The organism is Croceicoccus sediminis (assembly GCF_007570835.1).
Taxonomy (GTDB): domain Bacteria; phylum Pseudomonadota; class Alphaproteobacteria; order Sphingomonadales; family Sphingomonadaceae; genus Croceicoccus; species Croceicoccus sediminis.
On the sequence record NZ_SUNC01000001.1, the window covers coordinates 115,344 to 173,014 of the forward strand.

48 protein-coding genes (2 of these 48 cut by a window edge) are annotated in these 57,671 nt (G+C 59.0%); 25 read left to right on the forward strand and 23 right to left on the reverse strand.

The window, feature by feature from the left end; genetic code table 11:
- The 16 genes in view from FAX90_RS00405 to FAX90_RS00480 are tightly spaced (at most 50 nt apart) and all read right to left on the reverse strand, a layout consistent with a single transcriptional unit that may run on beyond the window.
- Positions 1–163, reverse strand: partial view of a conjugal transfer protein TraF gene (locus tag FAX90_RS00405; RefSeq protein WP_144094510.1) — the 5' portion only. It extends 674 nt beyond the left edge of the window; 163 of the gene's 837 nt are visible here — the first part of the coding sequence; the start codon lies at positions 161–163; its stop codon lies off the left edge, out of view.
- Positions 144–1,865 carry a conjugal transfer protein TraN gene (locus tag FAX90_RS00410; RefSeq protein WP_144094512.1) on the reverse strand — a complete coding sequence of 574 codons (1,722 nt, stop codon included), beginning with the start codon at positions 1,863–1,865 and terminating at the stop codon, positions 144–146. Before FAX90_RS00410 ends, FAX90_RS00405 begins: the two co-directional genes overlap by 20 nt.
- Positions 1,862–2,572, reverse strand: a complete 711-nt coding sequence (gene trbC, locus FAX90_RS00415; protein WP_240704647.1) for a type-F conjugative transfer system pilin assembly protein TrbC — start codon at positions 2,570–2,572, stop codon at positions 1,862–1,864. Before trbC ends, FAX90_RS00410 begins: the two co-directional genes overlap by 4 nt.
- Before the next feature lie 50 nt (positions 2,573–2,622).
- A complete protein-coding gene (traU, locus tag FAX90_RS00420) occupies positions 2,623–3,651 on the reverse strand; it encodes a conjugal transfer pilus assembly protein TraU (RefSeq protein WP_062902908.1) in 1,029 nt (342 codons plus the stop codon).
- Complete coding sequence (gene traW / locus FAX90_RS00425) at positions 3,648–4,292, reverse strand: type-F conjugative transfer system protein TraW (RefSeq protein ID WP_144094515.1); 645 nt, start codon at positions 4,290–4,292, stop codon at positions 3,648–3,650. The genes traU and traW overlap by 4 nt, the downstream gene beginning before the upstream one ends.
- On the reverse strand, positions 4,289–4,813 hold the full coding sequence (locus FAX90_RS00430; RefSeq protein ID WP_144094517.1) for a S26 family signal peptidase: 525 nt from the start codon (positions 4,811–4,813) through the stop codon (positions 4,289–4,291). Before FAX90_RS00430 ends, traW begins: the two co-directional genes overlap by 4 nt.
- Positions 4,800–5,168 (reverse strand): TrbI F-type domain-containing protein, encoded by a 369-nt coding sequence (locus FAX90_RS00435; RefSeq protein ID WP_240704649.1) that lies wholly within the window; start codon positions 5,166–5,168, stop codon positions 4,800–4,802. Before FAX90_RS00435 ends, FAX90_RS00430 begins: the two co-directional genes overlap by 14 nt.
- 35 nt (positions 5,169–5,203) lie before the next feature.
- Positions 5,204–5,599 (reverse strand): hypothetical protein, encoded by a 396-nt coding sequence (locus FAX90_RS00440; RefSeq protein ID WP_144094521.1) that lies wholly within the window; start codon positions 5,597–5,599, stop codon positions 5,204–5,206.
- Between the two features lie 32 nt (positions 5,600–5,631).
- Complete coding sequence (gene traC / locus FAX90_RS00445; RefSeq protein ID WP_144094524.1) at positions 5,632–8,178, reverse strand: type IV secretion system protein TraC; 2,547 nt, start codon at positions 8,176–8,178, stop codon at positions 5,632–5,634.
- On the reverse strand, positions 8,178–8,924 hold the full coding sequence (locus FAX90_RS00450; protein ID WP_144094526.1) for a conjugal transfer protein TraV: 747 nt from the start codon (positions 8,922–8,924) through the stop codon (positions 8,178–8,180). Before FAX90_RS00450 ends, traC begins: the two co-directional genes overlap by 1 nt.
- A 5-nt stretch (positions 8,925–8,929) precedes the next feature.
- The gene (locus FAX90_RS00455) at positions 8,930–9,820 is read right to left on the reverse strand and encodes a DsbC family protein (protein ID WP_144094527.1); all 891 of its coding nucleotides are present in this window, start codon (positions 9,818–9,820) and stop codon (positions 8,930–8,932) included.
- Positions 9,817–11,151: a TraB/TrbI/VirB10 family type IV secretion system protein gene (locus tag FAX90_RS00460; protein WP_144094529.1), complete on the reverse strand. Its 1,335-nt coding sequence runs from the start codon at positions 11,149–11,151 to the stop codon at positions 9,817–9,819. Before FAX90_RS00460 ends, FAX90_RS00455 begins: the two co-directional genes overlap by 4 nt.
- Positions 11,144–11,902: a type-F conjugative transfer system secretin TraK gene (locus FAX90_RS00465; RefSeq protein ID WP_144094531.1), complete on the reverse strand. Its 759-nt coding sequence runs from the start codon at positions 11,900–11,902 to the stop codon at positions 11,144–11,146. The genes FAX90_RS00460 and FAX90_RS00465 overlap by 8 nt, the downstream gene beginning before the upstream one ends.
- Complete coding sequence (locus FAX90_RS00470; protein WP_144094533.1) at positions 11,902–12,474, reverse strand: type IV conjugative transfer system protein TraE; 573 nt, start codon at positions 12,472–12,474, stop codon at positions 11,902–11,904. The genes FAX90_RS00465 and FAX90_RS00470 overlap by 1 nt, the downstream gene beginning before the upstream one ends.
- A gap of 12 nt (positions 12,475–12,486) precedes the next feature.
- Positions 12,487–12,774, reverse strand: a complete 288-nt coding sequence (traL, locus tag FAX90_RS00475; protein ID WP_007013892.1) for a type IV conjugative transfer system protein TraL — start codon at positions 12,772–12,774, stop codon at positions 12,487–12,489.
- A 26-nt stretch (positions 12,775–12,800) separates the two neighbouring features.
- Entirely contained in the window at positions 12,801–13,145 is a 345-nt protein-coding gene (locus FAX90_RS00480) for a TrbC/VirB2 family protein (RefSeq protein ID WP_119595017.1), read from the reverse strand.
- 348 nt (positions 13,146–13,493) lie between these two features.
- Between FAX90_RS00480 and FAX90_RS00485 the strand changes: the two genes are divergently transcribed.
- The 7 genes from FAX90_RS00485 (at position 13,494) to FAX90_RS00515 (ending at position 25,824) form a co-directional block, all read left to right on the forward strand.
- On the forward strand, positions 13,494–13,955 hold the full coding sequence (locus FAX90_RS00485; protein ID WP_144094535.1) for a transcriptional regulator: 462 nt from the start codon (positions 13,494–13,496) through the stop codon (positions 13,953–13,955).
- A 49-nt stretch (positions 13,956–14,004) separates the two neighbouring features.
- Entirely contained in the window at positions 14,005–14,250 is a 246-nt protein-coding gene (locus FAX90_RS00490) for an AlpA family transcriptional regulator (protein ID WP_144094537.1), read from the forward strand.
- A gap of 110 nt (positions 14,251–14,360) precedes the next feature.
- On the forward strand, positions 14,361–15,299 hold the full coding sequence (locus tag FAX90_RS00495) for a hypothetical protein (RefSeq protein WP_144094539.1): 939 nt from the start codon (positions 14,361–14,363) through the stop codon (positions 15,297–15,299).
- A 211-nt stretch (positions 15,300–15,510) separates the two neighbouring features.
- The gene (locus tag FAX90_RS00500; protein ID WP_144094541.1) at positions 15,511–16,392 is read left to right on the forward strand and encodes a hypothetical protein; all 882 of its coding nucleotides are present in this window, start codon (positions 15,511–15,513) and stop codon (positions 16,390–16,392) included.
- A 74-nt stretch (positions 16,393–16,466) separates the two neighbouring features.
- A complete protein-coding gene (locus FAX90_RS00505) occupies positions 16,467–17,159 on the forward strand; it encodes a HEPN domain-containing protein (RefSeq protein WP_144096765.1) in 693 nt (230 codons plus the stop codon).
- Positions 17,126–18,022, forward strand: a complete 897-nt coding sequence (locus FAX90_RS00510) for a hypothetical protein (RefSeq protein ID WP_144094543.1) — start codon at positions 17,126–17,128, stop codon at positions 18,020–18,022. Before FAX90_RS00505 ends, FAX90_RS00510 begins: the two co-directional genes overlap by 34 nt.
- Before the next feature lie 104 nt (positions 18,023–18,126).
- Positions 18,127–25,824: a UvrD-helicase domain-containing protein gene (locus tag FAX90_RS00515; RefSeq protein WP_144094544.1), complete on the forward strand. Its 7,698-nt coding sequence runs from the start codon at positions 18,127–18,129 to the stop codon at positions 25,822–25,824.
- Between the two features lie 90 nt (positions 25,825–25,914).
- On the opposite strand, the gene FAX90_RS00520 is transcribed toward FAX90_RS00515, so the two are convergent.
- Positions 25,915–26,463, reverse strand: a complete 549-nt coding sequence (locus FAX90_RS00520; protein WP_205700596.1) for a hypothetical protein — start codon at positions 26,461–26,463, stop codon at positions 25,915–25,917.
- 95 nt (positions 26,464–26,558) lie between these two features.
- Here FAX90_RS00520 and FAX90_RS00525 point away from each other — a divergent pair, with 95 nt between their 5' ends.
- From FAX90_RS00525 to FAX90_RS00550, 6 genes are read left to right on the forward strand one after another with little or no spacing between them, the layout of a single operon-like run.
- Positions 26,559–27,551, forward strand: coding sequence for a helix-turn-helix transcriptional regulator (locus FAX90_RS00525; protein WP_144094548.1), 993 nt, complete (start codon positions 26,559–26,561; stop codon positions 27,549–27,551).
- Positions 27,552–27,609: 58 nt separating this feature from the next.
- Positions 27,610–30,324 carry a PD-(D/E)XK nuclease family protein gene (locus FAX90_RS00530; RefSeq protein ID WP_144094550.1) on the forward strand — a complete coding sequence of 905 codons (2,715 nt, stop codon included), beginning with the start codon at positions 27,610–27,612 and terminating at the stop codon, positions 30,322–30,324.
- Entirely contained in the window at positions 30,317–33,478 is a 3,162-nt protein-coding gene (locus FAX90_RS00535) for a UvrD-helicase domain-containing protein (RefSeq protein WP_170234803.1), read from the forward strand. The genes FAX90_RS00530 and FAX90_RS00535 overlap by 8 nt, the downstream gene beginning before the upstream one ends.
- A 25-nt stretch (positions 33,479–33,503) precedes the next feature.
- Positions 33,504–34,682 carry a DUF6361 family protein gene (locus FAX90_RS00540; protein ID WP_144094554.1) on the forward strand — a complete coding sequence of 393 codons (1,179 nt, stop codon included), beginning with the start codon at positions 33,504–33,506 and terminating at the stop codon, positions 34,680–34,682.
- Positions 34,679–36,526: a phospholipase D family protein gene (locus tag FAX90_RS00545; RefSeq protein WP_144094556.1), complete on the forward strand. Its 1,848-nt coding sequence runs from the start codon at positions 34,679–34,681 to the stop codon at positions 36,524–36,526. The genes FAX90_RS00540 and FAX90_RS00545 overlap by 4 nt, the downstream gene beginning before the upstream one ends.
- Positions 36,516–39,641, forward strand: a complete 3,126-nt coding sequence (locus FAX90_RS00550) for a helicase-related protein (protein WP_144094558.1) — start codon at positions 36,516–36,518, stop codon at positions 39,639–39,641. The genes FAX90_RS00545 and FAX90_RS00550 overlap by 11 nt, the downstream gene beginning before the upstream one ends.
- Before the next feature lie 29 nt (positions 39,642–39,670).
- Here the strand turns inward: FAX90_RS00550 and FAX90_RS00555 are convergent, their stop codons facing one another.
- Positions 39,671–40,303 carry a hypothetical protein gene (locus tag FAX90_RS00555; protein WP_170234804.1) on the reverse strand — a complete coding sequence of 211 codons (633 nt, stop codon included), beginning with the start codon at positions 40,301–40,303 and terminating at the stop codon, positions 39,671–39,673.
- A 162-nt stretch (positions 40,304–40,465) separates the two neighbouring features.
- On the opposite strand from FAX90_RS00555, the gene FAX90_RS00560 reads away from it, so the two are divergent.
- The 11 genes from FAX90_RS00560 (at position 40,466) to FAX90_RS00610 (ending at position 52,624) form a co-directional block, all read left to right on the forward strand.
- On the forward strand, positions 40,466–41,113 hold the full coding sequence (locus tag FAX90_RS00560) for a hypothetical protein (protein ID WP_144094560.1): 648 nt from the start codon (positions 40,466–40,468) through the stop codon (positions 41,111–41,113).
- 19 nt (positions 41,114–41,132) lie between these two features.
- A complete protein-coding gene (locus FAX90_RS16675; RefSeq protein WP_205700597.1) occupies positions 41,133–41,786 on the forward strand; it encodes a hypothetical protein in 654 nt (217 codons plus the stop codon).
- Positions 41,787–41,909: 123 nt separating this feature from the next.
- The gene (locus FAX90_RS00570; protein WP_144094562.1) at positions 41,910–42,272 is read left to right on the forward strand and encodes a hypothetical protein; all 363 of its coding nucleotides are present in this window, start codon (positions 41,910–41,912) and stop codon (positions 42,270–42,272) included.
- Positions 42,269–44,764 carry an Hsp70 family protein gene (locus FAX90_RS00575; RefSeq protein ID WP_144094564.1) on the forward strand — a complete coding sequence of 832 codons (2,496 nt, stop codon included), beginning with the start codon at positions 42,269–42,271 and terminating at the stop codon, positions 44,762–44,764. Before FAX90_RS00570 ends, FAX90_RS00575 begins: the two co-directional genes overlap by 4 nt.
- 2 nt (positions 44,765–44,766) lie before the next feature.
- The gene (locus tag FAX90_RS00580; protein WP_144094566.1) at positions 44,767–46,197 is read left to right on the forward strand and encodes an ATP-binding protein; all 1,431 of its coding nucleotides are present in this window, start codon (positions 44,767–44,769) and stop codon (positions 46,195–46,197) included.
- A gap of 6 nt (positions 46,198–46,203) precedes the next feature.
- A complete protein-coding gene (locus tag FAX90_RS00585) occupies positions 46,204–47,046 on the forward strand; it encodes a hypothetical protein (RefSeq protein WP_144094568.1) in 843 nt (280 codons plus the stop codon).
- A complete protein-coding gene (locus tag FAX90_RS00590) occupies positions 47,039–48,712 on the forward strand; it encodes a hypothetical protein (protein WP_144094570.1) in 1,674 nt (557 codons plus the stop codon). The genes FAX90_RS00585 and FAX90_RS00590 overlap by 8 nt, the downstream gene beginning before the upstream one ends.
- 18 nt (positions 48,713–48,730) lie before the next feature.
- Entirely contained in the window at positions 48,731–49,507 is a 777-nt protein-coding gene (locus FAX90_RS00595) for an NYN domain-containing protein (RefSeq protein ID WP_144094572.1), read from the forward strand.
- 72 nt (positions 49,508–49,579) lie between these two features.
- Positions 49,580–50,158 carry a GIY-YIG nuclease family protein gene (locus FAX90_RS00600; protein WP_144094574.1) on the forward strand — a complete coding sequence of 193 codons (579 nt, stop codon included), beginning with the start codon at positions 49,580–49,582 and terminating at the stop codon, positions 50,156–50,158.
- A 133-nt stretch (positions 50,159–50,291) separates the two neighbouring features.
- Complete coding sequence (locus FAX90_RS00605; protein WP_144094576.1) at positions 50,292–51,032, forward strand: PGN_0703 family putative restriction endonuclease; 741 nt, start codon at positions 50,292–50,294, stop codon at positions 51,030–51,032.
- Between the two features lie 128 nt (positions 51,033–51,160).
- Positions 51,161–52,624, forward strand: a complete 1,464-nt coding sequence (locus FAX90_RS00610) for an ADP-ribosylglycohydrolase family protein (protein ID WP_144094578.1) — start codon at positions 51,161–51,163, stop codon at positions 52,622–52,624.
- A gap of 213 nt (positions 52,625–52,837) precedes the next feature.
- On the opposite strand, the gene FAX90_RS00615 is transcribed toward FAX90_RS00610, so the two are convergent.
- Positions 52,838–53,959 carry an IS110 family RNA-guided transposase gene (locus FAX90_RS00615; protein ID WP_170234805.1) on the reverse strand — a complete coding sequence of 374 codons (1,122 nt, stop codon included), beginning with the start codon at positions 53,957–53,959 and terminating at the stop codon, positions 52,838–52,840.
- Positions 53,960–54,079: 120 nt separating this feature from the next.
- Between FAX90_RS00615 and FAX90_RS00620 the strand changes: the two genes are divergently transcribed.
- A complete protein-coding gene (locus tag FAX90_RS00620) occupies positions 54,080–54,694 on the forward strand; it encodes a S24 family peptidase (RefSeq protein WP_144094582.1) in 615 nt (204 codons plus the stop codon).
- Positions 54,695–54,919: 225 nt separating this feature from the next.
- Here the strand turns inward: FAX90_RS00620 and FAX90_RS00625 are convergent, their stop codons facing one another.
- The 4 genes from FAX90_RS00625 to ligK form a co-directional block, all read right to left on the reverse strand.
- Entirely contained in the window at positions 54,920–55,378 is a 459-nt protein-coding gene (locus FAX90_RS00625) for a membrane-bound O-acyltransferase family protein (RefSeq protein WP_144094583.1), read from the reverse strand.
- Between the two features lie 205 nt (positions 55,379–55,583).
- Positions 55,584–56,453: an amidohydrolase family protein gene (locus FAX90_RS00630; RefSeq protein ID WP_144094585.1), complete on the reverse strand. Its 870-nt coding sequence runs from the start codon at positions 56,451–56,453 to the stop codon at positions 55,584–55,586.
- Positions 56,446–57,504, reverse strand: coding sequence for a 4-oxalomesaconate tautomerase (locus tag FAX90_RS00635; RefSeq protein ID WP_240704651.1), 1,059 nt, complete (start codon positions 57,502–57,504; stop codon positions 56,446–56,448). Before FAX90_RS00635 ends, FAX90_RS00630 begins: the two co-directional genes overlap by 8 nt.
- Positions 57,501–57,671: the end of a 4-carboxy-4-hydroxy-2-oxoadipate aldolase/oxaloacetate decarboxylase gene (gene ligK, locus FAX90_RS00640; RefSeq protein WP_144094587.1), read on the reverse strand. Its footprint extends 501 nt past the window's final position; the window shows 171 of its 672 coding nt (coding positions 502–672); the start codon falls outside the window, past its right edge; it ends in the stop codon at positions 57,501–57,503. Before ligK ends, FAX90_RS00635 begins: the two co-directional genes overlap by 4 nt.

Sequence of the window (57,671 nt, forward strand, 5' to 3'; positions counted from 1 at the left end):
CAAGGCGCCGCTCCTCGCAGTAGAAGCTGTCCTGGCTGTCGCTGGTCGTGACCAGCGGCGGTTCCTGCCCGCGTGCCGGAGCACTGAGCGTGGGCGCAACAGCGGTGAGCGAGAGGAAGGCGGCAAGCAGCCGCCGGGGGGCCTTATTGGCTGGCGCGGGCATAATAGTCCTCGATTTTCTGCTGGATTTCGGTGGCGGCCTGCAGCTCGTCGGGCAGGCGAGCGGCTTCGGTGAATTCGGCGTAGACCTCGCTGAAATCCATCTTCGAAAGATCGAGCCGCGAGAACTCGTCGATGGTGAAGCCAAGGCACTGCTCGGTCTTGGGCTTGCCCCAGGGCTTGTTCAGTTGCTGGCGGCCCTGTTCCTGCAGGATCCGCGAAAGCTTGGATTCAAAGCAGCAATAGACCTTCTTCTTGGTGAGGCAGACGCCCAGGAAGCTGTCCGAGCAATAGGTCCCGACATAGGCGCATAGGCCCTGCACATCACGCTGGTGAAGCAGCATTTCCTCGCGGCTGCAGCCGAGCGCGACAAGCAGCTGGATACCCGGAATGAGCGGGAAGCCTTTGCCCTTGCAGCAATTGAGCACGCCGAAGACCTTGGACGAGCAGGTGTTGCGCGTACCCTTGAACAGGGTGAGCGTGTCGGGATCGAACTCGCGCCGTGCCTGGTCCATTGCGTTGAGCGCGACAACCGCGTCCTTGAACTCGTCATTGGCCTCGCGCTCGATCGTCTCGCACGAGCCATCGATGCAATAGACGTCGCCGTCGCAGATGAACTGGCTGGTATTCGCAGGCTGGTCCGGGACCGGGCAGTCGTAGACCCGCTCCCAGGTTCGACAGGGCTCCCCCGAAAGGCAGTCTTCGCGCACCAGCGAGCAGCCGGGCGTGCTTTCCAGCGTCTGGCAGTCCTGAGCTTGCGTAAATTGGGCGCAGGTATAGCTGCGCGACCACGCCCAGCAGGGCTGGGTGACCGCGATGCCGTCGACAATCCGGGTGACAGGATCGCTGTCGGTGCAGGTCTCGGTGTCCTGCTGGCATGAGCTGTCCGCAGCAAGGCCCGCGCACTGGCTTTCATCGCGGCTCGTCGTGACGACGTTCTCGCCGGTTACGGTGAAGGGCGTCGCGCCATCGACCGGTGCAGTGCAGCTTACGAGATCGACGCGCAGGTCGCCCGAGTTACAGCCCCAGTAGATGCCGAGATAGGGATCGCACAGATTGATCGGATAGGACTGCGTGACCGTGCACTGCGGCGCCGGGTAGCGATTGCAATTGTAGATCGACGCCGGATCGACGCCGCTCCCGCCGACGCAGTAGTAGCCATAGACCTGCCGCTGCTCGATCGTGGCATTCAGCGTCACCGGGCAGCTTCTGGTCTCCTGGTTCGCGGTATAGCCGACATTGCAGGTCGCCATGTAGCGCGCTGCGGTGCCGGTTCCCGGAGGCAGGAGGACGCAGCGGCCCTGGCTCCCGCTGATGCTCATGCCGCTCGTGTAGGAGAGCGGATCGTCGTTGATGACATTGCTGCGCGCGACAACCGCGTCGAGGTCCTGGGGCGCGAACTGCGCACGGCGATCCATAGAATCGCGCATGGTCCGGTAGCCAGTGTTCGCCGTTGCCTGGCTCGCGGCTTCACGCGCCATCCGGTCGGGATCATCGAAATAGCCCGATTGGTTCGGTACACCCCCGAAATTGGGAATGCGGTTTGCATCCGGGTCGGTTGTCGCCGCGCTCTGCGCTGCGGCCGCCCGGTCGCGCCCGAACGCCTTGCCATCCGCCTTGGCGGCATCGGTTGTGGTCTGGGCCGAGACGCTTGCCGGCAGACAGGCGCAGGCGAGATAGAGAAGGGGAAGGAGAAGCCGCTTCATGGGTCACTCCGTTGCAGGCGGGCAAGATGCTGGGATGCGAGAAGGGCGCCGGGACCACCGCCTTGCGCGAAGGTTTCGAGCGCATAGGACACGCTGACATTGCCGCTCATCCGGTCGTGGGGCGGAACCTGGGTCCGGCACTCGAAGCCATCGCAGAGATCGAAATCGCTGCTGCTCACCACATAGGTGGGGACCGCCTCGACCCCGAAGGCGCGAAACAGGCGCGGATCGATGCCGACCGCGTCGAGCTTGCCGCCGTCCGCTGCGACTTTCGCGAGCGCCGCAGTCAGGGTCTTGGCGCTGCCTCCTGGCAGCCCGCGAAGCACGACCACACCGCCTGCGCGGGCGACGTCGTCCGCCATGGCGCGCAAGGCTGCCGGCGGCATCGAGAGCGAAGCGAAGGCGATGAAGCGGGGTGCTTCACCCAAGCCCTCGCTGGCCATGGTGCCCGCGTCGGCCACCATCTTGTCGAAGTCGAAGACGTCCTCACTTTCTGGCCGCGCGGTTCTTGCCGCCTGCTCGGTGTAGCGCTTGCCGTGCGCCTGGGCTTCGGCGGCGCTGGCATTGGCTTGGCTAAGGACCGCTTCGGCGCGCGCGCGGGCACTGGCGGCAAGCGCATCGGCTTCGCTCGCCTCGACCTTGGCGCGGGCGCGTATCGCTTCGAGATCGAGCTCCGGCTCGCTCGTCCGCGCTGCGGCTCCCGCCATGGCGGCGGCGCCAGTGATCGACGCGATTACAAGGAGATGAGGGAGTATTTTCATAACGCGCAGCAGTTCCGTTTGCGCCAGACCAGATAGCCCATGTCCTCGCCGATGGCGGGATAGACCTGGCCTGCCGACATGAAGGTTGTGGATGCGCCAATGGGCGCGCAGGCGTAGCGGCCCTTGGTCTGCGGATTGGGATTGGTGGCCTGGAAGCGGTATTGCTGCTTCCTCATCACCGGCATCAGATACTTGCCGCAGAGCCCCTTGCTGCCCATCGTGCCCCAGGCGACGAGTTCGCGGTGGAGCTTATAGGAGAAGCGGGCGAGGGCGAGCCGAGATGCCTGGACGTGCCCAATCGTCGCCGAGACATTGCCATTCAAGGGATACATGCTGCCCTGGCATCCCGCACACCAGAAGAGCTCGTCGGTCGGGAGCTTGGCCGTCGCAGCAACGCAGTCAGCCGCACAGGCCGCAAGCGCGAGCGGATTGGCGAAGAGAACCGCTTCGGGATTGATGATCGCGGTGAGCTCGCTGTCCTGCCAGAGCGGATCGATCTCGGTGATGTAGAGAATGTCGACCGAGCCCTGTTCGAGGCACAGGAAATCGGCAACGATCTCCATCCAGTAGATCAGCGGATAGGCATACCAGTGGACATGCCACTGCGAATTGTATTGCGTCGCGCCGCCCACCGCCGAAGGACCCGCCATCGACTTGAACCCGATGTCGAAACCGGGATCGAGTTTCATCCCGCCGAGATTGACGAAACACCAGGGCTTCATGCTGACGTCGGCAAGCCGCACCGGTTCCCAGAAGCCCATGGCGATGCCCGGCCGCAAACCGCACAGGCAAACGGGGAGCGCCGGGTTGCTCGTGTCGGGACGGCTCGACGGCCAGATCTTCAGGCCGCCGACCGAGATCGGAAACAGGCACGACCAGCAGATGTCCGTGATCGGATTGACGAACTTGCCTGTGCAGCGGCCCGGACCGGCAGATGCCTGCGCTGGCGAAGCGGCAGCAAGGCTCAGACTACAGGCAAGGAGCGCGCAGCAAATCCATGTGAGAAGACGATTTTTTCTGCTCATGACGATGCGCGCTCCTTGGGTCGAACCGGCTGCTCGGTAATGATAAGGACGCGGCCCTGCTGCTCGACGGTTGCGGGCACGGCGCGGATGCCGAAATGCTTCACGAGGCTGCCGCCCTGGTCGAAATAGAAACGGCGCTGGCGGGCCTTCATCAGTTCAAGCGGCGCGCCGCGTACGAGGATGAGTTTGGCCTTGGTGCTGGCATAGCGCCGGGTTGCCCAGGCAAGCTGCTCGGGGTCATCCCCGTCGAGGAAGACCAGCGGCACACGCAGCGGTACGGTGTCGAGCGGATTAACCCGAGTTCCGGCGGCGACGATCACCCGGCCCTTGTCGTCGGCAATGTCGCGCTCCACGCTGATCGTCGGATCAAACCGCCAGCTACGCGCCGCCGCCGCGGCATTGATCCCCGCGACTGGCTCAGGGCGGTTGACGCGCGCGATCGTGCGCTGCTTCAGCTCCTCGTTGAGCTTGGCCGTCTCGCCGGTCTTCTCGAGATGGGTGAGACGCGCATGGATTTGCTCGAGCAGGTCAGGCTCGATCACGGACCAGACCGTGCCTTGCTGGCCGTAGTCGCGGGCGCTTGCCGGCGCGGCCATCAGAAGAGCAACTACGAGGAATGGGGCGGCGCGCAGCGGTGTCACAGGATCGGCCTCCCGACCCCGAGAATGCGCCTGGCGCAGATCCACCCGATCGCCGCATAGCGGCTGTCGAAGCCGTCCTTGTGCGCGGTGGTGACGAAATAGCAGCCTTGAGGCACCACACCTGTCGGACCGAGCGCCAGTGGCTCGCCGAAACGGCTTGCGCGCTTGGCTACCGCAACCTTGCGGCCATTGACGAAGAAGCTGCGCTCCTTTTCGGTCACGATGTCGCCGGGCATTCCGCTCACCTTCTTGCCGAACGGCTTGGGCTTCTTGCCGAAGTGCCTTTCGAGCAGCGGCGAGGCGGGCGGATCGAACAAAATGATCTCGCCGCGCTGTGGCAGCGCGCCGCGATCGAGCCAGATCGCCCAGTATGGCAGGCTCGGACTGGCGTTGATCATCAGCGCATGGTCCTTCGAGAAGGCGGCGAGCGAGGTGAGCGCGAGCGCTGCCGCGCCAAGCCCTGACCACAGCGCGAGGCGCCGCCCGGTTGGTGAGTGGAGGACAAGATCAGCGGCGCGCATCGGGAATGGCCCCCACGCGGCGCGCGACATCGGCGCGCACGGCTTCGGTGAGATCAGGCGTGCTGCCGGCCACCACCGCTTCGGCGACAAGCACCGTGCGGCCCTCGCGGCCCAGATGTTCGACCGAGGCTTCGACCGCCTGGAGATAGGCCTGGACGCGCATCTTGGTTTCTTCTGGCGGTCGGCCTGCGCGAGCCTCGGCTTCGATGAAGTCGCCCATGATGCGGCTCAGCTGCACGGTCACCACTTCGCGCTTGTCGAGCGCGAGAAGCTTGTCGGTCGCCCAGACGCCCCAGAGCGCCGAGCCGACCATGCTCAAACCGAGCGCGACGGCAGTCCAGTTCACCGCACTCATGCGGCCGCTCAGGGACGGTGTTGCCAATATGTTCTTCACAGCTTTTCTCCCGAAAGCTCGCGCTCGAGATCGTTGATGAAGCGCGGCAGGCGCCAGACCACGACGAGCGTTGCGACACCGATGAGGACGAACTTGAACTCGTCGAGGAAACCGATCTGGCGGCCTTGCTCGGCGCCGAGAAAACGGTCCGAAATATTGGCGAGATGGGCGAAGAAGACCCCGGCATCGCCGCCGGAAATCAGAAGGAAGAAGAGCAGCGGCAGCCCAAGCGCCATGAGGTAGCTCGAGGCGAGGAAGGTGCTGCCGCGAAGCACAATGTAGCAAAGGTCGGCGGCATGGGAGCGCCAGCTCTTGTCCGGCAATTCGAGGCTGTCGCTGTCGGCACGGGCGTCCTGGGCCCGGTCGATCGGCGTGACGAGATGGAGTGGCATCGGTTTTGGGTGTCCTTGGATGGAGGGCGAAGTCAGGTGCGATTGGCAAAGGCGATCCGTTCGATCGCGTCGGCAAGCTGGTGGCCGCGCGCAATTTCGGCATCGATCGCGGCAAAGGTCTGGGGCGAGCTTGAGAACAGCGTCGCCGAATAGTCGTCGAGCACGAGCCGGCCGATGGCTTCGGTCTCCGGGCCCTTGATGAAGACTTCCGAATAGTCGCTGCCCGAACGCTTCAGGCTGCGGATCAGGGTCTCGGTGCGGTCGTCCATGTCGAGGCGCTTCGACGCCTTGAAATCGGCGATCGTCTCGGGCTTCTGCTGGAGGATCAGCATCCAGTCGCTGTTTTCGAGCGCAGCGGTCGCTCCATCGGACTTGTAATAGTCGTTGAGTGACTGCGTCGCGGTTGCCAGCGCCCCGCCATACTTGCGGCAGGTGCGGGCATAGGTTTCGACGAACTCGCCCATCGAGCCACCCTTGAGCATCGACCACGCTTCGTCGATCAAGAGCAGCTTCCTCACCGAGCGCGGGCTGCGGGTCATGGCCTGGCTGGTCATGAACATGATCGCCGAGAGAACGACGCTGCGCAGTTCCTCGCGGGCGGCGAGGTCTGACATCTCGAAGACGGTGAAATCGGTGTCGAGATCGAGGCTCGCCTGGCCTTCGAAGAAGGCGCCATAGGTGCCGCCGGCCATGTATGGCGCAAGCGCCGTGGCGAGGTCGCTCGCGGCTTCGTTGCCGAGACCGGCCAGTGCTTCGCCGACGCCGGTGATCGAGGCATCGACGCCCCGTTCGCTCCAGACCATGTTGACCGCCCGGTCGATCAGGCCGCGCTCGGTGTCGTTGAGCTTTGCACTGTGCCGCGCCATCTGGCCGACAATGGCCTTGACCATGCCGAAGCAGTCGAGCCGGTAATCCTCGTCTTCGGCCGCGCGCTCGCCATCGATCATCGAGAACGGATTGAGGCAGAAGCCCGCCTTCATCGTGAACTCGACGAACCGGCCGCCTTGCAGCTTCACCGAATGCTCGAAGCTGCGCCCGTCGTCGATGACCACGACCTGAGCGCCAGCGCCGCGCAACGCCGCGCACATTTCCTGCAGCAGCACAGACTTCCCCGAGCCGGATTTGCCGCAGATCGCGACATTGTGGTTGCCAGCATCATTCTCGAACGGCGACCAGAAGAAGGGCTGGCCGCGCCGGCCCACGAACAGCAGGTGCGGATGGACACTGCCGAGATACTCGCCCTGCATGGGGGCGATATTGGCCGCTGTCGTCGAGAGCACGGTCTTGAAGCGCTTGAGGCGCTCCATGTCCGCGCCAAGCCCATCGGCCAGCGTCATCGGCATGGCCGCCAGCAGCCCCTGTATCTGCAGGTAACGCTCGTCGGCAAGATCCCAGCCCGCCGCTTTGTAGATCGACTTGATCGCGCGTTCGTCGCGGTCCCCGCGGCCGAGCGGGGAGTAGGTCGTCAGGCCATAGAAGACCCGCACCAAACGTCGGCCTTCCTGCAGCTCGGATTGCACATGCTGCCACTCTGCCGCCTGCTCGCCGATGCGGGGCAGAAAACGCGCGCTGCGCGTTCCGGCAAGGCTCGTCGTGCGCATGAATTTGAAGCCGGCCTTGGCCGAAGCGGCTTCCTGGTCGGGATAGACGAGGCACAGCATAGTCGCGGCCGGGCAGGGGAAGCGCAGCTTGTCGGTGAACATGTCGCCGATGAGCCGCGCGCATTCCCACGGCGCCCAGCGCTGGGGCATGTTGCGCGAGGAAAAATGCCGCACGTCGAACGCGTCTGGATAGACTGTGCCGATCTCGGGAACGCCGTCTTCGATCTTGCCCGTCGCACGAAACCGCTCGGTGACGAGCCGCATCCGGTCTTCGTGGATGACGAGCTCGATATCGTGCCGGATCGCCTGGGCCGCGATCGCGTCGTTCGGATTATAGGGCAAGGCATCGTCTTGCGGCGCGGTGGTCGGCGAAGTCAGGTCGTCGATGATGGCGATCAGTTGCTGTGGCTCGACTTCGGCAACGCCCAGATTGAGCGACTTCAGCATGGCGATGAGGCCGTCGCGGGTCTGCTTGAGATCTTCGTTGCTGACCGCCTTGGCCGCAGGCACGCCGACCGAAACGATGACCTGATGGTGCCGGGCGTGAAAGGGCGCGTCCTGTGAGCCGGATTCCCAAACAAGGCCATAGAGCCGACGCGCGCGGTGACGGGCAATCGCCTCGTAGACGCCGCCCTGGACATAGCGCGGCGCAAACCAGGGTGCGACGATCCGGCTGATGCGCGGGGAGGCGAGATGCAGGACCTGGAGACAGGCGCCTGCCGGAAGCCCTTCGGAGAAGAATGACCCGAGGATCTCGCCAGTGCGTTCGTCCGCCCCGATCAGAGGAGTGACCGAGAGCACGAAGCCTTTGGAGCGCGCGTTGAAATAGAGCCGGCTCGCCGGATCGTAGACCCGGTATGGGAGCCAGTCCGAGAGCAGATCGAGCATCAGGGCAGGCCGGTCATGTTCGGCGTGCTCGGCATCGCCCAGAAGCCCGGTAAGGAGCCTGTCGACAATCGTCTTGAGTTTCTCGGCCATCACTTGGGCTCCTTGTGTGCCTTGGCGGCGGCGTTCTTGGCGGCCTCGATCGCCTCGATGGTCGGGAAGATCAGCGGGGCCTTGTCGGCCGAGGGCCGAGGGGTTCGATCATGCGGGGGCTGCGCCATGTCGAACCCCTCGACCGCCGGTGCGCTCGCACCGGCAACCGCCTCGCGCGCCGTGGAGGGGAGGACCAGCGGCGAGGCAGAGGGGATGTCCCCGAGCGAGGACGAAGGCTGAAAGGGCTGACCGAGATCGAACGTCTCGGCTTCGGACTGTTCGGCCGGGGGAAGGGTAGTGGTTTCGTTCAGGAGATCGCTCTTGGCCTGTGCGGCCTTCAGCTGGCGCCTGAGCTGCCGCATCAGCGGCGGGGCGGTATCCTCGCCTGCCTTGCGGCGCAGTTCTGCGGCCCAGCGCGGATTTTCGACGACCGCCCAGGCGACCGCATCGTCGTGCAGCGTTCCGGTTTCATCGATGTGCGCCGGAAAGACGATCCTGAGCGTCCGTTCGGAGGTGCGGCCCTGATCGCCGGACGCGACGGAAACAGGCGGACGCAGCCTATCCTGGACCGGTCCGGTCGCTGACAAATCCCTGGTCGCGCGCGCATCGATCACCTGGCTGGGGGCGCAGTCGCCCTTGGGGGCACGGCAGGTGAAATCGCCCTCAACATTGGTGCCGAAGGTGGCGCAGCCGCTTGTCAGCACGGCAAGGCAGGCAGAGGCGAGAATACGGTGGGAAAATCCCATGACGATTATCCTTTCTTGGCCGGAGCGAGGGCGGCCGCTTTTGCGGGCTTGAGGAATTCGCGAAGCACGGAAGCCGGGCGATACCCTTCGAGGATCGCGCCATCGGACGGGCGCACGATCACCGGCGTTCCGTTGAAGCCGTGGGCCTTGGCAAATGCCTCGTTGGCATCGAGCCCGCTCGTGACACACGGCTTCGGATTGGCGAGCGCGAGACCCGAATAGGCCATGTGCAGGGACAGCTCGGGCCGCGGCGAGCACAGCACACGTTCGGCATCGCGGCGGCTGTCGGCCCCGAAGATCGAAATGGGCCGCTCCTCGACGCGCGCGCCGATCGCCTTCAGTTCGGCTTCGAGCTTCTTGCAGTAGCCGCAGTGGAAATCGGAAAAGACGACGACCTTGGGGCCGTGGGGTGGTCCCCAGGTGATCGCGCCGTTCGCGGGCAGGCCGGCGAGCGATACCTTCTGCGGGGTGGCGCGCGGGGCGGGCTGGCTTTCTTCGTTGGCATTGCTCCGCCGTGCAGCACCAGCAGCCAGCAAGTCTGGGTTGAGTGCGAGGAGACGGGCTGCGGTCAGGTCCTGACGCGCTTCCATGTCGTAGATGCGCCCGATCACCAGATACTTCGCCGCGCGATCGACGTAGAACAGCGTCGATTTCGAGGCGACTTCGCACAGGCCGCCAAGGCCATCGCAGGTGATGGCGTCGATCGGCGTCTTCGGGAGGCGCAGCTTGAGCGCGGCGCGCACCTTTGCCGTGTCGGGAGCCTGGGTCGGGGAAGCGAGGCTGGCCACGCCCCAGCCAGTTGCGGCTGACAGGGCGACGACGGCAGCGACCGCCGCCACAGGTCGGAGCCAGCGCCGCGGCTTGGTCAGGGTCGGATCGTTTGCGACGGGGGTCATTGGGAGTTCCTCACGTAAACGCCGTCGAGGAAGACGATCTCGACATCGATGCCGGTCGGCATCTCGACGACGGGTTGGTATTGTTCGGCGCGCTCGATCAGATATTTGCTGACCGTATCGGCGGCGTCCGCAGCGCCCTGGCCGAGCCCGCCGCCAAGGATGTCGCCGGCAGAGAGCTTCGAGCGAGTGCCGTCGGCATTGGTCGTGACGCCGGAGAAGACGCTGTTGGCGTTCGCCGAAAAGCCGCGCCCGAACCCGCCGACAATCCCGGCAAGCAGGGCCTGGCTGACAAGGCTGCCCTCGCGGCTAACGACACGGCCACGCACGCCCGATTTTCCGGCAAAGCTGATGAAGCCCTTGACCTCGCTCACCGCGACGCGCCCACCGGGCTGGTCGCAGGTCATCCGCGCCAGCTTCACGTAAACCTTCTCGGACGAGAGATCGCCGCGCGCTGCGCCATTGACGATGCAGCCCTGAAGCCGCGTGGTCAGAACCTTGCCGTTCTGCATGACCGATCGCGCCGGACCGGTAATGCGCAGCACCACGGGAAGCGGATCGGTCTGGCTCGCGACGCCTGCCGACGCATCGACGCCGACGATGACCTTGGCTGGAGCATAGGAATTGGGCGGGAGATAGTCGGGCGAGTCCTCGACCACCACCGGCGGCGCTTCCGGGCGAGCCGCCCTCAGTCCGCTGGCTCCTGCCTTGTCGGAAGTGAAGCTCATGAGTTTGACTTCGCCGGGACCGGGCAGGCCGGTTTCGTTCGCGCCCAGCGCAGAACCCGCAGGGGCAGGCTGAACCGGTCGACCGCGCGCATCGTAGCCACCCGCCTGCGGACCGTAGGCCGGTGGCGGCAGGCTTGCGGCTGCCGGGGCGGCCGGGCTGGCAAGGCGCGATTTCAGATCCGCATTCTCAGCGGAGATCGCATCGATCGCGGCCTGGCCGTCGACCCGCATGGCCTGGTTCTCGGCCTTGAGTGCAGCCAGCTGGGATTCGATTTCCTCGCGCGGGAGGCTCGCGTCCTTCATGGCCTTCTGCTCGCGGGTCACGGCATCGAGACGATTGCCGTAAGTCGCGACGAACTCGCGCTGCGAAAGGTCGCGATTGATGAGCCCTGCCGTGTCGATGGTCTGCGCGGCGGTGGGATCATCGCTCTTCGCGTTGTCGTCGCCGCCCAGGATGAACCAGCTGCCGCCGACAAGTGCGACTACGCCCAGGGAGCCAAGCAGAAGTTTCTGCCGCCGCGCGGTCTTCGCGTTGAGGCTGGTCACCGGCGACGGTGATGCCGGATCGGCCTGTACCGGGGTTGAGATCGAGGGAGCGTCAGTCATGGCCCAACCCTCCGTTCGAACCGACGATGAAGGCGACCGTGCTTTCTCCCGATTTGAGAGTGGGCTGGGCGATCGAGATTGCGAGTGTCTGGGATGACGCGAGATCCGCTTCGGCAAGCGTCAGCGGCTTGCGGCCACGGTTCGCCAGGCGGATGACCTTTCCGGCGAGCGCGCTGCCGCGGTAATCGGCGATGAGCTGAATCTCGAGATCGCCGACCCGTGTCGGAAGTGCCGAGGATTGCCGGACTTCAAAACCTTCGACCGTGCGGTCATTGGCCATGGCCTGGATGAGGCGTACTGCGCTCGTCTCCAGCGGCGTTTCGCTTTCCCAGCCTGCCGCCTTGTTCGTCGCGATCGCCGGGTTGGTGATGAAGACCTGGACTGCCGGAACAGACTCGACCTGGCAGGAGACCTTGTAGACGAAGCCCTTCTTGGTCGTAGCGAAGAAGCTGATCGACCGGGCCGCAAAGGTCTCGGGCACCGACACATAGATGTCGCCGCGCAGCGGCTCGTTGGTGACCGCAAAATCGTTGTAGGGCGTTCCGGTCGAGATCTTCGAAACGCTGGCAAACTGGTCGTCGACGAGCGCAAAGCGCGTCAGTTCGCGGGCCGACACGGCGCATTCGATGCTCGCTCCGTCTGCAGCCTGTTTGAACTGGTCGGCGGCCTGGGCGCCGCTCCCTGAAAATGCGAGAATGGTGCTGGCGCAAAGAGCCAGGCTCCACGCGCGCGTCTTGCGTCGGTAAGCCATCACTGGGCCTCCTTCGTTGAGTCTTTGGGTGGCAACTGGCTGAAGCCTGACAGCGCGAGACGCAGGCCCCGGTAGGTCCAGTTGAAGCGGAAACGGCGTTCGTCGCTCGCGATGACCTGGGCGCCGACAAAGGTCTTGAGCGTGCCGGTCACATCGGACGTCAGCCCCTTGGGGTCGACGGTCATCGACCGGATGACGAAGGCCTGGGTGACGTCCGAGCCACGCTGTTCCTCGACGATCCGGACGAGATCGGCCTTGAGGCGACCGTAGCTGGCCGGATCGGCGAGCTTCAGGATTTCGTCCATCCAGTAGTCGAGGCCCTCGGGACTGCGATTGAGCAAGACGAGCGCGGCATCGCGGGTCACGAGTTCGAGATAGTCGGCCTCGACCCCCGCGCTGCTGACGATGAGCTGCTTGGGGAGCGTCGGCAGGAGCACGACTTCGCGGTCGCGGGTGGCAGCAAGGCAGACGGCGACGACGAGCGCAATGCCAAGCCCGGCGCTGGTGAGCGCGAAGAGGTTGCGCTGGCGCAGCAGCGACTGCTGACGCTCGTGTGAAATGTCGGCAAACATGGATATCTCCCCTCAACCGGCAAGCAGGCGGCAGTGGGAAGGCGGCGTCGATTTCAGGCCCAGCAATCCGGCCGGCAGATACCAATAGGCGGCATGGGCTACCCAGGAGCTGGCGCGTCCTGCTTTTGCCTTTCGCAGCGCGAACCAGGCGCCGAAGGCAACGATGATGCCGATAAAGATATGCTGGCTGAGGATCCCCCAGGTGAAGGGGATGAGCATCCCGGCGAACTCGTCGATGGTCCAGAAGCCGATGAGCTCCGGATCGTCGAGCCGACGCGGGATGATATATGGGTCTGCCATGGCGACGCGCCTTCCCGTCCGATGCGTCAGATGACCGCGGTGACGACCGAGGTGACGATCGGAACACCCGTGCCGACGCCGATGCCGACACCGACCGGAACAGCGACCTGTCCGAGCGAGAACCGGCCCGAAGCAAGACCGATGAGGCCGCCTGCGAGGCTGAGGACGGTGATGATCTTGCCGCCCGAGCCTTCGAGGAAATCGGTGAATTTCGTGAGGGCAGGGGTGAAGGTCGTGTCAGCGCCCGCGTAGGCAGCGCTGGCGGCGAGGGCTGCAACCGCAAGCGGTACCGCGAAGGTCATGGCTCGCCCGAACTTCGAGGGGCGCTGGTCGATGGCGCCGGAGCGCCGGGAGAGGGTGAAAGACTGCATATGGAGCTCCATCTGGAGGGGTGAACCCAGCGTTCTTTCGTTCGCTGTGTGTTCCACATGCATCTAGGAATTCGATGTAGGAAAGTCGGAACGCCTGTCGAGCTGATGCGGCGGACGGATACGGACGCATCGAATGGTTGCTGTCGGCGATAATAAGCAGAAACAGCGGTTTATTTCGTAATCAGCGTCGACGAATCTCGACAGGAGTGGCGGCGATTGTCGACGACTCGAGCCTAGGGAATGATTCGCCTAGAAACGAGATGTTCTATATATGTTCTTTTCATTTTCCTACATGGACGGCGCGAGATATGGCTACGACTCAGTTCCTCATCGTTGGAGTTTTTGTCGATGCACCAGCCCGCGCCACTCCGAGGCGAAGCCAACACCAGCCTCGCGCACATTCTTGCCCATGCAATCCAAACGTCTGACAAGCCCAAGCACCAGATCGCTCGAGAAGTCGGGATCCACCGCGAGACCCTGCTCCGTGTGATGCGCGGCGATCGGCCGATTGGCCTTGATGAAGCCGCGCGCGTTCTCGAAGTCTGCGACGCTTTTCCCCGCGCGAGCATGATCCTCGCCTTGGCTGGTCAGGAGGATCTCGCCTGCGAATGGATGCGCAGCGAAATGGGAGAGTTTCTTGAGGACTTCTTTACGGCCTTGCCAGGCCAGCTCGAACGCACGCTTGGGCGACGCGTCGAAGATTTGCGACCCCGGTGGGCGAACGGCACTTCGCAGCTCGTCGCGCGCATGCTCGCCAAGCACATTGATGATTTTGCCAACCGCGACATTTCGATGTCGCTGCCACGCTGATCCAATTCACCTCGGAGGGGACCGAGAAATTGACCCGACAGGAACGATCATGAATGCACAGCCCCAGCCTACCAAGGACGGCGCAAACGCAGAACATGCGACGCCATCTGGCCCCCCGCCGGCCAGGCTTTTGCGGCTGCCTGAAGTCATCGACCGTGTTGGCCTGCGTCGTTCGGCCATCTACCAGCGGATGAGCGAAGGGCGCTTTCCGAAATCCCGCTCGCTCGGCCCCAAATGTACGGTGTGGGTTGAAGCTGAAGTAGAAGAATGGATCAGGTCGGTCACCGAAACGTGATTGGCGTGTCCCAGGGATCTGCTGGAAACGTAATGATGATACGTCACCTATCACAAATGCATTGACATTCAAAAATGATATGTTACCTATCATGCCATAAGGAGGTGGTCATGAAGGTACCCAATCTAACTCAGCTTGAACGCAATCTGAGAGAAACGCTTGTCCTTAAAGCCGAGGAACTCTCGATCATCGCTGGAAGCGAAGTTGGAGCACAGTTGGTTTCAGCTCTAACCGGGCTGAATGCTGTTCACGGCCTTCCCACTGATTGGTTTGCAGCCGAGAATGAGCTTGAACTCATCGACATCGACCGTCTCGCCATCACAGCTTGCATCCGAGACCTTCATGCTCGTCTCGAAACGCACTCTCTCGGCATGTCAGTTAATGATGGGAGGATTTCTTGCGAGGAAGTCGAGCAGGAGGATCTGGATCCGATCGAGCTCTATCTCTCGTCGCTTCCGGATGTCGCGCTAGCTGCATATGACTGGACTGGGTGTCGCAACGGTGCGGTTAAGGAACTCTTTTTGCTTGGCAGAGCCTGGAAGCACTTGATCGAGGCATTGGACTACGGGTCGAACGGAGACTTCGACTTCGAACCGCTAACAGTCAGTGACGTGGCATTGCTCGCCGGTATCGAGGAACGTTCCCTCAGAAATAAAGTGGGCAAGAACGGGCCGCTTCGGTCGGTGGACCAATATCGGGAAAGAAAGAGCCCCGTTTCGCAGAGAGGTTTTGTTGCGATTGACCGCTTCGACGCGATCGATTGGCTGTTGTCTCGAAAAGGATTTGAGCTGGGCCGCATACGGCCGGGGCTAGTCGCGATCCGTCTAGAGCGCATCTCCGACCCGATAGTCAAAGGCCGCGCCGCGCTAATCTCGGCAATGGCACTTGGCAAAAACTTTGAAATCGTCGCTGCCGAAACGGGGATTTCGACAGAACTTCTCAAAGCGCTCGGCGATGGGCTTGGATCAAGTGAAGTCGCTCAGGGTGTCGCAGAATTTGTTGCAGAACACGAAATGAAGCGATCGTCCAACACCGCCTCGGCTGGATAGCTGATGGGACGATTGCATCGAACCAGCTGCATTGTTGGTTCGCGTGCATCCGGCTGCGCGTCAATTGCCGGATGAGGCTCCGATCGGTCCACCTTTCCCGGTCGCAGCTTCCCTAAACGCGGGGAAACGCGTGACAGCCGGAGAGACGGCACACTTTTCTCGGTTCGGACGGGGAGCGCCCCTCGGCCAAGACGTAATTAATGAGGTGACGATGTATTACGCGGATTCAGCGGGGAAACTCGCAAATGCTTCTGATCTCAATGACCAGGCGATTTATGACGCCCATTCAGTCGCTGGCTCAGTGATTGGGATGAGTGAACAAGCAATCGAGCTCGCTGTTGAGAAGGGGGCGTTGATCGACGATACACAGTTCGCCCGGGGTAAGGTCGGCCATCTAGGAGCGTTCTATGCCCCTTTTGATTGGATCAACTCCAGGGCGGATGTGGTCATTGTCGGTATTTCGCCGGGTCAAGAGCAGGCGAAGACCGCTTTGAAAACGTTTCGGCGCCAGCTTCTCAAGGAAGCAGTGAACGACACGACGCTTCGCCGTGCATTGAGTGAAGCAAAAGCGGCTGCATCGTTCGATGGCCAAATGCGAGATATAGCGGCCAAACTCATGGATCATTTCCGAATTCATGATTTGCTGGGGCTGTCCAGTTCGTCTCAACTCTTCGGTGCTGCATCAGGAAGGGCGCACTATACCTCGGCATATCGCTATCCCGTTCTTGTGAACAAGAATGGGGTGTGGGCCAACTACTCCGGTGGCGAAGACGTTCGCGCTCGGTCGAATACGTTGCTGTCGGGGTTCGTAAACGACTACCTTGTTCCTGAGCTGCAATGCTTTCCTAACGCATGGATAATTCCCTTCGGCCCGACGCCGGCTGCAATTCTCAGCGAGCTCGGGCGTCTTGGAATTATTGATGATACTAAGATACTTGCCGGATTGAATCATCCCACCGGGCAGCAATGGAATCGCCACCGCTGTCAATTGGATATGGTCGACCACGATCGCTGTGCGACGAATGTCGGTTGTTCCAAAATTCAACAGCGATCCCTCGCACTTCGTTCTCGGATATTGGCTCTACTGGGGTAGGCCGAGACCGACACTGACGTTAAAGTGGTGAAATCGCTCTACCGCTGGAATCCAGCAGGCGCTAAGCAATGGAAATGGCTTACAGATATCCCGTCAATAGTCCGCTGCACCCCGACGCTCTAAAGACCAAGCAGCGCGAGCTTCGCGAAGGATTTTCGACGCCTCTGACGCTGCGCGTCCATCGTGCCATCTCTTGGCTTCGCCGTGCTGAAGCAGAAGAGGAAGACCAGGACGTTCGTTTCATCCTGCTCTGGATCGGTTTCAATGCTGCCTACGCCGGCGACGTGGAAGCCTCCGCCAGCAATTCAGCGCCGGAAGGCGAGCGCGGGCTGTTTCAGTCGTTTTTCTCGACATTGGTGAAGTTCGATGGGCGTCACCGTGTCTACGATGCCGTCTGGCAGCGGTTCAGCCAGGAGATCCGCCTCCTTCTGGACAATCGCTATGTCTACCACCCCTTCTGGCAGCATCAGAACGGTGTGCCAGGATACCAAGACTGGGAGCACAAGCTCGAGCGCGGTCGCCTTGCCATTAACCACGCCCTGCGCGAGCACGACACGGTCCGGATCCTGTCGATCCTCTTCGATCGGCTCTACGTCCTGCGCAACCAACTCGTCCACGGCGGCGCGACCTGGAACAGCGATGTCAATCGCGACCAGGTGAGGGACGGGGCATCGTTGCTCGGTTGCCTCCTACCGATCTTCGTCGATCTGATGATGGAAAACCCGCAGCATGAGTGGCCGATGCCGAACTATCCGGTCGTGGATTAGGCTTGATGGAGACGATTGACGATCTCGTCGCAGACTCGTCTGCGCTCATCGATGGCTATCTCGATCCCGCCGACCGAGAGCAGCTTTACAATCGCATCTGGCATTGCTTGCGCTGGCAACAGCACGATCCCGATGACAGGATAATGCAGCTCATCATCCGGCTGTACGACCTGTTTGTCCGCGTCATGCCCGTGGAACACAGAATGATGATCTATCAGGCGGCGAAGGAAGAGGTCGAGCACCGCCGTTTCACGCCAGCGGTCTTCATCGTTTTCATGCAGAACGAGATCGACGAAGGGATTGCGTCCACCGCGACGATCGACCTCTTGGCCTACAGCAAGCGTGACTGGTCGTCGCTACCCGTGGGGTTCAAGGCGCTCCTGGGCATTGTCGAACACGGCATGTGCAGAATTCCCGGAGCGTTGTTTGGGGCCGCAATAACGTTCGGCGATGGCAATCTGCTCATCGGCCTGGACACGATGGCGCCCCATATGACCGATCGTCATATCAACATGGCCGCGCGCATGCAGACTGGATACGTCCATCATGCGGCGATTCAGTACTGGCTTTCGATTGCTCGCCGCATGGCAACACGTGAAGACCAAGTTGCTCAATCAGTCGTCGGAAGCTGCGCCAGTGCGCTGGTACGTTACCACCAAAGCGCCTTCCAGCCTGTCGTGACCGATATAGAGAGACTTTATCCGGCGTGGGATTTTGACCCCGCAGTATCGGTAAAGCAGCATTGGAGCTTCGAGGAATACGGGAAGCTGATCGAGCCGCAGCTATGTGCGATTTACGAATCTGAAGCCGGCGAGAAGATTTTTGGCGAAGTCTTAAATGTCTGGTGTGCGTCAGTAGATTAGTCCTTTCCTGCATTTCGACATTCGCCTGATCAATTGTTGCGTTCCGCGTTTACGGAACGATGATTGGGCGGAGAGTTAAGTTTCTTATTTCTGGGGCATGATGAATGAGGTCGCTGGGGGATCAATTAAAGGACATCGGCCTGATCGATTCGCAGAATCTCGCTCAGTCAGATGGTTCGAAGTCCGGCAAACAAAGACCCTCCCGCGACAGAGATACGACCTCAAAGCTGATCCTCGAATTGCCATTGTTAGGGCGAGTTACCCGAGTCGACGAGGGGCGAGGGTTTGGGTTTGTCGCCACTGATGGTGGGAGGGAGGACCTGTTCTTTCATCTCAAGGGCTATGCTGGCCGTCGTGCCGGGGCAGAAGTGCTTCCCCCGCCCAACACCCCTCTACTCTTGATCACAGGAAGCGACAGGCGCAGGCGAACTGGCAGGGAAGCGGTGCGCTGGTACCCCTTGGTCGAGGTCCCGGCTCTGGCCGACGACCCTACGATCGATCAGAGAACGTACGACGTCGTCCGTCGGGATCGCTTGAACTCGATGACTACGGATGCCTTGTGGCGCTTGCTGCGCGCGGATTGGTACTGTCGGCAATGGGCGAACGATGCGCCCGCTGATCTCGACGACCCCGAGCTGGAAGCCATATGGAAGGCACGCCTTCGCGAGATCGACGTCAATCAGTTGGCCGATGGCACGTTTTGGGACCGGCTTTCCCATTGCCAGTACGAATTTGCAGCCCGGCTTCATCCTAACCATCCGCGCCGCGCTTTTGACTTGGATCTGTTCGAACCTCGCCAACTAGCCGCATTGGGCGCACCCAATCCATCTTGGATGCAAAATGCGGACGACGCCCTCAAGGGGAGGCTCTTGGAATGGCGTCTCCTGCGAAAGGATGACAGCGACACCGAAGACGAATGGCGTCCGTGGTTTCAAGGTACCGAGAGTGTCGAACGGGAGTTGGCCGTCAAGCTTCTTGGTGAACGGTTTCAAACCGACCGTTTTGTCGATGATTGGCTCGCAAGGCTTGCCGGCAATGAACTGCTGTCGACCGCTGATCTGGTTCAATGGTCTGAACACAGTCCAGCCACTGCTTTGACATTGTTCGAGTATCTGCCGCAGGAAGCGAAAAGCGCCTACTTTGCAGCGTGGCGCGCAGAGCCCGAGACACTCATCGCAACAGAGCCCTATCGATCTCGTCTCGGCAGTATTTTGACCAGCGAAGCTCTCGCAATCGATCTGGAAACAGATGGCGAGAACATATGGGAAGTGGGTTGCGCGCGAGGGAGTCTGGCGCGCCGCCTCCACGATCGTGGATCCGAAGAGCATCTTGTCGCCGCGATGGCTGAGCTCGAGAATCAAATCCGTTCAGCACCACTGCTCGTAGGACATAACTTTCTGGCTTGGGACTGGCCGATCATTCAGCGGTTCATCACGCTCGAATCCTTACCGCTGATTTGGGACACTTTGCTCATACAGTTTCTGCTGACCCCCCAGGCGCATTCCCATGCCCTTGGTGGCGATCACCACGCTGATGGCGACGCTCAGGCAACCAGGGAACTGTTCAAGAAGCAGATCTCGAAATTCACTCCGGAATTCGCTCGATCGATTCTGGCTGGCGAGTTCGACGATGCAGGGCAAATCATTGAGGCTATGCCCGCAGCATTGGCCTTGGCTCTCCAATATGCGCGAGAAATGCCGGCGGACATTGCTGCGCATGCAGATCCGCACGATCTCTTGATCCTCCCGCGAGAGCAGCTGCGTACATTCGACTGGGTACCGCATGTGACGGTGGTTCCTGCTGATCCCGTCGAGGGGCTTCCTCCGGAACTGCGGCAGATTGATGTCGAGACACTCGAACTGAATGTTCAAGACGCCAAACTTCATCAACCAGCGGCCAAGGTCGTTGTTGCTGTGGCCCGCATGGCTGCGGATCTCAGCATCGCTATTAGGCGCAACATGATCCCCTTCTGGTTGCTGGAAGGGGATCCGGCTTTGGCCTCGGCGATTGATCGTGCTGCCGTAATTCCTCACGCCGAGGGTAGCTGGCGCGTGGCGCCAATGCCCTCCCGTCCGGAGTGGTGGCGCGATGCCGATCATGGAAGCTTTTGTCTGGCAACAGGCGGGCAGGATGTCCTAGTTTTTGGCCGCCAATATGGATCGCCGGGGGCCAACAGCCAGAACTTGCAGGATGGCCGGGCAGCGTCACTGATCCGTTTGAAAAGCCAAGAAGGCATGACCGACTGGGTAAGGGCTGATCGGGCCGCTCATATTCTTGAGCGTCGCGGTGGTCTACAAGGTTTCACCACCTGGAGGCTCCCCGATGAGTTGAAACGTCTTCCTGGCGCCGTTGGCTCAGGGGCTTCTGCAAGGATGAATCTGGCGACAAGGCGCCATCATGTCCTGCATCCGGGGGCAATGGATCAACTCGGTTACTGGACCGAAGTGCTGCGCACATTTCGTGAACTATCTCAGCGCGAAGGTCGCGCTACACCACTGCTCATCATTAGCAGTTCGGAAAGTCCTGAACTGGTCAAGATGCTTGAAGTGGCGCTCGCCGAGCTTGGCTTGGGTGAAGTGCGTCCGGATCACAGGAGCAAACGCGAGCACCTGCTACGTGCTTCTCGTCAAGGCTACGCCGTCGTGGACATCCTGGACAACTGGTCCAGTTGGCATGGCTTGGCCCAAAGTGCTGACATCGTCCTGCAACCGGTTGTTGAAGCTCTGCCATTAGAAGAATGGTTCGCCTGCTCTCAAGCCAATGGGGATCAATCCGGAGGCTCGCCGCTCCCAGATGATGAAGCCGGTGAGGTAGAAGATTCAGCCGAAGTCCGAAGTTACGGAACGGGTGCGATTCTCGAAGCGATGCCGTCATTAGTGGCGGAATATTTGGCCAGTTGGCTTGCCGGTCATGAGCCTTGTAATAGCACGTTGCCCGCAATCCTTATCGATCCGCGCTTATCGGGTGTCGGCCGTGAATTGAAAGCACATGTCGACGTAGTTCCCCTTCGCGGAACGAAGCTTTCTGAGGACGAGCTTCAACGGTTGGAGAACGTGCTATCGCCCTTCAAACTTGTTCGAGAGGTAGCGCCAACAGATTTCGCGTCGATGGAACGCTTCCTCGTTGAGAATTGGAATCCCAAAGGTGGTTCGTCCAGGGGCGTTGAAGGTTTCAAAGAATCGCAGCGATCGGCGATGGAAGCTATCTGTGCGCGAACCAGCAACGTGCTTGTCTCGCTCCCGACCGGCGAAGGGAAATCCGTTCTGTTCCAGGTGCCCGCGCTGAGCCGCGGCTTGAGAAACAGGCGTCTTACACTGGTCATCTCGCCGCTGAAGGCGCTTATGCGCGATCAGGTCGAAGGACTCCGTGACCTGGGCTTTGCAGAATCGGCGGATTTCCTGAGCGGTGATCGTCCGAAACACGAAATCGAAGAGGTCTTGCAAGGCGTCCTCGATCATCGGCTGGTTCTCTTGTACGTCGCACCCGAACGCCTGAGAAGCGCTGTCTTCCTTGACGTTCTCGACAACCGGATGCGCTCGGATGGTGGCCTGGATCATGTCGTCATCGATGAAGCGCATTGCGTAAATCAGTGGGGCTTCGAATTCAGACCCGATTACTTTTTTGCAACGGACCTCTTGCTGCGGAAGTGCCGCGAAATCCCAGGTGCTGAGCCTACCCCATTCCTCCTACTGTCCGCGACGATCACGGCGTCTGACAAGGAACGACTGGAAGCCACCGTCTCGGGTATGGACGACGATCATCGGCTGCCAATGCTGGTTCGGCCGGAAACTTTTGCTCATCCGATCAGGTCTCACATCTCGATCCTGCCGCGAAGGGTTCGTGGCAGAATTGGTCAGGACGATCTCGAGAGAGAAATGGCAGAACGTCTGCCGATCATCGAGAAGGCCATTTCCGACGCGAAACAGAACCGGCTGAATACCGGCCAGAGAAGTGCTGTCATTGTCTTCGTTCCCACCAGGCGCCTCGCGGAAGACCTTGCTAGGCGCTTGTCAGATGACAGCGGAACCGATGCCGAATTCTACCATGCTGGACTTGACGCCGCGACAAAGGAGGAAGTTTACGCTGATTTCCGCGATGGCGAACTCGATGTTCTCGTCGCCACCAAAGCTTTCGGCATGGGGATGGATATTCCCGATATTCATTGGGTCGTCCACTTGTCGCCGCCTGGATATCTGGAAGACTATCTTCAAGAAGTGGGCCGGATCGGTCGTGGCGAAGAAGAGCGCGAGCAGGCCAGGCTCACGAATCTCAGCGCTCTGCTTCCCTTCTCGAACGAGGATTTCGAACACATACGAGATCTTCGCGCGCGCAATACTCTCAGGGCTCAGGACATTGATGACGTATTCTCGGAGATCCGAGGCAATGCTCATAGCGTCGACGGACAGTTGCTTGCGATCGTTCCCGCAGAGGGCTATCAGCCGCTAGAAACTGAAACAGAGAGGCGAGCGGCAGCCACGAGGCTGCGGATGGCCATTTATTGGCTGGAACGTGCCGGGCGTCTCACCCTCTCCGGCTCGCTTGCGGACATCTTAACAATCGGAATCACTCCTCAGATCCTTGAGAGGATTTCACACGAGGAGGGGCCGCTTGGCCAACTGGCTCAGCTACTGCTCGACCTCGAGAACGCCGACGCCAATAATTTAAACATTGGTGATCAGGCGGAGAGCCGCGGAGGGAGGGCAAGTCAAACGGGCCTGCTCGGCCGGCTGCTCGAGGGCCTCGCCGATATGGTCGGACTGGTCTTCAACGATACTTCTGACCAAAGCAAAATCGAGCCGTTCGCCAGTCCTGCAAGCCGATCTCGAGCGCGATCGGCGACAGATCTGGATCAATCGGATCGAACGGCAGTCGTCAATCTTTCCCAGATCAGATTTCGCCTGCAATCGATGGATTCAAACGACGATGTCCTGGCTGGTCTGGTAGACCTCGAAAAGCGCGGCGGTATCTCGCTGAATCGGGAAATCGAATTCTCTCTCAGACGGTTGGCACGAGAGGAGCGTGACGACAACATTCAAACGCTTTTCCGCTTCGTCGATGACGCCGCAAAGCAGCTGTTGGGCAAGCTTGCCAAGAATGCCAGCATCGAATTTCATCCCTTCGAATTTGTGGAGATCGAACCTTTCATTCGGACTGTCGCGGTAGAAGGGGCCGCCCGACAAGGTGATCAAGAACGCGAGGCTGAGCCAAAAACGCTAGCGGAGACGGACGAAGAAGCCATTCGACGCCGACGCAGGTACGAACGCGCCTTCATCAATGGGTTTCGGACCTTGGTGCGGTCGTCTGGCGTCCGCCTTCGACAAATCGCGAACGCTGACGAAACAGTTTTTTGGGAGGCCAAGCTCGCTTCCTCAGAAGGCCGAAATGCCGACTTACGCCGCAGGGCCCTCATTCGCGGTGCTCAATCAGTCTTTGATGTCATCAAGAAGTCAGATGAGCGAATTGCCGTATCCAAGCTCATCGAAAGGGTTCGCGATGCGAGCTTTGGTAAGAAATTCCGCGAGCAGGATCTGAAGAAAACAGCTGGTCTTCTGGCGACGATGAACCTCGTCGGCATGAGCGTTGATATCGTCCAGTTTTCGCACATCGTCCTGCTTGGCGAGAGTACGGCTGAGGACGAGGAACTGTGGAACGAGCTCGCCGAGATCAATGATTTCTCCGAAGCGCGCAACCTCGCGATGGAGCTGTTTGCTAATGTGCGAACAGATGCCCAAGAAGCATTCATAACCGGCTATTTCTCAAAGTCTGACGCGAGCGGCTTGAAGGAGTTTCTTGAGACTCAGTTGGGCGAAATCGAGGAAATCGATGAAAATGAGGAAGGCTCGCAAAATACGGGCATTATCGCCCAGATGCAGGAGAAGTTGCGCGCCACCAAAGCAGTAGAGTTCTTCGAGAAGTTCAAGACATCCGAAGAGCCTGCGCAGTGGGAAGCCGTGCGCCATCCTTACAACCAGCATTTGTTGGTCAATGCAGGGCCGGGAGCCGGCAAGACTTTCGTGCTTGTGGGTCGTATCGTTCACCTCATACGCGAGCAGCACATTCACCCGTCACAGATTGTCGTGCTCGCATTCAATCGTGCAGTGGTCTTCGAAATCAAGCGCAGAATCCGCGATCTGTTCAGATCTCTGGGCTATGCCGCCTACGCATCAAGACTTCGCGTTTCGACCATTCATGCGTTCGCCATGGGGCACCTCGCCAGGGATGGCTGGCAGGGCGAAGATTCCATGATGGACGGGGCTCTTTCAGAGTTTGCCCGGCGCATGAATAACGATGCCGGGTTTCGTCGTGCAGTTGCCGGTGACGTTCGCTGCATTCTGGTGGATGAATTTCAGGATCTCACCGATGACGTATATGCCATCCTGCGTGCACTCCACCAGGGAAGCGATTCCCGTGCAGGTGTGATGGTGATCGGGGACGATGACCAGGATATTCTCCGGTGGCAGCGCCCGGCGGGGAATTTCTCCGAAACCTACTTCGACCGTTTCAAACAGGACTTTGGGGGCGAGAACCTCAAACAGCTCGTGCTGTCGGTAAACTTCCGTTCTGGAACCGAAATAGTTCAGAAGAGTCAGGCGATGATAGCCGCGTTCTTTGACCGATCTACTCGCTCTCACCGCCTGAAAAAATCCACTCTTGTCCCCCAGCAAGACGCACCTGTTCAATCAGAGTGCCATCGCCTTAACTGGCGCGGGAAATCGTTCGGTGACGCCGTCAATGAAGTACTTAAAATTTGGAATGAGATTGGCGGTCGCTCAGGCAAGTCAGTCGCTATCCTCTGTCGCTCCAACGCCGAAGTTGCTCAAGTCCATCGGCTGCTTGAGCCGCACATATCCGGAATAACAGTTCAAGGAACGGCGAACCTGCGCGTCGCCAATCTTCGTCACGTTGGTCTTTGGCTCGATTTTCTTCGAGCTGAAGTCACCAAGTCAGACCGTGCGCTTTCGGCGCAATTGGCTGACGAACTCGTCGACGAATTCATCCGCAACATGAAAATCCCCGAGGGCAACGCAGCCGGCAGAGACACGGTCAGCTTGGCAAGTCTTTGGGAGTTATGCAGCCAAGAACAGGCATTTCCGCACATATCATCACTCGTACGCTTCGTCGAAGAGTTGCGCAGCGATGATCTAAGCCGACTTATGGGAACGACCGCGACGGCTTCGACCATTGTCGTGTCGACCATTCACAAGGTAAAAGGCCTCGAGTTCGATAGCGTTGTCATCCTCCCATCAAACCTTCCATTCGGAAAGAGCCGCCATGGCAGGCATGCGGATCTGGAAGGGGACGCCGCAGAGGAAGCCCGCCTACTTTACGTTGCAATGACCAGGGCCAAACGCAATTTGTGGCAATTTGTCGGAGATCGGGAGCATAGCTGGGCGAGCAGTTCACCCGCTCCCTTCGATGGCCAGCAAACCGACGGATGTGTGCTCATCGGGTCTCCTGAGGATGTAGGACTGGGTTGGGCATTGCAACGAAGCGGCTTCAATCCTGAGCCGGATCAATGTCAGGATTATATCGAGCGCGAAGTCAAAGTGGGTGATCCCGTGCTTCTCGGCGGGCGAGGGCTAGGTGCGAACAAGGCGCTGCTACATCGAAGCGCTTCGGGCACAGTGCGTCAGATCGGATTTCTGGCGAAGAAGCATGGTGCCGGAAGCAATAATTCTGATCTGCGTGTTAGCTCAGTGATCAGATTTCACCCAAATGAGACAAACGATGGCGATCTGGGCGCGGACGTGGCCGAGCGAGGATGGGGGTACGTGGCACTGGTGTCGGGACGAATTCGATAGCTCGGTAATATCATCGTCGAGCCTTCCTTGGAACACTTATGCGGCCCTGAGGTTTCGTTTATCGATGTTTGCTGGCGTCGTTACCGCTGTTCAAGGGATATGAAAGTCCATCGCTCCGCGGTTGTGATCGCCGCGCGCCTCAATTTCCTCGCGCAGCCAGCGAAGCAGAACGGCGGGCTCGCGCTCTGACAGCAAGTGAGCACGATGCGCGACGACGGCAAAGTCACCCGGCGTTTGTCCTTCATGGACTGGCCACTCCGCCGGCCAGACTTGGCCAAAGTGTGCCTGAATGAGCTTGCGGGCCTGGTCCATCGTCATCCGCCTGAATGTGGCGCGCATGGTGAAGCGCCGCTGCGTCGCCGCATCCAGCTTGTCGGCGAGGTTCTCCATGGAAGATGGCCTCTCGCGATCGGCCACCTTGCGTAAGGCATCGACCGGCACTTCCTGCTCGATCAGTTCAATCAGGTCCTCGCCGCAACGCTTCAGCTGATGTGTGGTCAATGCGCGCAGCACTTTCGCCGCGGCGTTTGCGAAGTGCGCTGCTTCGCCCTTCGCGTGATGGCCGAATTCGGTTTGTGCAGTCAGACGACGTCTCATTTTCTTCGCGATCTCCCTGAGTGCGGTTCCATTCCTGGTCATAAACCACATTCTTGCGACAAAAATGGTCGCAAAATGTGTGGATCGAGGTCGAACTCACTTGCTCTTACCGATCAGGGAGTTAGCAATGGTCCGTGATGACCAAGCGCCTCAGTAATCTCGACCGCACATTGAAGCTTGTGCACGCGCTTACGCAGAGCATGGAAGGTCTGACTCTTGACGAAATGGCAGCGTTGCTTGAAGTCAACCGGCGAACGGTTGAACGCATGCGCAACGTCATTCTGCTTCATTTCGATCTCGAAGAAACGATCGACGGTCGAATCAAGCGATTTCGGATCAAAGACAGTCCGGGACGAGCCTATGCGAGGCCGAGTTCGTCCGAGGTTGCCGCGCTTCAGTCCGTGGTGGAAGCGGGGCGCCGCGAAGGCACCGCCAACACCGAAGCGCTCGAGAAATTGCTCTCCAAGATCAAGATTGCCTTTGACAGCGCCGAGAGGCGTCGGCTGGATAATGATCTTGACCTGCTCACCCGCCTGCAGCGCTCGCGTGTCGCAGCGGGGCCTGCCGTCATTGCCTCGCCCGAAGACCTGACCACGATCCAGTCTGCTATTCTCGCATCCCATTGTGTCGACTTCGATTATCAACCCGACTGGGCGGGCGAGCCCTCTTGGCGCAGGGTTGTTCCCTATGGCCTGATCCATGGACCGATCACCTACCTGGTAGGCAAGAGGCCTGACCGGGACGATCCGCCTTTTACCTTCCGCCTGGACCGGATGAGCAACGTTCGGGACAGCGGGCTTGTCGGCTGCCCTCCCGAGGATTGGGATCTCGATGCATGGATGGCCCGCAGCTTCGGCATCTGGCACGAGGCAGGTCACGAGATCGTTCTGAGAGTGCTGGCCCCGGCGGTCGATCGGGCGCGGGCTTGGCGCTTCCATCCGCATCAACAGTTTGAAGAAGTTGGCGACGAACTAATTGTTCGTTTCCAATCAGGCGGCTTATTCGAGCTCGCCAATCACTTGTTTGGATGGGCCGGCGAACTGGTGATTGAAGGCCCTGACGCACTCAAGGACATGATGGAAAAGCGCCTGGCTGACGCGCAGACAATGCTGCGACCAGATTTGTCGTAATTCTCTGGCAAGCGTGTGGAATGACGGCGTGGGGCGATTTCTGAGGGGGTAATTTTGAATGTTTGAGAACTGCCATCTTCGGATCGGCGAAGCGCCCTTTACGAGCTGCATGCCCCTCAGTGCGCAGCTTCTGGGGAGCCTCTATGCCTTGCCTCAGTTCACCGAGAAGCCGTTGCGCGAGGCTCTTGATCCCTTGGGTGACAGCGTCCCTTGGGCGGAAAGCTTCGCGGTAGCACCTGAGCAGACGACCGGTGCCGTTGGATCAATGCTCCGCCACATCATGATGGCTACGCGTGATCTCGAACCGTCGTCGGTTATGATTGATGCGCTACCGGGCGAGGGCAGGGCGCGCCTTCATTTGGATGCCCTGCGCAATCTGTGGATCGGAAGCAATGCCCTCGTTCCGTCCGATCTTGCGACGCTCAAGGCGTTCCTTGCTTGTGAGGCAAGCGACGCTCTTCAGCAGTTCCAGGTCGTCTGGGATCGCAACTGTGGTCACCTGACCCCGCTGGAGCGTGCGGTCCTCGAACACATCGAAAATCACCTTGGCAGGCTGAGCGAAGACGATGATGATGTTGTGCGTCTGATTTCCGACCGGAAACGGGCGCGCGCGCCCGCACCAACTCTGGCCGGCCATGTACAACGCCATCTTTTGGATCCCGATGTCCCGGTCATGCCGCTCGACGACAGCCTGGCCATACTTTCGGTCCGGGACTCCCTGACCGAGTGCGAGGCCGCGGCGGCCATCGTGCAGCGATGGCTGGCTGATGATGCAAGTCTCGCAGCCAGCGACATCGGCATCATCGTCCCGCAGGGTGCGGAATATGGCCATTATCTGGCAGAGACCTTCGCCCACGCTGGCTTGGTTGCCTCATCGCTTCCTGGGGTTGGTCAGCGGAGGAACATTGGCGGTGAGGCTCTTCTGCATTTCCTTCAATGCCGACGCCGACCAGCTCCCGCCATGGCGCTCGCATCGCTTTACTGTTCACCCGTCTTGTGCTGGCCCGAAGAAGTAGGAACGGCCTTGGCGGCAGCCGTTATGGGTGGCGACTTTCAGCCAAGAGAGGCTCGTGACTTTGCAGGCAGGCAGGCATCTCTCTTCGCCCTGATCCGCTCGGCATCGCCTTCGACCAACGGGCAACTCAAGGAACAGATTCGATCTTTCCAGAGGCTGCTCAGCGACAACGAGGCACTCGCTGAGGATGTCGCTGAAGCGAAGCAACAGGCATCGCGTCTGATCGCAGCGCTTGGTAATGCCAACGACGCCGCAGAAGCGGAGCTGGAGAAAGCCATCCAGATGGCAGCGGCCTACCAGGCTGCGCCACCCGCGAGAGGGGCTTACTTCCTCGGTGGCATCTCGGTGATGATGGCTCACGAAACACCCAAGCGGTCGTTTCGCAAGCTTCTCGTCCTGGGCTTCAATGACGGTGCCTATCCGTCACCGCCCGCAGGCAATCCGTTTTTCCTCGACAGCGAAGTTGCATCGATTGCCGATGTCACCGGTATACAGTTGCCATCGCAGGCGCAGCAACTCGCTGCCGCGCTCGAGCTCTTCACCCGCCAGATCGGTGCAGCGAGCGAGCAGGTTATCCTCATCCTGTCAGAGCGTGATCGCAGCGGTAGCTCGCTTTCGGTGTCGTCGAGCCTGCCGCTGATCTCGCGGCTTGTGGAAGGGATTGAGGACCCAGAGGATCTGATCGTGCCTTTGAGCCATAGCGAGGGGACGATCTGGGAAAGGCTGGTGGGATGGAAGCCCCGACCAGTGATCGAACCGGCGATGATGCCGGAGGTGCCGCCTCATTATGCCTTCGACTTCAATCTTCTGGGGCTGCGCCAGAAGGAAGACGGCAGTGCGCGAGCGCAGAGCCCGAGCCGGCTCGAAAAGCTTCTGGTCAGTCCCCTGGCATGGCTCCTCGCTGAGCTGGGCGCCGAACATGTTTCCTGGCAGCCCGAGGCGCTCGATGTCATGCTTCGCGGATCCCTGGCGCACGAGGTTTTCGAGCGCCTGTTTGTGCCGGGCAAGGCGCATCCGTCCAACGAGGAGATCGAAACCAAGGTCCCCGACATCCTGCTCGATCGCATTCGCGCACTGGCGCCGTTTCTCCAGACATCGGCATGGGCGGTTGAGCGCAACACGCTTGAGGCAGAAATCACCAAGTCCGCGAAGCATTGGTCGTTGGTCCTCAAATCTCTGGACGCCGAGATCGTGGGCAATGAGTTCTGGCTGTCGGGAGAGCTGTTCGGTCATCCCGTGCATGGCAAGGCCGATTGCCTGCTGCGGCTTCCCGATGGGCAGCCGGTTGTCGTGGATTACAAGAAGAGCAGTTCCGGCACGCGGCGCCAGCGCCTCCAGAAGGGATGGGATCTACAGGTCGATCTCTACCGGCGCATGAGCGTTCGGCTCGACGAGCGCAGCAACGAAGGCGTGGTCCGTATTGCCGAGGCGTTGAGCGGGTGGTCGGAGCTCCCGGCAGTCGCCTATCACACGCTCAACGACGGGAATGTCCTGCTCAATGGGATCGATGAATTCGATAGCGCTGAGGTCGAACTTGTTGCGGGCGATATTGCCGAGCATGCGCTGGCGCTCATTTCGGCGCGGTTCGATGCTCTGAAGGCAGGCCGCCTCGATACCAACACTACAGCCGACGAGAAGTTCTTCCAGCGCTCCGCCGCGCTCGGCACCTATGCGCTGGAAGACAGTCCGTTGATCACCGCTTTCATGCGCGATGACATCAACCCCTCGGTGGCGCTTACGGACAATGAAGATGACTGAGCTTTCGATCGTTCCAGCCGGTGCAGGGGCTGGCAAGACCCATCACATCCAGGAAACCCTCACTCAGTGGGTACGCGACGGCAAAGTTCGGCCAGAGCGGATCCTGGCCGTCACTTTCACGGAGGCCGCGGCTGGGGAACTTCGTCAAAGGATACGTGGAGCACTGATTGCTGACGGCAATCTGCAAGCGGCTTTGGCCGTTGAACGAGCCTATGTTTCTACGATTCATGGCCTTGGACGCCGACTGCTGATTGAACATGCATTTGCGGCAGGCTCTTCGCCGCAGCAACGTCTCATCGCCGAGGACGAGCAGGACCTGCTCATCCACCGTTCGATCGAGGAAAACCAGGCGCTAAGCGAGCTTTCCCGTAACCTCGGGGCCTATGGCTACCGGGGTAGCTTCACCTCCGACGACACGGCGGAAGACAGCTTCCGCAAGTCCTTGCTCGGCGTGATCGCGCTCCTGCGAACGCTTGGGCCGCGGGGAAGCGACCCGGCTATGGCCGACTTTGTCGAGGCGTCGATCAGGCAAGGATATCGCCAGTCGGTCGGGGTGCCAGAGACATTGGCGGCTAGCTTGAAAAAGGCCGTCGAAGCACTGCTTTTCGCCTTTCCGAGATCGCTGGCGGACGACGCCGGGAGTGCTGCAGCCAAGACGGCGTTTCGCGATAACTTCCGCACCTTGAAGCAAGCCGAACAATTGCTTTCGAGCGGAGGGAAGGACTGGAGACTTTGGCAACGGCTGCGTGATCTTCGCCAGTCCAAGCGTGGCAGTCCGACGGCCGATGGTTACGATGACCTGGCCGCCGCAGTCATGGGGGTTGCCGACACACTGGTCTATCATCCGGGTCCGCTCGAAGATGCTGTTTCTCATGCGCGCGCGCTCGTGGAAGGCGCGCAATCCGCCATGACCGACTACGAGACCCGCAAGCGGGAACTCGGCGTCATCGACTTCAGCGACATGGTCACCAACGCCGCGCGGATTCTCGATGAGAAGCCCGGCGTGCTTGCCGCGATCATGGATGAGGTGGACTGTGTCATTGTCGACGAGTTCCAGGACACCAACCCGATCCAGTTCACGTTCCTGTGGGCCCTGGCGCGGCAAGCGAAGCGCTCGCTCGTCGTCGGCGATACCAAGCAGGCCATCATGGGCTTTCAAGGCGCCGACCCACGGCTGACCGTCGCGCTCACGAAGCAGTTCGAAACCAGCCCGCTCAACCGGAACTGGCGTTCCGATCCGCGGATCATGGATTTCGTCAACGCGCTGGGCCCTTGTCTTTTTGGCGATGACTACACTTCGCTCACCGCGCAGAACCCCACCGGACATGACACCGCGCTTGAAGTCATAGAGCTGGCTAACAAGCGCGGCGCGCGCTCGGGCGGGAAGCCCCAGCATTTCGTCGCGGATCGCCTTTTCTCCCTGCTGTCCGACGATCATGTGACTATCATCGACAGGCATACGAAGATTTTGCGGCCGTTGGAGCCCAGAGACATCGCGGTCCTGTGCCCCACCCATAGCCATTGCGCGAGCTATGCCAGCGCACTGCGGTCCCTCGGCCTGCCGGTTCGCGTGGCTGAAGGTGGCTGGTGGCAGAGCAAGATCGTCCAGGCCGCGTGCTTTGCCCTGCGGTTCGCCGTCGACCCTGCGGACAGCCATGCCGCGATTTGTACGGCGACGCTTGGTCCTGGGGCGACAGCGCTTCCGGACGCGATCAGGGCGCTTGCCGAGCAAGGCCGCATCGACACGCCTGAATTGACTGCGCTGCAGAGACTTTGGCCAGACTCGCTTGCGACACCGGTTGATCGTCTGGTTCACCAAGTCATCGAAGTCGCGGGGCTTCGCGACTGGTGCGACAGGCTCGATGACCCGGCCCAGATGAGGGCAGACCTGCTCCGGTTCGAAGCGGAAGCCGCAGCATTCATGGATGCTCACCGCGACATGCGCGAGGCGTCCGGCTTTTATGGACAGAGCGCCAACGTCTTTCTCGGCTGGCTTGAGAACAAGGTCGGTCTCAAAGGCGAAGATTTGCGGCCGAACCCTTCAGGCAGTGAAGCCGACGGCGTCGAGATCGTCACCTGGCACGCATCCAAGGGACGTGAATGGCCAATCGTCGTTGTCTGCGGGCTCGACCACAAGCTCGACCCCCGTGCCGGGACCTTCAGCACGAAGTTTCCGGGGTTCGACGATCTCGATCATGTGATCGAGGAAGCAACGCTCGCCTATGCTCCGGAATTCGCCGCCCCTGAAGCGACCGATCGCTTTCTTCATGAACTCCATCCGGAGTCCGAAGAAACAGCGAGGCGGTTGCTTTACGTGGCCCTGACCCGTGCGCGGGATCGCCTGATAATCGAATGGCCGCAGGACGATGAGAAGGTTGATCCGCCTCTGCCGATCACTGCCCGCCGCCTTCTGAATGACGCCTGCGGCATCAGATTTCAGGGTAACCAGATCAGCGTCGGCGCCGAAGAATTTCCTGCGCGCATGACGATCTGCAGCAAGGAGTTGCCGGCTTCGTTCGAGGCTGAGAACAAGGTTCATCTCGACGCGTCCGACCGCGAGCTGCGATTTGCCCTGGAGCGGCGCCCGATCGACGCCATGACATCTGTGGTAAGCCCCTCGCAGGCAACTGAAACGTCACGGCCGCTTCCTTCTCAGATCGAGACGCGTGCGATCGCACCAGGTGTCATGCTTGCCGGACCCGACCTCGTGCAGGCGACCGATAGGGGCACGGCGATCCACGAAGCGCTGCGCATTCTCCTCTGCCGTCCTGATTTACCCCATAAGGTTCACGAGCATTGCCGCATTCTCGATGCCGAAGTGGAATTTCTCGCGCAGCAGGCAGAGGCTCTGCGTCAGGCTCTCGCCGACCTTGGCTATACGCAACTGCATGTCGAGCAACCGATCGACATTCCTCTTTCAGATGGTGGGAGCCAGAGCATCATCCTGGATCTCATCGCTGAAGGTCCCAGCGGCTTCATGATCGTGGATCACAAGAGCGGGGCGGTCTCAAATCATGCGCTGCGCTTTGAACGCTACTGGCCGCAACTGGCAGCCTACGTTGATGCAGTTGGGGCAATGGGTGGCAAGTCCGTTGATGGCGTCGCCGTATTCTGGACAGAGACCGGCGAACTAACGCTGGGCAGAGGGATCTGAGGGGCACTGGCACTTGGCGCTAAGAATGAGTTCAGCAATTGGCTGGGTCGATTTTGACGAGACAGAACGCGATCGTGCGCAGCGGTTGATGGACCTGTTCCGTGAGCAGGATAGCCGCGACGAGCTTGGGCTTGGCGCGATCAGGGATTCTATAGCCGATCATCTTTTTCCCGGAACGAGCACCATTCACACGCGGCTGCGGTACATGCTGTTCATTCCGTGGATATTCGACTCCCTGCCGTCTCATCTCAGTCCGCGAGACATTGCAGTCAAAGCACGTCAGAAGGAAATCGAACTTGGCCAGGCGCTGATGTCTGGCGCGCCTGGCGCCGTTGGCATCATTGGTAAGGACGCTGGCGAGAAGCTCAAGCGCCTGCCGAGTAGCATATATTGGTCGGGACTGGAAAGCTGGGGCATCCGGCAATTTCCTGGTTCGATTGAGTCCTATTTTGCCGCCTTGCCGCACTGGCCCAAGGATACTGGCAAGGATCACGTCGAAGACGACATGAGCGGGGCACAGCGGCATCGACATCTGTGGCACGACCGCATGCCTCAGCCACCGAAGGGATGGCCTGACACCGTCGATTTCGATCTGGAACCGGACGAGGCGAGTTTTCTTGTCGATCGCCTTGTCGATCGCCATCCCCACAGCCTCTTGACCTATTTGGCAAGTCGGAGCGATCGGGCAAAGGCAGATGCAATATGGCTGCATCCGCATATTGCGGATTTTCCTGCCCAGGCACGAGTGCTGGTTGAACATGCCAGGATATTCTCGGGCGTCATGCATGGCGCCGCGCTGCTCTACAATCTGCTGTTGAGTGAGCTGCGGGAAAACGAGGACTGGATTGAGCGCTACCAGACCGCACTCACCGAATGGAGCGACGAACTCGATACCAAGGAATTGGCATCTTGGTCGCTGGAAGATTTCTGGCACGAGACACGCCATACCGGCCATTCGGTTCTCGATCCGGCCAAGCGGTTTGTCACCGAATGGGTGGCCTTGGTGCGGAAGGAGGGAGGATTAGGCCGCAATCGTGACGCAGCAAACGCGCTCGTCATGACGCGTGAGAGGAGACTCAAGAAGGGGCAATCCCGGTTTGCAAACAAGAGTGCGCGGGACCGTTGGCAAGGAGCATCCGGAACTGGAAGGCTTCAGTTTCGCTGGTCAATCGCACAGAGCCATCTGAAGGATCTCAAGCGTTGAACAGGGCGACGCTCGATCCCGAAAACCGGCTTCTCTACGGCGATAGCCTTCAGGCTCCCCCCGGGTATCGCTTCGATGCCGGCGTGGCGACGACATTCTCACTCGATTTTGAGACGGCGCTAGCCGTACCGGTCAGCCTGGCATTGTTTGCCGCCGACAATAGAGAGGAAATTTTGCAGCATCCTATTGCTCTGCTCGAGGGAGCAGAACGGATTTCGGGGCGCTTGGCCGTCTTCGCCGAGGCAGGTCAAATCCATGCGGGGCTTGCCCAACAATCTCGACTTTGCTCGTTGCTCGAGAAGGTTATCGTCGAAGTCCAAGCGCCAGGAGAGGGTAGCTTCCATCCGAAAATCTGGGCGCTGCGGTTCAAGCCATTGGACGAAGAGGGCGATGATCTTCTTAGGGTACTCGTATTGTCGCGCAATCTCACGCGTGACAGATCATGGGACATAGCCGTGCGTCTCGACGGACGCCGCACTCGCCAGCCTAAGGCCCAGAACCGTCCGTTGTACGCGTTGCTCTCCGCGCTCCCAGATCTCGCGGTCAGCCCGGTCCCGGATGAGCAGCGGGCGCTCACTTCGGAACTCGCCGAAGACATGCGCTACGCCGAGTGGTCATTGCCCGATGCCTGTGAAAAATTTGAGTTCGCAGTCAACGGGCTGGGAGGACGGCCTTGGCAGCCGCCGGAATGCACGCGCATCGGTGTGGTCTCGCCATTTTGCGACGATGACGCGTTATCGATGTTGGCTGGAAAGGCGCGCCGCTCCGCCGAAATCTTGATAAGCAGGCCCGATCAGCTTGCCTGCATAGCTGCCGAAACACTCGACGATTTCGCACATGTCGCGGTTCTGGATGAAATGGCCGAGCGTGAGGATGGTGAGGAAGCTATTTCGGGAGCTTTGGAAGGGCTCCACGCCAAGATAATTGTCGCTGAGCACAGCTGGGATACCCGTCTGACCTTAGGCTCCGGCAATGCGACTAAACCCGCGTTCATCTCAGGGCGAAACGTCGAGTTCTTCATCACATTCACGGGTAAAACGTCAAAGCTGGGGTCAATCGAGACCATTCTTGGCGAGAACGGGTTCGGGCGTCTCACTCGTGCTTACGTTCCAGGAGAATTGGCTGCTGCTGACGCTTCCGAGCGTGCTGCTGAAAGGGTGCTCCTTGATGCCCGGCGGGCACTTGCCCGCGGAGGCCTCAGCATCCGTTGTGAAGCAGACGCGACCGAGGGCTCAGGCAATTGGCGCATGTGGCTGGTTCCACCTGCTGGAGGCATTGCACTTGCAGACATCAACCGCGTGCGGGTTTGGCCGATAACCCGAGGGGAAGGGCACGCCAGGGATGCTCAGGCATCACTGGAAGCCGGTGCGGCTTTGGACTTGGGTGTGGTTCCGCTCGCCGATGTCACACGCTTTCTGGCGATTGAAATGAAGGAACAGGCAACCGGTCAAAGCATCCTCTTTAGCACTGGCTTGCCGATTGAGGGCCTACCGGCCGAGCGCGACGCAGCGATCATGCGATCGGTGATCAATGATCGCAAAACATTCCTGCGCTATTTGAGGCTCTTGCTCACCGCACTCGGTGATCCGTTTGCGGCGGCTTTGGCGGCCGACGGAAGCGGCAGTGGGGCAGGGTGGGCCATGGCCGTGGCCGACGATGAGCCGTTGCTCGAGGAACTCGTCCGGGCCCTTTGCGCCAAGGATGGGCGCCTGAATGCAGTTGATCGTCTGATGACCAGGCTAAGAGAGGCAAATACGGAAGGCGCAGACCCAATACCCGAAGAGTTTCGGGTTCTCTGGCAGACATTCCGCGCCGTACTGGAGGAGTCCGGCAATGGAGAATGAGCCGTTCGACGCGGGCGCCGCACTCGCTCAACTCAAGCGCTTTCAGCGTCGCACGGTAGAGTATGTGTTCGACCGTTTGCATGGCGCTGATCCCGTGCGTCAGTTCCTGGTCGCAGACGAAGTGGGTCTGGGCAAAACCATGGTTGCCCGCGGGGTGATCGCCAAGACCATCGAAGCGTTGTGGAATCGATCAAAGCGGATCGACATTCTTTACATCTGCTCCAATCAGGCCATCGCCGCGCAAAATCTCAATCGTCTCAATGTATTGGGAAAGCGTGCGATGGCCTTGCCCACTCGCATGACTTTGGTGCCATTGCAGCTTCGCGGCGAACAAGATCTGTCTGCGAACAAGGTCAATTTCATCAGCCTCACGCCTGGAACCACGTTCAATCTTCGATCCACCACCGGGGTCGTTGAAGAACGGGCGCTCTTGCATCGCCTGCTTGAAGCCATGGGTTTTTCGTTCACGCCGCTCAGAAACGCGCTGCAGGTGGACGCCGGGAATGGACGCTGGGATGCGTGCGTCGGTAGCATGTCACTTGAGGGTATTGATCCGACGATAGTTTCGAACTTCCACGACGCAGTCCGTCAAGATGCATCGCTGTTGTCGGCAATCGACGAAATGACCTCGCTGTTCCCGCGCCGCCAGCCAACATACCCTGACGAGAAGCGTTGGAAACGAAACGAGGTAATCGGGGCGCTACGGAGCAAGCTATCGCACGCTTGCGTCAGTGCGCTTAAGCCAGATCTTATCATCCTCGACGAATTCCAACGTTTTCGGGAATTGCTGCGCGGTGAGGGGGAGCCGGCCGAGCTCGCAAGGGCCCTGTTTGACTATTCTGACGATACAGCCAGCGCACGTACCCTTCTACTCTCCGCAACTCCCTACAAGATGCTCACGCTCTCGGGCGATGAGCCCGATGACGGCGATCATTACGAGGACTTCCTCGAAACAATCGAGTTCCTGTACGGCCGCGATAGGGGGGCGACCATCAAGGTCGAACTCGACCGCGAAATGCGCCGCTTTCGTAAGCTACTCCAGCAACTGCCGACGAGCGCTACCGACGCCAAGCGCGCGCGCAACAAGGTTCAGCGTACACTGAAGCGCGTTATGGCGCGCACCGAGCGCGTTGGCAGTACTGCTGAACGAGATTCGATGCTGGCGGAGCCATCGATCAACGTGCCGCTCGCACCTGCCGATCTCCATCAGGCCGAAGCGTTTGCCCGCGTAGCGCGAGCCGTCGATGCGCGCGAAATCATCGAGTATTGGAAGTCCGCACCTTACCTCCTGAATTTTATGCGTGATTACACGCTTAAGCATCGCCTGAAGGATAAAGCCGCAAGTTCGAACCCGGCCCTGATATCCGCGTTGAGCGATGCGCAGGCGCTGGCCATCAGTCGCGAACAGGTCGAAGCTTATCAGCCGATTGATCCCGCTAATGGGCGCCTTCGAGCATTGATGGCTGATTTGTTTGACTCCGGGCTGCATCAGCACCTCTGGCTTCACCCAGCGGTCACATATTATGGCCCGGCATCTGAGGGCACACCGGCTACGAAAGCGCTTGTCTTTTCTGCATGGCAGATGGTGCCCGACGCGCTTGCCGCACTGCTTTCCTACGAAGCCGAACGGCGGATGGGGGCAGCGTCGGTAGTTCGATCCTACTCGGAAGCCACGCGCCGCCGTCCGCTTCAGTTCAAGCTGGTCGATGGTCGCCCGGCTGCGATGCGCGCGCTACACCTGATCTATCCGTCACCAACACTGGCCAGAATCTGTGATCCGCTAAGCGTCTTTTCTGGCGCTCCGGAACAATTGTCGGTTGCAGAAATGCGCGCAGCGATAGCGGATCGTATTCGTACTGCACTGGGGCACCTGTTCGCCAAGGAAAATGGCGAAGAAGCAGCTGGCAGGGATGCAGAATGGTCCACACCGGCAACGATCGACGTATTGTTGAGGACCAAGTCTTCCGGGTGGCTGCAGTATCTCGGTTACAGATGGACGATCCAGGAGGAAGGCTTTCGAGAGCACATCGCCGAGTTGCGAAGGACTGCAACCGAGGCATCCCTTGGGGAGCTCGACAACGACACGCTGGATCTGCTGGTCGATGTAGCCTTGGGAAGTCCGGCTGTCTGTGCATTGCGCGCGCTCCATCGCATTGCGCCAGGACTGGCTTGGGATGACCCGCATTTGATGGACGCCGCGGCATCAATCGCTTGGGGTTTTCGGGCGCTCTTCAATCAGCACGACGCCGTTGCTCTCCTACGACAAGAGCGCGATGACCATTACTGGCGCAGCGCATTGACGCATGGTGTCGAGCACAACCTCCAGTCAGTGCTCGACGAGTACGCCCATTATCTCGTCGAAGGCGAGGGTTTGGCCGGGAGCTCCGAGCGTGAACGTGTCGCCGGCGTGGCCGCAGCCATGACCCACGCGTTGTCAGTCCGCCCCTCCCAGATTGATGTCGATGATGTGGGAGTTGAGGACGGCAAGGTCGTCTTTCATCCGTCCATCAGGATGCGCGGTCGCTTCGCTATGCGATTGGCTGAATACAAGGATGATGAAGGCGGAACCGTGCGGCTCGGAAGCGTGCGAGATGCGTTCAATTCGCCTTTCAGACCGTTCGTGCTGGCCACGACATCGATTGGTCAGGAAGGCTTGGATTTTCATCCCTATTGCTATCGAGTCTACCATTGGAATCTCCCGGGGAACCCGGTCGATCTTGAGCAAAGGGAAGGGCGTGTTCACCGGTTCAAAGGACATGCGGTCCGGCATAATGTTGCCCGGGCACACGCCGATGCAATCCGCACTTCTACAAAGCCACCTGCGGACCCATGGGAGGCGATGTTCAACGCGGCCAAGCGCGCTACCACGAGCAAATCCGAACTTGTTCCGTACTGGGTTTTTGATGGTCCGGTAAAGGTCGAGCGCCGCGTACCAATGCTACCCATGAGTCGGGAAAACACGCGGTTACGTTGGCTCAAACGCAGCCTGACACTCTACCGGCTGGCATTTGGGCAGCCGCGGCAAGACGACCTGCTGGCCTATCTTGACCGTCTCGTTGACGAGGGCGTCGACGTGGCTGCTCTAGAAGAATTGCAGATCAAGCTCGAGCCGTGATTGGTTCGGTTTGTTGGAGTGTTAATTTCTCAGGCGGGGCGAAGCCGGATCGGGGGAACCTCGACTAGCAAGTACGGAAGCGCGGAGCTGCGCTCTGACCAGCGAAACGCATAATTCCCAGCGAGGCTAATCGGTGGCCCATACGCGCCGGTCTTGTAGGTAAGGGCGGTTCCTCCTGCATACTCTCGCTCATGGCGAAAATCGAAATCGCTCGTGTCGCTGGAATAGCTTGTCTGGTCGACATAATGTCGATGATCGGTCGCCACCAACATGAACCCTAGATCCGCGACATCTGCGCACTGCTCCAGTCTGGCGATGTCCTTGAACACGTCGTAGCGATTGTTTGGTTCGCGGTGATTTTCCCGTTTGAAAAACTTAAGCTCGATTGCACAACGCCATTCGCGGCCATCACCGTCTGTAAGTCGAAACCACACGTCGATCCGCCCTCGCTTGCCGCCATTGCTCCGCAGCGGCTTTTCTAGTTCGACAGAAAACGTCTCGCGCTCGCTGATGATCTCGAGATCGGCGGCCGACGAAATTATGCGTCCGAGGTGTAGCTGAAGAGTTGCCTCGCTTTCGCATCGTACTCGTCCACCACCGATCTGGCGAAAAAGCGTGGGCACAGCGAGGTTCACGATATTGCGCAGACGACTTAGTGACATCTCATCCTGACTATACAAAACAGTTGGCAAGTGCTGGCCGAGAGCCTGATAACCTACTGCAAGAGTGGTTGGAACGCGTCTAGCGCGCCTCCCAACCACTTTGGCAAAAGGCGGCCGTCTACTACGACCGCTTTTGACGCATAATGACGATAGGCCGATCCTATGAGAAAGCCCGATTCTGTATCTACGCTCGCTGACTTTGGTCGCGTTCGGCTGTCGAAGTCGTTCTTCATGCGGGATTTCCTATTCTCCGACATTGCAGCCGTTCACGGGCTAAACAATGTACCTGATGATCCTGACCTGGCGATCGCGGCAGGAAGCAGGCTCTGTGAAGAGCTGCTTGAACCCTTGCAGGATCGGTTCGGCCGCATCGCTGTCAGATCTGCTTTTCGCTCGTGCGAAGTCAACGGGCTGGGCAATGAGATGCAAGTAGCGGGAAAAGGCGGATATAACTGCGCTTCGAACGATGCCAATTTCGCTGGCCACATTTGGGATCGTCCGGATTCGGCGGGGCGAATGGGGGCAACGGCGTGCGTCGTAGTCCCGGCGTTCTGGGATGCATTTCAGAATGAAGGTGATTGGCGGAAGCTTGCCTGGTGGATCCACGACCACTTGCCCTACTCAAGCCTATATTTTTTCCCGAAGTTTTGGGCGGTGAACATAGCTTGTCGGGAGGAGCCGGAACGTCGGATCGACAGTTACACTTTTCCCAAGGGCTGTTTGACCAAGGCTGGGATGCCGAACAATTCAGGATCACATGTGCAGGACTGGGCTGGCATTGAAGCAGCAATGGTCAGCAGGCTCCCTTGATGGATGACTGGGCAGCAAAATGTCAGATCAACTGATTACCGCCGTCGAGATGGCGAATGCCAACGGCATCAATCCAAAGCGGTTTCGCGCCGCCCTTCGAGCTGCGGGACTCGGTTGGCATTCGCACAATGGCCGCTGGGAGGTCATGCGCGGGAGCAGTCAACACGCAGACATGGAAAATGTCATGGCGAGGTTATGCGGAGAGACTTCAAGCATTCGGTCGGGCAAGAAGGCAGTTGGCGCAAAGCCAAGGGTGTCTTCCCGTGACGAGCACTATGTTCTCGACCTTTGCGATGAGTTTCTCGGACTGAAGGCCGTCCGCCAGCATTGTTTTCCGTTTTTGACCGGAGATCCCGATCTGCGCGGGAATCGAAAGCCTTTGCCGGTCGATGGCTTTTATCCGGAACTAAGGCTTGTCGTGGAATATCACGAGCGTCAGCACAACGAACGCGTCGGCTTTTTTGATGACAAGCTAACTGTCTCTGGAGTGCCTCGCGGAGAGCAGCGTCGACGTTATGACGCGCGCCGCCGCGAATTGTTGCCTAAGCACGGTTATGCGCTAGTAGTTCTCGAGGTGAATGAATTCACCCATGACAGCAGCAAGCGTCTCCAAAGGACGTCTCTGGACCAGGCCGTCGTCGCTAGGCGGCTGGGGATATTTCGTGTGTCATAGACTGCCTTACGCGACGTTTCTGGACGATCACCAGGTCGTCAGCTTAAATTGCACGGGATAAACAGAAAAGTAATGCGAATTGATGCTACATGGCGGCATTAAGGGGTCCTAATGAGTGGTTCTATGGAAGAAGACTTTTCTGGTTGCGAGCAGTCGGTGATCGACATGGCGGTGGAGGGTTGGCGATTTTCGCGCCTGTTTGCTCGTGTCATCTCTAAGTTGGATGCGGGCGAAGCCAATCGATATGTCAATCAGCTGCGGTATTTTCAAAAACGTATCGAAGAGAATCTGGAGCGGTTGGATATGAGGCTTGTTAATGTGGAAGGACAGGTCTTCGATCAGGGAATGGCCGCGACCGCTTTGAATATTGCGGACTTCGATGCGGAAGATCAGTTGATCATAAGCCAGATGATTGAGCCAATTATCATGGGACCAGAAGGTTTGAAGCGCCAGGGAACCGTGATGGTCGGCAAGGTGGATCTGTGAAATACGTTGGCATCGACCTCGGAACTACTAACAGTGCAATCTGCTCTTTCGACGGTGAAGATGTTCGTCTCTATAAGAGCCCGGAACAGCAAGATGTAACGCCATCCGCAATTTTTATCGATAAGCGCGGTAAGAAATACGTGGGGGCGAGGGCGTACAATGATTCTGCCCGAAACCCCGAGAATGTCGCGACGCTGTTCAAGCGGCACATGGGTACGAGTACCCCGATCAAATTGCCCGCCGTCGATCTCGTAATGACACCGGAGGAGTGCTCAACCGAGGTGCTCAGGGTGCTCTTTTCTTATCTACCCGAGGAAATTCGCAATGACGAGGAAACCGGCACCGTTATCACAGTGCCGGCCGCGTTCAACCAGATGCAGAAAGATGCCACGATGGCAGCCGCCAATGGCGCCGGCATCGGTCGCGTCGCCCTTATGCAAGAACCAGTAGCTGCGGTCATGAGCGTGATGCGGTTACGAAAGAGCGATGGCATTTTCCTGATCTACGATCTCGGTGGCGGTACCTTGGACATTGCCATTGCAGAGAGCACTGCTGGCCGTGTCAGTCTACTCGCGCATGGCGGCATCGCTATGTGCGGTGGTCGCGACTTTGATCGGATGCTATTCGACAATGTGATCAAGCCTTGGCTGCTAGAGCATTTCGACCTTCCTGAGAACCTCAATGAATTCCCTCAGTTTCAGAAGCTGAAGCGCATCAGCGAATGGGCGGCAGAGAAGGCCAAAATTGAACTTTCGCAACGCGACGACGCTGTCATTAGTCTTGATGACTCCCTCTTGGGGGTCCGGGATAGTTCAGGCGAGGACATCTATCTCGACATCGAGATAAGCCGCGACCAGTTCAACGCCTTGATCGCAGCAAAGATCGATGAGTCTATACAAGCTACAAGGGAGACCTTGGAGAAGGCCGGTTTGAGCCCTCACGACGTCGAGCGAATCGTCTTTGTCGGTGGGCCGACGCACTACCGTCCCTTACGTGACAAGGTGGCGTTCGAACTTGGGATTGCTGCCTCGACGGATGTCAATCCAATGACGGCCGTGGCCGAAGGTGCAGCGGTGTTTGCCGAATCTATCGACTGGGCGTCGCAAAGTCGTGGGCGGAAGAGTTCGCGCGGTTCGATTAGCGCTGGAGGGGCGCTCGATGTGTCCCTCAATTACATCGCGCGGACCCCCGATTCCAAGGCAAAGGTTCTCATCAACCTCGGTGGCGAACCAAACCCTGGAAGTGAATTTCAGATCGATAGCCTCGACACAGGCTGGTCTTCAGGGCGCATCGCGTTGCGAAATGGAGCTTCTGTTGAGGTTTCGCTCCTGAAGCCGGGAGAAAACGTCTTCAAGGTTTTCGTTTTCGATGGTGCTGGTGGAGCGATCAAGCTTGCCGAGGACAAGATTACAATTTCCCGCACGGCAGCGAGTATCGATGCCATACCCGCATCCCACTCCGTTTTCGTCGAGGTCCTGGACAGGATTGGCGGTAAATCGGCGATTGATTACCTGGTCAAGGAAGGTGACCAACTGCCTAAAAAGGGAAGGAAGACCTACAAGGCAGCAGAATCGCTCAAGGCGGGGAGCCCAGGAGCTATTCGGATCAAACTCTGGGAAGGAGACATCCAGGATCCCGTCCACGACAATCGTCCAATCGGTACGCTGAAAATTAGTGGTTCCGATATCGAGGACGGGGTAATCGCTGCCGGCGCGGATCTCATCTGCGAGTATGAAGTGCTGGATTCGGGCAATATCATTCTCGAGGTCTCGGTGCCGTCCATCGGCGGATCGTTCCACTCGGGCCGAAACTTCTATTCTCGCCAAGAAGGACAGATTGACTATTCCAAGGCGGCCCAGCTGGTGGAGGAACAGTCCTCGGCCGCCCGAGGCCGATTGGAGGAGATCGAGGCGCACGTCGATGATCCAAGGCTCGACCAGGCGCGTGAAAAGCTTGACCAAGCAGATATGGTCCATGCGAGCGAAACGGATCCTGAAGTTGCAAAGCAGGCCTTGGACAAGGTTCAAGACGCGAAACGATTGCTGGCATTGGCCCGCAAGGATCACCTCAAAATTATCCGTCAGATTGAGCTCGATCGGCTGGTTGCGCATTTTAACACTTACATCAGAGAGTTCGCACGGCCAACCGAAGCGACTGTTTTCGACAATCTCACCCGCACAGCGCAGCGTTCGATCGACAGCAATTCCGCCGATTTTGAAGCCCACCTTGACGAGCTGCGCGGCAAAAACTTTGCTATCCTTTGGCGTCAGGATTGGTTCGTCGTGGAGCGTTTCAAGTGGCTCGCCAGCGCTAGTCACCTTTTCTCTGACGGGCATGAGCACGCCAAGCTTGTCGTGCTCGGTGGCGAGGCGCTCAAAACGAACGAAATCGATAAACTTCGCGATGTTGTCGCGCTGATGGATAGCATTCGCTTTGCGACAAGTGGCGAAGACGAGATGCTGGCTGGCGCAAACATTCTTCGTGGAAGCTGATCATGGTGAAGGAGGCTTGGCTCCCGATTGGGTTCAAGATGCCAGACGGGGCGAAGGCGAGAACAGTGCTCCATGCTGGCCGCGATTGGCAAATTCTTGAGGCAATCGGGGGTGGCCGTGCTCTCGTTGCGGAAGAGCGGCTGATCCAAAGATGGCTGAACGATGGCCTGATCGCGGATGGCCTCTTCCAAAGCTTCGAGTTCGACAATCGGCGTCTAGGCCAAATGTCATCGGGCGCTAGCCACCTGCTTTGCCCGATCGGAGGCGGACCAGCCCCGAATAACAAAGCCGAAGCTATCGCTTTTGCGATTGCTATGCGTTCGACGAGGGAAGTCGACGACACCCTGCCACTCCAGGACGCAATCTATGTGGAGAAGATCAGCAGGTTACTTCCCACCTATATGCTTGGTCCCGAGACGCCGGCCGAGGTGGTGGCTGGGTTTTGGTTGACCGGGGGTATTGAGATCTCGGCCTCATCATTTCGCCGGATGCGACAGGCCATGGGCTGGCTCTCGCCAACAGACCTGAAAGAAGTCATCGAAGCCGCAGGTTTCGTCGTTTCCGAAGTGGTTCCCTCGTCCAGGAAGCGGGAAGCAGCCCGACCGTTGGGAGAGGACGGTGCCAAAAATGGTAAAGCCGTCGAGGATCCAGGCCGGAAGGTTTTTGACTTGCCAGGAAGGCCGGGTCTGGCTGCCTTCTTCAACGAGCATGTGGTTGACATCGTGAATCACCGGGAGCGCTACAAGGCTCTCGGTATCGACTTTCCTTCAGCGGTCATCCTCCATGGCCCCCCAGGATGCGGCAAGACTTTCGCGGTGGAGCGCTTGATCGATTTTTTGGGGTGGCCGAGCTTTCAGGTTGACGCCTCGAGTGTCGCAAGCCCGTTTATTCACGAAACAAGCAAGAAGGTTGCGGAGGTCTTTGACAAGGCCATGCAGAATGCCCCGTCAGTGATCGTGATCGATGAGATGGAGGCATTTCTTGCTGATCGAGAAATGGGGGCTGGCCATCATCGCGTCGAGGAAATGGCAGAGTTCTTGAGAAGGATACCCGAAGCCGCTCAACATGAAGTCCTGGTAATCGGGATGACCAATCGGATCGAGATGATCGACCAGGCAATCTTGCGTCGCGGACGCTTTGATCACGTGGTTGAAGTGACGCATGCGAGCGAAGCGGAGATCTTGGCCCTTGTCGCAACCTTGCTGCTTAAGCTGCCGACCGCTGAAGATGTCGATGGCACGACCTTGGCGAAGGAGCTGAGCGGGCGACCATTGTCCGACGTCGCGTTCGTTATCAGGGAAGGTGCCCGCCTGGCCGCCCGCGGCGGCAAGGACCGCATCGAGCAAGAACATCTGACCGCGGCTCTCAAAGCTACTCCGTCGCGCAAAGGAGATGGCGATCATGAGCGGCGCATTGGTTTTGTCTGGAACTGATTCCGCATGTCTTCAGATGAAAAAAGTGACAACGACCGGTCGCCCAGGGGATTTGCTGGCTTGTCGAGCCAAATCTCAGACATCGATGCTGAGATCGCTCATGCCAATAGTTTGGCTCCGGTCCCGAGCCCTGTTGTGCAGGGTGCTGGGCGTTCCGAACGGCCATTGCGGCTAGACGAGCAGTCCGAGGACCAATCGCCAGAAAACTCCGCAAGTTCTGTCAAAGCGGTTGTTTGGTGGGGGATCGGCGCAGCAATTCTGGGTGTCATATGGTTCGCCAGCCAATCAGGGACAGGCCCTGCCGGCTCTTCGCCTCCAGCGGAATATGCAGATGAGCAATCGCCCCCAGAGATAACTGTTGAGGCTCAAGCTCCCGCGGTGCCCCAAGCGCTGAACGAAGAGCTGCCGCCGGTCGGCTACGGTCTGGAGCACAGCGTCGGGCAGATCAGGTACTGCCTTGCTGAGAATATCCGACTTTCGGCAGCCGAGCCTGTCGTCAATGGCTACAACTCAGCTCAAGTAGACCGCTTCAACGCAATGGTGTCGGACTACAACAGTCGATGCGGTCAGTATCGCTATCTCGAAAGTTCAATGAATCTCGCGCGCAGTGATGTGGAGGCGCATCGGTCGGAACTGGAGCAAGCCGGACGTGACCTCATCAAAAATGTTGGCGGTATAGCTCGTCCGAGTGTTTCAACCGATACGAGCAGCACTATCACTGGGCCGAAACCTGGCGTGGTGCCATACGGAGGACTAGACACCTCCGACCCGCTCGATGCTGGAGCCGATGGATCGGCGTTCGGTGACGAGAGTGGGATGACTGAGGACGGCGGGGGCCAAGATGACTGAGACCGTGACCGCCGGTGCGACGGCGACGCAAATCTACCAAAATCCTTTCTTTATTCTCGGCGCATCGACCCGAGATGATCGTCGAAGAATCCTTGAACTGGCCGATCAGCGATCATTGGAGATCGATGACGATGTTTGCCAGAAGGCTCGCTCCCAGTTGACGTCCCCGCGTCAACGCTTGACCGCTGAGATCGCTTGGCTTCCAGGCATTTCCCCGCGGAAGGCGAGCGAACTTCTGAGTACCTTGGAGCGGGCTCCGCTTTCGCTTCGACGAGCATCGGGCGTGCCCACTCTGGCGAACTTGAACCTCGCGGCAGCGGCTTTTGGTAGCGCTGGCGATGTTATCGATCCTGCCGACATTGCCGATTTCATCATCGAGATATCGAACTTGGTCGAGCGGCTCGATCCAGAGGATGTAGCGCGAGATATCAACGAAGATCGGGCAGTATCGGGATTCGCGGAAGTGCGGGCTCTTGATCAAGTTGAAGCGGAACTAACCGAGCGTAAGCGGCATATCCGCAACTGTATCCGGGATGCGCTCGATCGGATGCCAGCTGACAAACTGGTGACAGCGATGACGATTGCAGTCGAAACCGCAACGAGCGCGGGGCAGGCGCATGCTCCTGAGCTGATAGACGATCTTGTTGATTCATACGAAGTTGAGACCAAGGGATTTCTCGAAAAGGAGGCCGACAACATCGCTCGCCTCGTAGATGCAGCCCTCAATGCCGCTCACAGCGGCGAAAAGGCGATACTTCCTCTGATCGACAAGATTGAAACCGTTGCGCGAAATTGGGACATGGCTGCTCAGCCTATTCAACTCAGTGCAAAAGCTCGCGGTCTTGATCATGAGCCCAGCCGCTCGGTGGCATTCAAGATTCGCAGCCTCGCGATTGAGTTGTTCAATGAGCATGACCTCCTCGAGCAATCCGAGAGGCTGACAAAACTACTGCTCGATCTCTTCTCCGAGATCCCCGACGTCCATGATCGGGTGCAGGAGGACAATCACGCCTTGTCGGAAATCTCGCAACGCCGAGAAGAATCCGCAGCTATCGATCCTGTCCGCGAATTGTGTCGGGAGGTCTCGAAGGTCATTGAGCGACAGCCTGCTCGGGCAGATCAGGAGGCATCTAGGCTGTTGAAGGATGGCGCAGTTCTTCTCGATGCGGCACCTGTCCAAAGGACCTCGCCTACCTATAAAGATGCACAAGATTTCATTGCAGCGACAGTCATGCAGTGTGCGGTAGCTTACGGCAACGCTACGTCAAAATGGAAGTCATGCGTAACATTGCTTCAGCAGGCGAGAAAACTAGCGAACGATGAGGATTTATTGCAAAGGATCAACAAGAATTTGGAGATCGTGAAATCTAATGACGAAAGCCTGGGGGATCTGGAGCCTATTCAGTCGGCGCCATCGTTGTCGACTATCAATGGAATAGGATTTAAGCTTTATGGATCTACAGATCCCCGCCGTGATGGCTCTTATATGGCGACATATTATTTCGTGTTCCTTTTCTTTCCGATATTTCCAATATCTAGATACAGGGTCATAAGTGACGGAACACGATATCAATTTCTTGGTAAGGGCCCTTTGCGTGATTTTGACAAGTGGCACATTGGTATTTCAATTTGTCTAATTGCGTTGCTCATTTTTAATATAAACTGAAATGGCTTAAATCCACTTATGGCGGCCGATCCCAGAACTCCGCGGCTTTGCGTCCTTATTGATGCAGATAATGCTTCATCTCGAATTGCGCCCCGTCTCTTCGAAGAGATAGCGAAAATTGGCGAAGCGAGTGTTCGCCGCATCTACGGAGATTTCTCGGGGACTAGACTGAAATCCTGGGCAGACGTCCTCGCAACACATGCGATCAAGGCACACCAGAACTTTGCGTACACAAGCGGCAAGAATGCCTCGGATATTGCCTTGGTCATTGACGCGATGGACCTGTTGCACACCGGTCGGTTTGACGCCTTTTGTCTCGTATCTTCAGATAGTGACTTTACTGGCCTGGCATCACGCATCCGGGAACAGGGCATCGATGTCTACGGGTTTGGCGAGCAGAAAACGCCAGAAAGCTTTCGACAAGCATGCCGTCGCTTCATCTACACAGAGAATCTGCTGCCCGAGGCGCCAGCGTTGGATGAGCCAGAGCGACAGGATGCCCGTCCAGCCAACGTCAAGAAGCCGCCGACTGCTGCGATTCCGCTGATCCGAACCGCTATCTTGCAGTTGGATGATGAAGGCGGTTGGGTGCCTTTAGGTCGGGTAGGGCAGCGGCTTGCTGCGCTTGCATCCGACTTTGATCCCCGAACTTATGGTCAGGGCAAGTTGAGCGACTTGGTTGAAACTGCAGGGGGCTTCGAATCACGCAGAACCGAAACCGGCCATCTGCAGGTCCGTGTCCTTCCTTCTGGGAGGGTGACTACGGCGAAGTCCAAGAAGGCTAAGTCCGCATGAAAGCCGTGGCAATGTTCTACACCTCTTTGACCCGGCCGTGCGTGGCTGCGCCTTGAAGAGGGAGCATCACGATTGGCTCGCCTGACTAAAGCGCATCTGCGCTATCTCAAGCATCACGGGATTGACGTTGACGAAACCTTTGATGCCTCGGGTTTGAAGCGCGCTGAATATCGACCGCGGATGAAGGCTGAGGGCAAGTTCGTGGCTTACGGTGTGACGAAATGTCACAACGGGCATTCTTTGCGCAATCGATACGGGACATGCATCGAATGTTTTCCGGCTTCGATCGCCTTCGCTCGTCGAAGTGAAATGTCGGGCTATCTCTATCTCGCCAAGTCAGCGGATTTGGGTCTGATCAAGGTCGGCTTCTCTGGGGATGATCCGGATAATCGAATCTACATCGCGAATCTCGAAGGATACGGCGGAGCTTGGGACTGGCAGATTTGCCTGACTGTCTGGGCAGATCATGCCGGGGCGAAGGAGATAGCTGTCCATCAATCGCTTGCTGACTTTCGCGCCGAAAGGGTCTGGATACGAAATGGAGCGGGCATCGTTTCGAGGGAGATGTTCGATTGTGACCTAGCGGCAGGCATCGACGCCTTAATTTCGCAGCTCACATTCAGAGAAGTGCAGTTGATCGATTATCGGTAAGCGATCGTGAGCTCCCAATGCATGGGCACACTGTTTTGGGATAATGTGAGTTGGAACGAATTCGGGCTGGCAGCTGGCTGTCGGATTTGATGGTGCGACCGATTTTGACGTATTCACGGGCTATTATGGGGTTATGAGCGAACTATTCCTTCCAGGAGTCCCCGAGAGCCTCGTGCGTCACTCGTTAGACATAGCAGGCGGTAACGAACTAGCCTCCGGAAAATTCGAAAGCCCCGAAAGTAGCGCCGCTTTGGCGGTCAATGGGTTCGGCTGGTTCATTGAAAGACCAGCCTTGCTCCCGCCTTTCCCTGGCCTTGACGATATCGAATGGCCGCCAGTTTCCGTTGAGATCGAACGACAGATGCGCTTTCCTTGGAATGGCGGTCGTCACCCCTGGCTTGATGCTGCCGTTGTCACCGACAGTTGCCTTATCGGAGTCGAATCCAAACGCTTCGAACCATTTCGCGACAGGAAACAAGCCACCCTCGCCAATGCATATGACCGCGACGTGTGGGGAGAAGCGATGGATGCGTGGTGCGCCATGCGTGATAGCTTAAGAATGGCGCCGTCATCTTTCCGCTATCTCGATGCTGCCCAACTCGTGAAGCATGCATTCGGGCTAGCGACTGAATCCCGGCGGATCAGCCGCGCGCCGGTCTTGTTTTATCTTTTTGCCGAGCCTGCGAGAATATCAGCCTCTGCGCGTTCGGAGCACCGGGCGGAAATCGAGGCCTTCTCTGTGGCGGTAAGTGGTGCCCGTGTCAGATTTGCTGCGGCAAGCTGGTCAGCATGGCTGATGCGGTTCTCATCGGCTGCCACATCTCCTGAGGTTGCAGCGCATGCAGAGGCATTGCGAAGGAAGTTTAAGCCGTAGTTAGACGCAAAGGTTATTCAGGCTTGGTTTGGGGTTTGGCTCGAGGCCAACCCATTACCAAGTGTTGTTTGATGCGCAGGGGCTCAGATACGGCCAATTTTGTCGTAGGTAGGAATTAGTCAGGCACAATGAGTAGAAGCCTTCGGACCAGCTTAACCGACCCTATCCAGATCCCGACGCTGTCAGCAGCGACCGGTCGAATTGGAGTATCGTTCTGTCCGGGTAAAAGGGGGCCGGCATTTGCCGGCTTAGATTGGAAGCGCGATCTCGCTGTCGACTTGGACGCGGTGCGCGACTGGGGAGCCGCCGTAGTCATCTCTCTAATCGAGGATCATGAGATCGAATTTCTTGGCGTTTCCAATCTGGAAGCGGAAGTGACCGCTCGCGGCATGGAGTGGCTTCATCTGCCAATCGTTGATGTTACCGCACCCGGTGATGAATTCGAGCAACGATGGCGATCCGCTGGACCTCGCGTGCGCGGCATGCTCGCAGAAGGACGAAGCATTTTCATCCATTGCAGGGGCGGTCTCGGCAGGGCGGGAACGGTAGCAGCGAGGCTCCTTATCGAACTAGGCGAAGCTGACGCCGCTAGCGCGATTGCACGAGTACGACACGTTCGACCGGGGGCCATCGAAACCAGGGCGCAGGAGAACCATCTGCACGAGCTTTGGCGCGTGTACGATCGTGCGTGTGGATGTCTGATCGGTTTGGCCGTCGGAGACGCCTTGGGGACGACGCTCGAGTTCAAGCCTCGTGATAGCTATGACCACCTCACCGATATGGTCGGGGGAGGGCCGTTCGGTCTGGACGCGGGCACTTGGACTGATGATACCTCGATGGCTCTTGCTCTCGGGGACGCTCTTCTGGCTAGTGCGGCCAAGGGCTCAATCTTTGAGCCGCAAGAAGCACAACGCCGATTTGTCGAATGGTGGAAGAACGGGGCTTACAGCCCAACAGGCCACTGTTTCGATATCGGGATCACCACTCGCCAAGCACTCTCGCGGTTTGAACAGAGCGGGGATCCCATTTCCGGTTCGGACGATCCCTATTCAGCAGGAAATGGATCTCTGATGAGGCTGGCACCAGTCGCGATCTGGGGCATCCGGGTTGATCCTGCGGTGGTGACACGAGTGGCGCGTCGACAGAGTATGACCACCCATGCGGCCGATGCATGCCTGGAAGCGTGCGAAGCTTATGCGCTCATGCTGCGAGCGGCGATTCTCGGTGCAGATTTCGACAGTGCACTGGAAGATGCTCGCGGATCCTACGGTCCACACATCGGGCCGATTGTCGCCGGCAGCTGGCGCGGGAAGGCCCGAGATCAAATTTCCAGCAGCGGATTCGTGGCTCACAGCCTCGAAGCGGCAATCTGGTGTGTGGCGAATACCGATAACTTCGATGATGCGGTGTTGCTGGCAGCCAACCTTGGTGACGATGCAGACACCACTGCGGCAATCGCTGGGCAGTTGGCTGGTGCCATCTACGGAGCCTCGTCTATTCGTCAGTCATGGCAGGAGAAGTTAGCTTGGCGCGACGAAATTGAAGCGCTCGCCCGAAAGTTAGCTTTCCCCGCAACTCTGCTCCCAAGTTAGTGTCGAGCGATCGCTTTGCAGCGCGGCTCAAATGCCCGAGTTAGAGCACGAGCATTCAATGGCCACCGGTAGGCATCAGGTCGCGATCGGATTCGTAATGCGTCAAGTTTGACACCGTAAAGCTGTTTCAGGGGATAATGCTGCAAGTTTGCGACATTATGAGCTGTTGTCTGAAGTGAACGCTGCGAATGACGGCAGGCTTGGCCCAATTACCTACAACGAGATCTGTGTCCCAGAAATCAGAACGGGGTCCAAGCCTGCCTCCTCCTGCTGGAGGAACAGCGAAGGTTCGCCGTCTGCGCGAAACGGCGAACCTGATTTCCACATTCCGAGCATGATCACCGCAAGCTTCCTGGCCACGGCAACGCGCGCCTTCAGGAAGCCAACCCGCTGAGCCAGCTCGAGACCCCAAGTACGAAGTCGGCTTTCGATCTCAATCCTGCAAAGTAGCACGGTGGCTGCGGTAATCAGGTGCATCCGTGTCAGCTTGTTGCCGTGCCGACTGATACGCCCCCGGCGTGAAGTGGCGCCTGACTGATATAGGGTCGGGGTCAGACCCAAGTATGCTCCAATGTCACGGCTCCGCTCAAATCGATGTGGATCGCCGATGGCACTGTAAAACGAAAGCGCGATCACAGCTCCGACGCCGGGGATCGTCTGGAAATTACGGCATGTAGGATTCTTCGATGCGATGTCGCGCATCTGCCGGTCAAGTGCGGAAATCTGCTCTCTTAGAGCCTCGGAAATCTCGACGAGCGGTTGCAGATTGACCCCGATTTCAAGCCCGTGCTGTCGCATTTTCCGCACCTGGTCGTTCACCTCAGCGGCTAGCGCACCCCTTCCGTTCAGGAGTTTCACGTTCCCGCCGTATAACCTGAAAATCGATTGGATGAGCGCATCTGTCCTGGCGCGGTTCTTCAGCATTGTTCTCCGAACATTGATCAGGGTTCGGATATTCTGATGTTCCATCGGCTTCACGAAAACCTGCGACCCCATCGATCGAGCGAGCCGCCCGAGCTCTGCGAGCCCTCGAGCATCGTGGACATCTGTTTTCTGTCGCCTGATTGCCAGGAACTTGCTCGATTTGCGTACATCGACCACCTGAACAGGAAATCCGTATGAACGCAGTTCTCGAACCATCTGGGTGCCATTGCCGGCCTCGATCGTGAGGCACTGCGCTGCCTCGACGCCAAACCTCCGCAGAATATCTCTGATGGGACCGGATTTCGTTTCGCATGTCGCTTCAAAGAGGATCCCGCCCTCTGCGTCGATGAGGCAAACGGCTGTTTCGAGATGCCCCGCATCGAGCCCCACCCAGTAGTGCTGATAAACCAACCAGCGCCTCCTTCGAAACTTATCCAGAAAGCCCAAATTAGGTTGGCCCGCGCAACTCGCCGAGTAGGAATTGTCCGCTCTGGCGTGATAGTGGAATAGGATATGCTAGGAGTTGATAGGATGACCCCAAGGCAAGCGCTTGATGATTTGATCCGCGAGCGGGAAGAGACGTACGCTGCGGTTTCGCGTCTACTTGGCCGAAACTCCGCCTATATCCAGCAATACATCAAGCGCGGCACGCCCGCGCGTCTCGATCAAAGCGACATCGCTCAGCTGGCTCTGCATTTCGATGTTCCTGCCAAACTGCTCGGGGGAAAAGAGAGCCCTTCAACTCCGCGACGTTCGGTCATCACTGTGTCGGTAATTGAGGCCAAGGGCATGGAAATCCCACAGGAACGATCTCGGATCGTAGATGAAGCCTGGCTAAGGCGCCTATGCAACAGGCCTGCAGGTTTGGCGATCTTACCCATTGCTGGTGAGGCTATGCAGCCGACCCTGCAGAACGGCGACGAAGTCATAATCCAAAGGCTGCGCTCTGACGATGCCCTTCACGACGGGCTCTATGCTGTCCGGGGATCATCAGAGACGTTCGTCAGGCGGATCGCTCTGGACCCGACCAAAAATCGCATTTCTGTCCTGACCGACCATCCCTCCTATCCAAGCTGGAACGGTGTTCAGCGAAAGGCGATCAATGTCGTCGGCAGAGTGATCTGGATTGGTTCTCAGGTGTCGTGAGTGGGAGCTATGCTGCCTGCGACATACGCCAAGTTGCGAAGCGAATGCCCGTTGCTCGGGGTAAATAGAACGGTTTGCCGCGATCAAATTTCCGCTCATCGCAAAGGTCCCAAGATGGGGGTATCACAGGGGGTATTTTTGGAGAAGATGATGGAGAAATGACGTTTTAACAGCTGCTTAAGCGAGATTGGTGGATCCCTCCTCCGCTACCATTCCCAGATAGCATCAGAACCCCAGGCGCAGCGTTGAATCCATCACGAAGGCCAGCGCAAAGCCTGCGAGTATGACGATCAGGTTGAGCCCCGCTCGTGCCGCCCAAGGCAAGCGTTCGAAGCTCCAGCCCATTGCATCGGTGACGACAACAGCGATGCCCATCATCAAGAACCATGGTGTAAAGAGGAAGGCGGGCCCCCCGCGACTAGCCACGATGACCAGGTCGTGGAGCAAGCCGCTTACCCCAAACGTCAGAATAAGGGCGGCCCATGGAGGAAGAACGAGGCGAAGAGGGCCGAGCACGAATCTTCCCAGGCCATAGCTCCAGATCGGGTTCCAGTGACGCCAGAACCCCGCCAACGACCCCGCGCCCAGAGAACGATCGAGCATGTTGCGCAGCGAATGCTTATGCCCAAGCGGAACACCGTTCCGTCTGCGCACGTATTGCGCCAAAGTCAGATTTCGTCCCACACGATGCCGTTAGCATTTTTTCCAAAGGAAACTCAAAGAGCCGCGTTCATGCTATGCGTGTCAGGAAGCAAGTTCTTACTCCGCCACCACTGTCACGCACTCATTCGCTGTAGTTGCGGCTTCGATTGCCTATGCAATCGCGTGATAACACTTGGAGTGGTGAGCAAGGCTGCAAAACCCCGCAAAATGGGGGACGCCGCCCGCCTCAATCGTTCCAGTAGAGCCGCATCGGGTTGTCCACCAGCATCCGCCGTTGAAGTTCGTCCGTCGGTGCGATCAGAGGGATCATGTCGACGAGCGCGCCGTCGTCCGGCAGGATGTTCTGCTGGTTCGGATGCGGCCAATCAGTGCCCCACAGGCAGCGTTCCGGATAGTCCTCGACGAGCGGGCGGACGGCGGCTGCAAAATCGTTCCACGGCGGGCCGCTTGCGTCGAGGCGATCGGGGCATGTCGCCTTGAAATAGATGTCGTCCCTGTCTTCCAGCAAAGAGCGAAAGGCGCGCATTTCCGGGCCATCGGGACCTTGCGTCACATCGGGGCGACCCATGTGGTCGATGACCACAGGCACGGGAATAGCGCCGATGAATGGGCGCAGTTCTTCGAGCAGTTCCGCCTCGAAATAGATCACCACGTGCCAATGCGCGGGCAGGCGGCGCGCGACTTCGAGGAACTTGTCCTTCGGCGCATTGTCCACCAGGCGCTTCAGGAAATTGAAGCGGATGCCGCGAATGCCGCCATCATCGAGCTTTTGCAGCTCAGCCTTGCCGATTTCCGGATCGACCACCGCGACGCCGCGAGCTTTCCCTTCGGATTGCGCGATCGCGTGGAGCGTCGCCGAATTGTCCGTGCCGTGGCAGCTTGCCTGCACGATGACGTTTCGGGAAAAGCCGAGGTGATCGCGCAGGGCGAAAAGCATCTCCGGTCCCGCGTCCTGCGGCAGGTATTTCGCCTTTGGGCTGAAGGGGAAGCGGTCCATCGGCCCGAAGACGTGGCAATGGCTGTCCACCGCCCCGGGAGGCGGAGAGTAGCTTGGCTTCGACGGGCTGGAATGCCAGCTGACAATACGCTCATTCATAGACGATGCCATCCATCAGTTTGCGAGCCGTGCGCAGCAAGGCGCTGCTCTTAACCTGTCCCGCGTCGTCGACTTCGAGGACGCAGCTTGTCTCGCCGCTCGGATGCTCGACACTTAGGGTCTTGGTGTTTCCTGCGGGGATATCCGCACAGTCCGCCGCGGCAGAACCCTTGACCAGACAGGCGGTTGCGGTGGTGACCGCGCCCAGCACGCCGATGCTGGCATGTGCGCGGTGCGGGATGAAGACCCGCGCAGAGATTGCACCGCCGTGTTTTGGCGGCGCGACCAGGGTCATCTTCGGAACCGACTTTTCCGCAACGTCGCCCAGATTCATCATCGGACCGGCAGCGATGCGAATTTCCTCGATCCGTTGGCGAACCTCGGCGTAGGCGTCGCTTTCAAGCTCGTCGCGGCTTTCGTAGCCGGTCGCGCCGACGTCCTGCGCCTTCATGACGACGCATGGCATTCCGTTGTCGATCAATGTGCAGGGTACGCCCTCGACAACATCGACCGGATTGCCGGTCGGCAAAAGGGCGCCGCAGCTTGAGCCCGCGGTGTCGCGAAATTCGATCGGGACCGGCGCGTGGGTGCCGGGCACACCGTCGATCGATGCGCTGCCGGAATAACTTACCGCGCCGCCGGGCGTTTGCACGGTCGCGATCGCCATTTGCCCGGTATTTTCCATGTAAATCGAAACCCGGGTCTCTTCCCCCGTCGGCGTCACGAGGCCGCGTTCGATGGCAAAAGGCCCTATGCCAGCCAAGATGTTCCCGCAGTTCTGTTGATCCGATACGCGCGCTTCGTCGACGAAGACCTGAAGGAACAGGTAATCGACGTCGACGCCTGCACGGTCCGACTTGCGGACGACCGCGACCTTGCTGGTCAGCGGATCTGCGCCGCCCATGCCGTCGATCTGGCGCGGATCGGGGCTGCCCATGATGCGCAACAGAAACGCATCGCGCCGCGCCGTATCGTCCGGCAGGTCGCCCGCGAGGAAATATGCGCCTTTCGACGTTCCTCCCCGCATCCACATGACGGGCGCGGAAGTCATACGTACTTCAGACCCGCTTCCTTGAGCCGTTCGCGCATCTTGTACATGTCGAGGCCGAGAACGCCTTCGGCAAGCTGCACGCGCTTTTCCTCTTCCTTCGCCTCGCGCTCTTTCGCCTGGGCAAGCACCTGGGCTGCGTTTTCGCGCGGCACGCAGACGACGCCGTC

What these genes read in the sequence shown, in the direction of transcription:
- FAX90_RS00410 (WP_144094512.1), bottom strand. Translation starts at nt 1,865, where the DNA reads ATGAAGCGGCTTCTCCTTCCCCTTCTCTATCTCGCCTGCGCCTGTCTG.
- trbC (WP_240704647.1), bottom strand. Translation starts at nt 2,572, where the DNA reads ATGGCGGGAGCCGCAGCGCGGACGAGCGAGCCGGAGCTCGATCTCGAA.
- traU (WP_062902908.1), bottom strand. Translation starts at nt 3,651, where the DNA reads ATGAGCAGAAAAAATCGTCTTCTCACATGGATTTGCTGCGCGCTCCTT.
- FAX90_RS00430 (WP_144094517.1), bottom strand. Translation starts at nt 4,813, where the DNA reads ATGCGCGCCGCTGATCTTGTCCTCCACTCACCAACCGGGCGGCGCCTC.
- FAX90_RS00435 (WP_240704649.1), bottom strand. Translation starts at nt 5,168, where the DNA reads ATGAGTGCGGTGAACTGGACTGCCGTCGCGCTCGGTTTGAGCATGGTC.
- FAX90_RS00440 (WP_144094521.1), bottom strand. Translation starts at nt 5,599, where the DNA reads ATGCCACTCCATCTCGTCACGCCGATCGACCGGGCCCAGGACGCCCGT.
- traC (WP_144094524.1), bottom strand. Translation starts at nt 8,178, where the DNA reads ATGGCCGAGAAACTCAAGACGATTGTCGACAGGCTCCTTACCGGGCTT.
- FAX90_RS00450 (WP_144094526.1), bottom strand. Translation starts at nt 8,924, where the DNA reads ATGGGATTTTCCCACCGTATTCTCGCCTCTGCCTGCCTTGCCGTGCTG.
- FAX90_RS00455 (WP_144094527.1), bottom strand. Translation starts at nt 9,820, where the DNA reads ATGACCCCCGTCGCAAACGATCCGACCCTGACCAAGCCGCGGCGCTGG.
- FAX90_RS00460 (WP_144094529.1), bottom strand. Translation starts at nt 11,151, where the DNA reads ATGACTGACGCTCCCTCGATCTCAACCCCGGTACAGGCCGATCCGGCA.
- FAX90_RS00465 (WP_144094531.1), bottom strand. Translation starts at nt 11,902, where the DNA reads ATGGCTTACCGACGCAAGACGCGCGCGTGGAGCCTGGCTCTTTGCGCC.
- FAX90_RS00470 (WP_144094533.1), bottom strand. Translation starts at nt 12,474, where the DNA reads ATGTTTGCCGACATTTCACACGAGCGTCAGCAGTCGCTGCTGCGCCAG.
- traL (WP_007013892.1), bottom strand. Translation starts at nt 12,774, where the DNA reads ATGGCAGACCCATATATCATCCCGCGTCGGCTCGACGATCCGGAGCTC.
- FAX90_RS00480 (WP_119595017.1), bottom strand. Translation starts at nt 13,145, where the DNA reads ATGCAGTCTTTCACCCTCTCCCGGCGCTCCGGCGCCATCGACCAGCGC.
- FAX90_RS00485 (WP_144094535.1), top strand. Translation starts at nt 13,494, where the DNA reads ATGCACCAGCCCGCGCCACTCCGAGGCGAAGCCAACACCAGCCTCGCG.
- FAX90_RS00490 (WP_144094537.1), top strand. Translation starts at nt 14,005, where the DNA reads ATGAATGCACAGCCCCAGCCTACCAAGGACGGCGCAAACGCAGAACAT.
- FAX90_RS00495 (WP_144094539.1), top strand. Translation starts at nt 14,361, where the DNA reads ATGAAGGTACCCAATCTAACTCAGCTTGAACGCAATCTGAGAGAAACG.
- FAX90_RS00500 (WP_144094541.1), top strand. Translation starts at nt 15,511, where the DNA reads ATGTATTACGCGGATTCAGCGGGGAAACTCGCAAATGCTTCTGATCTC.
- FAX90_RS00505 (WP_144096765.1), top strand. Translation starts at nt 16,467, where the DNA reads ATGGCTTACAGATATCCCGTCAATAGTCCGCTGCACCCCGACGCTCTA.
- FAX90_RS00515 (WP_144094544.1), top strand. Translation starts at nt 18,127, where the DNA reads ATGAGGTCGCTGGGGGATCAATTAAAGGACATCGGCCTGATCGATTCG.
- FAX90_RS00520 (WP_205700596.1), bottom strand. Translation starts at nt 26,463, where the DNA reads ATGACCAGGAATGGAACCGCACTCAGGGAGATCGCGAAGAAAATGAGA.
- FAX90_RS00525 (WP_144094548.1), top strand. Translation starts at nt 26,559, where the DNA reads ATGACCAAGCGCCTCAGTAATCTCGACCGCACATTGAAGCTTGTGCAC.
- FAX90_RS00530 (WP_144094550.1), top strand. Translation starts at nt 27,610, where the DNA reads ATGTTTGAGAACTGCCATCTTCGGATCGGCGAAGCGCCCTTTACGAGC.
- FAX90_RS00535 (WP_170234803.1), top strand. Translation starts at nt 30,317, where the DNA reads ATGACTGAGCTTTCGATCGTTCCAGCCGGTGCAGGGGCTGGCAAGACC.
- FAX90_RS00540 (WP_144094554.1), top strand. Translation starts at nt 33,504, where the DNA reads ATGAGTTCAGCAATTGGCTGGGTCGATTTTGACGAGACAGAACGCGAT.
- FAX90_RS00550 (WP_144094558.1), top strand. Translation starts at nt 36,516, where the DNA reads ATGGAGAATGAGCCGTTCGACGCGGGCGCCGCACTCGCTCAACTCAAG.
- FAX90_RS00555 (WP_170234804.1), bottom strand. Translation starts at nt 40,303, where the DNA reads ATGTCACTAAGTCGTCTGCGCAATATCGTGAACCTCGCTGTGCCCACG.
- FAX90_RS00560 (WP_144094560.1), top strand. Translation starts at nt 40,466, where the DNA reads ATGAGAAAGCCCGATTCTGTATCTACGCTCGCTGACTTTGGTCGCGTT.
- FAX90_RS16675 (WP_205700597.1), top strand. Translation starts at nt 41,133, where the DNA reads ATGTCAGATCAACTGATTACCGCCGTCGAGATGGCGAATGCCAACGGC.
- FAX90_RS00570 (WP_144094562.1), top strand. Translation starts at nt 41,910, where the DNA reads ATGGAAGAAGACTTTTCTGGTTGCGAGCAGTCGGTGATCGACATGGCG.
- FAX90_RS00580 (WP_144094566.1), top strand. Translation starts at nt 44,767, where the DNA reads ATGGTGAAGGAGGCTTGGCTCCCGATTGGGTTCAAGATGCCAGACGGG.
- FAX90_RS00585 (WP_144094568.1), top strand. Translation starts at nt 46,204, where the DNA reads ATGTCTTCAGATGAAAAAAGTGACAACGACCGGTCGCCCAGGGGATTT.
- FAX90_RS00590 (WP_144094570.1), top strand. Translation starts at nt 47,039, where the DNA reads ATGACTGAGACCGTGACCGCCGGTGCGACGGCGACGCAAATCTACCAA.
- FAX90_RS00595 (WP_144094572.1), top strand. Translation starts at nt 48,731, where the DNA reads ATGGCGGCCGATCCCAGAACTCCGCGGCTTTGCGTCCTTATTGATGCA.
- FAX90_RS00605 (WP_144094576.1), top strand. Translation starts at nt 50,292, where the DNA reads ATGAGCGAACTATTCCTTCCAGGAGTCCCCGAGAGCCTCGTGCGTCAC.
- FAX90_RS00610 (WP_144094578.1), top strand. Translation starts at nt 51,161, where the DNA reads ATGAGTAGAAGCCTTCGGACCAGCTTAACCGACCCTATCCAGATCCCG.
- FAX90_RS00620 (WP_144094582.1), top strand. Translation starts at nt 54,080, where the DNA reads ATGACCCCAAGGCAAGCGCTTGATGATTTGATCCGCGAGCGGGAAGAG.
- FAX90_RS00630 (WP_144094585.1), bottom strand. Translation starts at nt 56,453, where the DNA reads ATGAATGAGCGTATTGTCAGCTGGCATTCCAGCCCGTCGAAGCCAAGC.
- FAX90_RS00635 (WP_240704651.1), bottom strand. Translation starts at nt 57,504, where the DNA reads ATGACTTCCGCGCCCGTCATGTGGATGCGGGGAGGAACGTCGAAAGGC.